The sequence below is a fragment of the Nocardia harenae NBRC 108248 genome (genome assembly GCF_001612885.1).
GTDB classification, from domain to species: Bacteria; Actinomycetota; Actinomycetes; order Mycobacteriales; family Mycobacteriaceae; genus Nocardia; species Nocardia harenae.
Genome location: NZ_BDBH01000005.1, coordinates 339005 through 395281 on the forward strand (window position 1 = coordinate 339005; position 56277 = coordinate 395281).

Genomic DNA, 56277 nt, shown 5'->3' on the forward strand with positions numbered 1-56277 from the left:
GGCGGCGACCGCCGCCGCGGGGTTCACCATCGGCGGCGAGAAGCTCAAGACCAAGCCGAAGGGTTTCGAGGCCGACCACCCGCGCATCGACCTGCTGCGGCACAAATCGATCACCGCGGGCAGGGAGTTCGGCGCCCCGGAGTGGCTGGCGACGCCGCGCACCGCCGACGAGGTCAGAGCCGCCTGGGAGGCCGTGCGCCCCCTGGTCGACTGGCTCTCCGCCGTAGTCGGCGGCACGGGCGACCGCTGACCCCACCCAGCCCGGCAGGGGCGAGTCTTACGAGCCCCGATTCGCGCCGGCTCGCATCCGAGCGGGCGAAGCGCACGCGCCGCAGGCGCAAGTCTCGCCCGCTCGGATGCGAGCCATCAGGGCGCGAATCCCGCCGAGCTCCGCTCGGCCAAAACAACACAGAAGCGGTCGTCGGGGTCGGTCCAGGTGTGTTCGGTGTCGAACCCGGCTGCCGAGAGTTCGGCGCGCAGGCCGTCGAGGCGGAACTTGGCGGAGATCTCGGTGCGCAGCTGCTCGCCGCGGGCGAACCGCACCTCGAGGTCCAGTTCGCGGAGCCGCACGGTCATGTCCTCGGTCGCCGCGAGGCGCATTTCGATCCACTCCCGCTCCGCGTCCCAGAGCGCGACGTGCTCGAACTTCTCCGGGTGGAAATCGGCGGCGAGGCGGGTGTTCAGCACGTGCAGGACATTGCGGTTGAACTCGGCGGTGACCCCGGCGGCATCGTCGTAGGCGGGGACGAGCACGGCGGGGTCGATGACCAGACCGGCACCGAGGAGCAGCCGCTCCCCCGGCTCCAGCACGTCGTGAATGCTCGCCAGGAATGCGGCGCGCTCGGCGGGGACCAGATTGCCGATGGTGCCGCCGAGGAAGACCACCATGCGCCTGCCGCCGCCGGGCAGGTTGTGCAGGGTGTCGGTGAAGTCGCTGACCACGCCGTGCACCGCGAGGTCGGGGAACTCGGCGGCGATCTCGCGGGTGGACTCCCGCAGCGCCGCGGCGGAGACATCCTGCGGCACATAGGTTTTCAGGGGTCCGGCGGCGCGGGCGGCGGTGAGCAGCAGGCGGGTCTTGGCCGCGGAGCCCGCGCCGAGTTCGACGAGCACCTCGGCCTCGGCGGCGGTGGCGATCTCGTCGACCACGCGCTCGAGCAGGGCGCGCTCGGTGCGGGTCGGGTAGTACTCGGGCAGCGCGGTGATCCGCTCGAAGAGCTCGCTGCCGCGGGCGTCGTAGAACCACTTGGGGGGCAGGGTTTTCGGCGTCGAGGTGAGGCCGGTGGTTGCGTCGGCGCGCAGCGCGGCGGTGAGGTCGGCGTCGGACAGATGGATCTCCAGCGTCGGTGCGGTCATCGCGGGGCGCCTTCCTTGGGCTCGAGCAGGGGCTGGACGGTGAGGTCGCCGGGGGCGGCGGTCACCAGCATGTGGTCGGCGATCGGCTGCCAGCCGGGGTCGTCGTCGTAGGGCTCCGAGGCGAGCACCGCCGATTCGGCGGTGACCAGGGCGGAGATGCCGTGGTGCACGGTGGTGGCCCAGAGCCGCTCGCCATCGCCGAGCAGCAGGGTGAGCCGGGATTTCGGCGAGTGCCTGAGCACCGCGGCCGTGAGGTCGCGCAGGGCGGTGGCCGGGCTCTCGCCGGGGGCGAGGGCGCCGAGCAGGCCGCGGAGCAGGATCCAGAGCGCGGCGGAATCGGTGGGGGCCTCGGCATCGAGCAGGTCGATGGTCTGGAAGCGACGGGTGGCGCCCGCCGTGGTGGCGGCGATATCCAGGTCGGCGAGGACGGCGGAGAGCGCGAGTCGCCACTCCGGGATGACGCCGTTGTGGCTGAAGGCCGAGCGGCCGTCGGTGAACGGGGCGCACGCCGTTCGCTCGATCGGCGTGCCGACCGTCGCCGAGCGCACGGCCGCGAGGACCGCGGTGGAGTCGAGCTGCGAAAGCACCTCGTCCACCGCGGGGTCGGTCCAGATCGGCGCGGCATTCCGGTAGCGGGCCACCACCGGCTCCGGCCGGGGTCGCCGATCGGCAGGGGGCTCCCCCGGCGCGACCGCACCCGCCGGACCGGGCGCCGCGACCGGCCCACCCGGCGCGCGCGAGGCGCCGTCCGTCGCACCGAACACCGGCGAGCGCCCGGCAGCCGCTGCTGAATCGAGCGCGTTGCCTCCCGACCCCGGCGCGGCCGCATCGGCGGCGGGACCCTCCCGCCACCACGCCACCCCGAACCCATCCGCGTTGATGGTCCCCCCGCCGCGCATATCCCGCGGCGCCCAGGCCTGGGTCCGCAGCGAGTGCGAACCCCTGGTCAGCACGGTGCCGACGGGCACGGCGGGGCCCACGTATCCCAGGTGGCGGCACATCAGCGCCGCCCGGGGAGAGGCGTGGCCCGCTCCGGCCCGATCACCGGCCCTCGCCGGCGCGCAGGTCGCGCGCCAGCCGGAAGCCGGAGAAGATCTGCCTGCGGATGGGGTGATCCCAGTTCCGGAAGGTGCCGCGGCAGGCGACCGGGTCGGTGCCGAAGGAGCCACCGCGCAGCACTCGGTAGTCGCCGCCGAAGAAGACGTCGGAGTACTCGGCGTACGGGAAGGCGCGGAACCCGGGGTACGGCTCGAACCCGGACGATGTCCACTCCCAGACGTCCCCGATCAGCTGGTGTACCCCGGCGGACGAGGCGCCGGCCGGGTAGGCGCCGACATCGGCGGGCTCCAGGTGCCGCTGACCGAGGTTGGCCTGCGCGGTGCCGGGGTCGGCATCGCCCCACGGGTAGCGACGGGTCGTTTCGGTCTCCGGGTCGAAGCGCGCCGCCTTCTCCCACTCGGCCTCGGTGGGCAGCCGCTTGCCCGCCCAGCTCGCGTACGCCTCGGCCTCGAAGAAGCAGACGTGCACCACGGGCTGCCGCGGCCGCAGCGGGGTCGGGGTGCCGAAGGCGCGGCGCCACCAGGTACCCGCGCCGTCGCGCTCCCAGAACTGCGGCGCCACCAGCCCGGCCTCGGTGCGGTGCCGCCAGCCCCGCGGCGACCACAGCTCCGGCCGCTCGTAGCCGCCGTCGGCGATGAACGCCAGGTACTCCCCGTTGGTGACCGGCGCCGCGTCGATGGCGAAACCGGGGACGTGCACCGGATGCGCCGGACGTTCGTTGTCCAGCGCCCACGGATCGGTGGAGGTGCCCATCACGAACTCGCCCGCGGGCACGATCACCTCGCCCCGCACGGCGACCCGTGCGGCGGGCGGCGGCGGCGCGGCGAGCACGGCTGGGCCGGTGCGCAGCTGGTGGGTGGCGAGCATGGTCTCGTCGTGCTGCTGCTCGTGCTGGGCGATCATGCCGAAGGCGAAGCCCCCCTCGACCAGCGGGTTTCCGTGCAGCCGGGTGCGGGCGAGCACGTCGAGCACCTCGTCGCGCACCGAGCCGACGTAGCCGCGGGCCTGCGCGGGGTCGAGCAGCGGCAGCTCGGGGCGCGCGACCCTCGCGTGCTTGAAGGCGTCGTAGAGCTCGTCGATATCGCCGCGCACGGCGGCCCGGCCGCCGACATCGCGGATCAGCCAGAGCTCCTCCTGGTTGCCGATGTGGGCGAGATCCCACACCAGCGGGCTCATCAGCCGGGAGTGCTGCGCGGCCAGCTCGGCATCGTCCAGGCAGTCGGTGAGCGCGAGGGTGCGGGCGCGGGCGCCGGTGAGCACCTCGGCGATCTCGCCGCGCAGCCGATCGGTGGTCGCGTTGTCGGAGAACTGGATGGTCATGCCTTCACTCCCGGGTCGTCGTCGTGCGGGGTGCGCCCCGCCCGACATCGTTCGGCGGCGGACTCGATCTCGGCCGCCTGCGCCGAGTGCGCGGCGGCCAGCCGCAGCAGCGCCTCGGCGCAGGCGCGCAGCTCGGGATCGGCGAGTCCGGCGTGCGCCGCCTCCTGCCAGCGGCCCGCGGTCGGCGCGGCCAGCGCAGTGGCCTCCGCGACCACCGCCGGAGTGCTGAGCAGGGCCTCGATGACGTGCACCGGGGTGCTCCAGGTGTCGCCGGGCTGTGCGTCCAGGTAGCGGACCTCCAGGTAGCCGGAGGCGCGCACCGGCGGGAAGAGCGTGGTCAGGTGGTAGTCGAGGTCGGCGCGGGCCGGGCGGCGGCCGATCTCGTCGTCCAGTGCGCCGGAGAGCCAGTCGGCGAAGGTGGCGCCGGGGGGTGCGGTCCACTTCGGCGCGTCCGGATCCTGGCCGCAGGGTCGGACGCAGAGCAGCGGGACGTCCAGCGCCCAGCTCGCGTACCCGGCGATGGGGTCGGCCCACCGCTCGGCGGGCGGCCGGGTGCGGCTGTGGTCGAGCCGCAGCCAGGTGCGCATGCGCTGTGAGGCCCACACCCCGCCCGGGGCGCCCCGGAGCCGCGGCGAGCAGGCAAAGGCGGCGACCAGCGCGGGGCCCGCGACGTGCAGCAGGTGCCAGCGCGCGGCCACCTCGGCCGGATCGGCGCCCGCGTCCACGCTGACCTGACCGGCCGCGGTATTGCACATCATCAGCGTGCCGAACGGGCCGATCCCGGCGAAGTGCCGTTCCATGGCCAGGTAGCGCGGGAGTTCGAGGAGCCGCCGCGGCGGACGCGAGGCGTCGGCGGCGAGCGAGACGGTGCGGATACCGCGGGTGGCGAGCAGATCGCGGAGCACGGCGGCATCGGCGCGCAGTGCGGCGGAGAGCGCCCGCGCATCGGGGTAGGGGGAGCTGGAGAGCTCGATCTGGCCGCCGGGTTCGACGGTGATCCGGCTGCCACCGGGCAGGGGCAGCTCCGGCGAGCCGGGGGCGAGCGACCGCGGGGCGTGCGGCCCGAGTGCGCCTGCGAGATCGTCCAGGGCGGGACGGGGCGCGTCCGTCGAGTACGCCGAAGCCTCACCCTGGACGGTGAGCCACTCCAGTTCGGCGCCGATCAGCGCGGGGGGACCGAGTTTGAAACAGACCCCGCCGACGTACGCCTCGGCCGCCGCGCGGGACGACAGATCCTCCTGATCGACCGTCTGGCCGGGCATTTCCGGGTGCTCGAGGGTGACCGACATACCAACCTCCACCGTGGTGCGTTGTTCGTATCCGTACTGCTGTGCAAGGGGTTCGATCCGGCGGGCACTGCGTGGGGCCGGGGTCGGCGGGTTGGTTCGAGCTCGGGGCAGCGGGGCCGAGGGTTCGCGGACGGGGGCCGGATCGCGTCGTACCGTCAAGGGTAGCGGCGCCCGCCGACAAGAAAAGGGCAGAATCTCCTTCGGCCGCTACCGATAGGGTCGCGGCATGGACGACGCCAGGCTCCGCGCCGACACCCCGGGCCTCGGCTCCGGGCTCGACCCCTCCGACCCGGCCTCCGGTCACGTATTCCTGGACAGCGCGGGCTCCTCGCTGCCACCGGGGGTCGTCACCGAGACCGTGATCGCGCACCTGCGGCGCGAGGCGGAGGTCGGTGGGTACCGCGCGGCGAACGAGCGGGCCGACGACATGGACGCCGTCAAGCGCTCGATCGCGGAGCTGCTCGGGACGGTGCCGGGCGCCATCGCGCTCAGCGACTCCGCGACCAGGGCATGGACCGACTTCTTCTACTCGGTGCCGCTCGGCCCCGGCGACCGGGTGCTGATCTGCGGCATCGACTACGCGGCGAACGCCATCGCCACCCTGCAGCGCGCGCGGGCCGCCGGCGCGCGCGTGGAGCGAATTCCCAGCGACGAGTCGGGGCTGCTCGACCTGGCGGCGCTGGAGGCGATGCTGGACGAGCGGGTCAAGCTGGTCTCGCTGGTGTACGTGCCGACCAACGGCGGGGTGGTGAACCCGGTCGCGGAGGCCGCGCGGCTGGCCCGCGCGAGCGGCGCGCTGGTACTGCTCGACGCCTGCCAGGCCGCCGGGCAGCTCCCCCTCCGCGTGGCCGAACTCGAGGTGGACGCGCTCTCCGCCACCGGCCGCAAGTGGCTGCGCGGGCCGCGTGGCACCGGTTTCCTGTACGTCCGGCCGGAGCTGGTCGCCGCCATGGAGCCGCAGCGGCTCGACCTGCACAGCGCCGGCTGGACCGGGCCGGAGAGCTACGAGCTCGCCCCCGACGCGCGGCGCTTCGAATTCTGGGAGCACGATGTCGCGGCCCGGCTCGGGCTCGGCGCGGCCGTGCGCTACCTGCTGGAGCTCGGCCCGGAGGCGGTCTACGCGGCCATCGCGGACCGCTCGGCGCACCTGCGCACCGCGCTCGGCGCGCTGGCCGGGGTCACGGTGCGCGATCTCGGCGGGGAGAAGGGCGCGCGCGGCGGCATCGTCTCGTTCACCAAGGAGGGGGTCGCCCCGGAGGCCATCCGGGACCGGCTGGCCGAGCGGAACATCACCGTGACGGTGAGCCGGGCCGGCTCGACGCTGCTGGACATGACCGAGCGCGGGCTGGACGCGGTGGTGCGTGCCTCGCCGCACTGCTTCGTCTCCTACGCCGAGCTGGACCGATTCGTCGCCGCCGTGGCCGCGCTGTAGATGTCGGCCCGCGAACTCGTCGTGCTCGGCACCGCGAGCCAGGTGCCGACCCGGCAGCGCAACCACAATGGCTACCTGCTGCGCTGGGACGGCGAGGGGCTGCTCTTCGACCCGGGCGACGGCACCCAGCGGCAGCTCACGCACGCCGGGGTCGCGGCATCGGCCATCACCCGGATCGCGCTCACCCACTTCCACGGCGACCACTGCCTCGGGCTGCCCGGCATCGTGCAGCGGATCAGCCTGGACGCGGTGGCGCACCCGGTGCACGCCTACTACCCGGCCTCCGGCGCGCACTGGTTCCGCAACCTCTGCGACGCCAGCGCCTTCCGCCGGACCGTCGAGCTCACCGAGCACCCGATCGCGACGGCGGGCCCGCTGCCCGCCCCCGGCGCGCCGTTCACCCTGGAAGCGGCGGCGCTCTCGCACCCGGTGCAGGCCTTCGGCTACCGGCTCACCGAGCCGGACGGCCGCAGGCTGCTGCCGGAGCGGCTGGCGGCGCTCGGGGTGCGCGGGCCGCAGGTCGGCGAGCTCCAGCGCACCGGCGCGCTCCGGGTGGGCGAGCGGGAGGTCACGCTGGCCGAGGTGAGCGAGGTGCGGCCGGGGCAGAGCTTCGCCTTCGTCATGGACACCCGGCTCTGCCCGGGTGTGTTCGAGCTGGCCGCAGGGGTGGACATGCTGGTCATCGAGGCCACCTTCCTGGAGGCCGACGCGCACCTGGCCGCCGAGTACGGGCACCTCACCGCGGCGCAGGCGGCGCTGGTGGCGGCCGAATGCGGGGTCGGGACGCTGGTTCTGACCCATTTCTCGCAGCGTTACCGCACCCTGGAGGAGCACCGCAGGGAGGCGGCGCGGCACTTCGGCGGGGAGCTCGTGGTTGCGCACGACCTGCTGCGGGTACCGCTGCCACCCCGGCGCTGACTCGTCCGCTCGCTATCTCCGGGCGAATCACCACCGGGGGTTAACGCCCGCCCGCTCCGGCGGGATAGCAGGGCAGGGCCGAGCCGAGGGAGTGGAACGTGAGCAGGTTCACCGAGGAGATGTACGCGACCGCCGCGGCCAGTCCGCGCGGCCTGGTCACCGGCGAGCCGAACGAGCCGCGCAGACAGACCTGGGGGGAGATCCACGGGCAGGCGAGGCGGATGGCGGGCGGGCTCGCCGCGGCCGGGATCGGGCACGGCGACGCGGTCGGCGTGCTGGCCGGGATGCCGGTCGACATCGCACCCGCCTGCCAGGCGGTGTGGATGCGCGGCGCCTCCATCACCATGCTGCACCAGCCGACGCCGCGCACCGACCTGACCGTCTGGGCGCAGGACACCGAGACCGTGCTGCGCATGATCGAGGCGAAGGCGGTGGTGCTCGGCGCGCCCTTCGAGGCGGCCGAGCCGCTGCTGCTGGAGCGCGGCATCGCGGTGGTGCGGATCGACCGGCTGCACGACGGCCCGGACACCGACCCGCTGCCCACCGGCGAGGACGACATCGCGCTGCAGCAACTGACGTCCGGCTCGACCGGGTCTCCCAAGGCGGTGCGGATCACGCACGGCAACTTCTTCGTCAATGCCTACGCCATGTTCGACCGGGTGAAGTTCCAGCTGGAGCAGGACGTCATGGTGAGCTGGCTGCCGCTCTTCCACGATATGGGCATGGTCGGCTTCCTCAGCGTGCCCATGCAACTCGGCGCCGAGGTGGTCTGCGTGACGCCGCTCGACTTCCTGGCCAAGCCGCTGCTCTGGGCCGAGCTCATCGGCAAGTACCGCGGCACCGTCACCGCCGCCCCCAACTTCGCCTACTCGCTGCTGGCGCGGCGGCTCTCCCGCGCCGAGGACGGCGCCTACGACCTGAGCAGCGTGCGCTACATGTGGAACGGCGCCGAGCCCGTCGACCCGGACACCATGGACCAGCTCGCACTGGCGGGCGAGCGCTTCGGCCTCGATCCGGCCGCGCTCACCCCGGTCTACGGCATGGCCGAGACCACGCTCGCCGTCTCCATCCCCGACCCCGGGCTTGGCCAGGTGGTCGATGTGGTCGACGCCGACCTGCTCGAGGCCATCGGCAAGGCGGTCCCGGTGCGCGACCGGCGCGCGCACCACGGCTCGGTGCGCGCCCTGCCCACCCTCGGCTACCTGGTCGATCAGCTGGAGGGGCGGATCGTGGACGCCGAGCGGCAGCCGCTGCCGACCCGCTCGGTCGGCGTCATCGAGCTGCGCGGCCCCGCGGTGACCGCGGGCTACGTCACCGTCGACGGCTTCCGCCCGGCGCAGGACGCCGACGGCTGGCTGGACACCGGCGATATCGGCTACTTCACCGAGCGCGGGCTCATCGTGGTCTGCGGGCGGATCAAGGACGTCATCATCATGGGCGGCCGCAATATCTACCCCACCGATATCGAGCGCGCCGCAGGCCGGGTGGCCGGGGTGCGGCCGGGCAATGCCGTCGCTGTCCGGCTGGATGCCGGGCAGAAGCGGGAGAGCTTCGCGGTGGTGGTGGAGAGCAACGAGCACGAGGACCAGGAGCGGGTGAAGCGGATCGAGCGCGAGGTGGTGCACGCGGTCTTCTCCGAGGTCGGGGTGCGACCGCGCTCGGTCACCGTGCTCGGGCCCGGGGCGCTGCCCAAGACCTCGTCCGGGAAGTTGCGCCGCGCCGCCACCGCGGCGCACCTGGATTAGGGACCGGCGCAGCGCGCGACCGTGCCGGCGAGCCGGCGCGGCTTGCCGGCGTAGCGCGCGGGCGTGGTGCCGAGCATGCGGGTGAAGTGCCGGTTCAGGTGCGCCTGGTCGTAGAAGCCGCTGGCCGCGGCGACGTCGGCGGCGCGCTGCCCGGCGAGCAGCAGGCGGCGGGCGCGGTCGACGCGGCGGCCGACGAGGTAGCGGTGCGGGGCGATGCCGAACTCGCGGGAGAAGGCGCGCACCAGGTGCGCCGGGTCGGCGTGCAGGGCGCGGCCCGCTTCCTCCAGGGTCAGCCCGGCGACCACGTCGGCGTCGAGCAGGTCGCGCAGGGCGTGCGCGAGGCCGGGGGCGGCGGCCGCGCGGGACGGCTCGACGCCGTCGAGGTGCCCGCGCACCCGTTCCAGCACGAAGGCGAGGCGGCTCTGCGCCTCCAGCTCCTCGCCGGGCAGCGCGAGCACGCCGTGCAGGCGGTGCAGCCGGTCGCGGAGCGCGGCGTCGCGCAGGGTCGGGTTGTCGGCGGCGCGGCCGATGCCGGTCAGGGTGTCGGGGGCCAGGTAGAGCACCCGTTTGCGGAATCCGGCGGCTACCGCGGAGCGGCCGTCGTGCGGCACCTGCGGCGGCAGCAGGGTGACGGCGTCGGTGTGCGAGCCGTGCTCGTGCCGGTCCAGCTGGTAGCGGATGGCGCCGGCGTCGACGATGAGCAGGGTCCACGCCTCGTGCGTGTGCGGCGGGTAGGCGTGGTCGGTGAACCGCGCGTGGAATACCTCATCGATACCGCCGACGCGCGGCCGCCATGCCGTGATCTCCGGCGCGGTCGTCACATCAAGAACGTACAAGACCGGGGCCGGGTGCGGCGGGCACGCTCGGAGCCATGGAGACCGTTCGCTTCGACACCAAGATCGCCGTGCTGCTCCGGGACGACCTCGCGGGCTGGCAGCGCCTGAATGTCTGCGCATTCCTGGTCAGCGGCATCACCGCGGCGGGGCCGCAGCTCGTCGGCGCGCCCTACGAGGACGCCGACGGCGTCGGCTACCTGCCGATGCTCGGCCGGCCGGTGCTGGTCTACGCGGGCTCGGCCGACGTCCTGCGCGCCGCGCACGGCCGCGCGCTCGGCCGTGGCATCCCGCTCTCGATCTTCACCGCCGACCTCTTCACCACCGGCAACGACGCCGACAACCGGGCCGCGGTGCGTGCGGTGCCCACCGAGAAGCTGGACCTGGTCGGGGTGGCGCTGCACGCCGGGAAGAACGCGGTGGACAAGGTGCTGAAGGGCGCGCGGATGCACCCGTGATCAGGATCCTTCGACCGCTCGGGGGTGAGCCCGCCGCGGGCGCGAGCCGGTGCGCGGCGGCGCGCTGTGCGTTCGAGCCATGGCCCCTCAGTGCAGCTGGTTCTGCGCGGCTTCCAGCCCGACCCGGAGCAGCAGCTCGACGGCGTCGGCGGCCTGCTCGACGATGACCGGGACCTCCTTGCGCTCCGGCGCCGCGAACGGCTTCAGCACGAAATCGGCCGGATCCTGCCTGCCCGGTGGGCGGCCGATGCCGACCCGCACCCGCAGGTACTCCTTGGTGGTGAGCGCCGACGAGACGCTGCGCAGCCCGTTGTGGCCGCCCTCGCCACCGCCGCGCTTGACCCGGACGACGCCGAACGGGAGATCCAGCTCGTCGTGCACCACCACGACCTCGGTGGGCGGCACCGAGAAGAAGCGGGCGAGCGCGGCGACCGGCCGCCCGGAGACGTTCATGAACGAGCGCGGCTTCGCGACCAGCACCTGCCGCCCGTCCAGCCGGGCCTGCAGCAGATCGGCGCCGGACTTCTTGTGCACGGCGAACCGGCCGCCGACGCGCTCGGCGAGCACGTCGGCGACCAGGAAGCCCACATTGTGCCGGGTCCGCTCGTACTCGGGCCCGGGGTTGCCGAGACCGGCGACCAGCGCCGGTCCGGCGGCGGGTTCGGACACGACCCGGTGTTACTCGGCGCTCTCGGCGTCGGCCTCGGCGGCCTCGTCGCCCGCGGCGGATTCGGCGGCCTCGGCGGTGTCTTCTTCGGGCTCCTCGACCGGCGCGGTGATGACATTGACGATCAGGGTCTCCGGATCGACGGCCAGCTCGACGCCCTTGGGCAGCGACAGGTCGGCGGCGGTGATCTGGGTGCCCTCTTCGGCGCCCTCGACCGAGACCTCGATGGACTCGGGGATGTTCAGCGCGTCGGACTCGATGGAAACGGTGGTGGCGTCCTGGGTGACCAGGGTGCCAGCCGCGGCCTCGCCGGTGACGACGATGTTCACGTCGGCGGTGACCTTCTCGCCGCGCTTGACGATCAGCAGGTCGGCGTGCTCGATGTAGCGGCGGATCGGGTGCACGACAACGGACTTGGTCAGCGCGAGCTGCGGCGTCCCGTCGATCATCAGGTTCAGCACGGCGTTGGTGCCGTGCTGCCGCAGGATCGCGGCGAACTCCTTGGCGTTCACGGCCAGGTGCTTGGGATCCGACTGATGGCCGTACAGCACGGCCGGAACATTGCCCGCACGGCGGGTGCGACGGGCTGCGCCCTTACCGAACTCGGTGCGTACTACGGCCTCGAGGACGTTGACGTCGGACATGACTGGAATACTCCTACGGCTCTTCCGGGGCTGGACACGGGCTACGCGCGGGACGTCCTGCGCGATGGTCTGCTCGTCGGGCGAATGGAAACGACCGGACGGCCGGAAGGCCGAGCCGCGTCGATCACGGTGCACGCACGGTGGGCGGTCACCCTCGCCGAGACAACCCGACCACCATACCCCACCTGGACAGCACCCTTGGAATCGGGAGGTCACACCGCAATCACGTACGCTGGACCGGTTGCCGATCCCCTCCCCGAAAGGTCGAATCACCGTGACCGCCTCCCCCGACGGCGCCGTCGTCTCCGTCCCGCGCGGGCTGCAGGCGGAGGTCGCCCGCAGGCGCACCTTCGCGGTGATCTCGCACCCGGACGCGGGCAAGTCGACCCTGACCGAGGCGCTCGCGCTGCACGCGCGCGTGATCTCCGAGGCGGGCGCGATCCACGGCAAGGCCGGGCGCAAGTCCACCGTCTCGGACTGGATGGAGATGGAGAAGGCCCGCGGCATCTCGGTCAGCTCCACCGCGCTGCAGTTCAACTACCGCACCGCGGGCTCCGAGATCGACAATGTGATCAACCTGGTCGACACCCCCGGCCACTCCGACTTCTCCGAGGACACCTACCGCGTGCTCACCGCGGTGGACGCCGCGGTCATGCTGATCGACGCCGCCAAGGGGCTGGAGCCGCAGACGCTCAAGCTCTTCCAGGTCTGTCGGCATCGCGGCATCCCGGTGATCACCGTGATCAACAAGTGGGATCGCCCCGGCCGCGCCCCGCTGGAGCTGCTGGACGAGATCGACGAGCGGATCGGGCTCACCCCGACCCCGCTCTTCCTCCCGGTCGGCATCGCGGGCGACTTCCGCGGGCTGCTGCGCCGCGGCGCCGATGGCGCCGCCGCCGAGTACATCCACTTCACCCGCACCGCGGGCGGCGCCACCATCGCGCCGGAGGAGTCGATCGACCCGGATACCGCGGCCGAGCGCGAGGGCGAGGCCTGGAGCACCGCCGCCGAGGAGAGCGAGCTGCTCTCCGCCACCGGGCAGGACCACGACCAGGAGCTCTTCCTGGCCGGGCAGACCTCGCCGGTGATCTACGCCTCCGCCATGCTGAACTTCGGTGTCAGGCAGCTGCTGGAGACCCTGATCGAGCTGGCGCCGCCGCCGCGCGCGCGGGCCGACGTCACGGGCACGCCGCGCGAGACCACCGACCCGTTCAGCGCCGTCGTCTTCAAGGTGCAGGCCGGGATGGACACCGCGCACCGCGACCGGCTGGCCTTCATGCGCATCGTCTCCGGCGAGTTCGAGCGCGGCATGGTGGTGACGCACGCGCAGACCGGGCGGCCGTTCGCCACCAAGTACGCGCTCACCGTCTTCGGCCGGGAGCGCACCACCGTCGACACCGCCTACCCCGGCGATGTGGTGGGCCTGGTGAACGCCACCGCGCTGGCGCCGGGGCACACGCTCTTCGTGGACCGGAAGGTGGAGTTCCCGCCCATCCCGTCGTTCGCGCCGGAGCACTTCGCGGTGCTGCGCGCGGAGAGCGCGGGCAAGTACAAGCAGTTCCGCAAGGCCATGGACCAGCTCGATTCCGAGGGCGTGGTGCAGGTGCTGCGCAACGACGCGCGCGGCGATGCCTCGCCCGTGCTCGCCGCCGTCGGGCCCATGCAGTTCGAGGTGGTCACCGCGCGGATGCTCGGCGAGTTCGGCGTGGAGACCAAGCTCGACTTCCTCGGCTACTCCATCGCGCGGCGCACCGACGCCGCCTCCGCCGAGGAGCTGGATCGGCAGCGCGGGGTCGAGGTCTTCACCCGCAGCGACGGCGCCGTACTCGCGCTCTTCAGCGACAAGTGGCGGTTGCAGTACATCGAGAAGGAGCACAAGGGGCTCACGCTGGAGCCGCTGGTCGCCGCCGCTGATTAAGGGGTGCCGCCGGGGTCGCGCTGCAGCGGGGCGATGCCGTCCTCGCGGGCGAGCAGCCCCCAGCGGCTGGAGGTCAGCCGCAGGCTGGGCAGGTCGCTGAGCGAGAGCACCACCTCGTAGGTGCGCTCGTAGCCGGTGTGCGCGATGCGCCAGCGGCCGTCGGCGCAGCGCTGGTAGCGGTCGGTGTAGAAGGCGGCGCCGCGCAGCAGCATATTGTGCGCCGGGATGAGCACGGTGTCGGCGAGATACCAGGTGCCGGTGGCGGTCTCGCCGTCCACGTCGATCTCCGGGTGGTCGCAGCGGTGCTCGGTGACGACGTGCGGGCCGAGGGTATTGCGCAGGAAGGCCAGGAACGCCTCGCGGGATTCGAACTGCAGGTACTCGCTGTAGGTGGCGGTGGCCTCCGGGATCAGGGTGTCGGCGAACTCGTCCCACTCCTTGGTGTCGAGCGTGCGCAGGTAGCGGAACTTGAGCCGCTCGATCGCGGCGATGTCGTCGGCCACGCCGCGGTCCGTGGCGCCGGCGGCGGGCGGTGGTCCGGCCGGGGTGCCGAGCCCCACCTGCGACAGGTCGGAGTCCGCGCTGATCCTCGGCTGCCCGTCGGTGGCGGCGATCCGCCCGGCAACGGCCTGGCCCGCCGGTCCCACCTGCCGGTCACCGGTGGAGATGGAGGTGTCGGCCGCGGCCGGGCCCGCGCTGTCCGCCGGTCGCTCGGATACGGCGGCCGGGCGCGCGCGAATTCCCCCCGGGGCTCCTGCCCCGCGCGGCTCGGCCGCGCCACCGGCCGGTTCGCTGCGCTCCTGGTCCATGACTCCACGATCCCATCCGCTAGGGCACGCTCGACCGAATCGCGAAGATTTGTATCAGATCGCTATCACCACTGCGGGCGACGCACCGCGACGATCAGGTCGCGATCGTGAAACAGGTGCGGCAGAAATCCTCGCCGAACTCGGTGAGGCGGAGGCTCTTGCGCACGATCTTCGGCGCCCGCCCCGCCTTCTTCAGCGCCGCCTCCACCGCGGGCTGCACCTCGAGCACCATGTAGCGGCTGAGCACCACCGGATCGTCCGAGGTCCGGGTGAGCCCGAGCCGGTTCAGGTTGATCAGGTAGGCGCGGGCGCGATCCGGGTAGCGGACGCCTGCCTGCTCCGGCACCGAGGTGAGATCGCCCTGCACCAGCTCCGAGCCGATGCCGAGCGGCCGGTTGGTGCGCACGTCGACCGCGGGCTGCGGGCCGTTCAGCGCCATGAAGCGCAGGATGCGCGCCTCGTCGGGGGCGAGCTCGTCCAGGATCCGGTCGTAGGCCGGGTGCACGTCCTCGGTGAAGTAGACGTCGGCGGAGCGGGCGAGCAGCGCGTCGCCGCGCCTGCGCAGCTCCTCGGAGCTGGCCGAGCGCAGGTTCTGCCCGATCACCAGCGCCTGCTGCTGCGGCGCGCTGCTCCCGCTGCCGTTCGGCGCGGGCACGTAGCTGACGATCTCGCGCACCGACCCCTCGGTGACGCCGAGCGCGCTGCGCGCGATCGAGCGCAGCGCATTGCCGGTGCGCTCCGCGATATCGGCGGAGGACTCGCCGTCCAGCGCCGCCTGCGCGATCTCCCGCGACACCTCGAAGCCGGTGCCGACGGCCCACTGCCCGCCGCGCACCACCGACCCCGCCGCCATCCCGGCGGCCCGGAAGACGCCGCGGATCAGCCGCGCCTCGTTACTGATCTGCCGCTGCTCGACATCGGCGCTGCGCTCCACCTCGCGGCTGCCGGGCCGAATCAGGTTCTGGCCCGGTGCGGCCTGCCCGGTGGCGGCCCGTCCGGTTCTGTCCTCTGCCACGTCCCACTCCGAACTTCCTCGACCGCCGATGGAAACCGCCCCCAGAATATTGCCCCGCATCGGCGACCGGTATGCCGGACCCGCGCATTCGGCTCACAGTGCGGTTCCGCCGCCGCCCTGGTGCTAGTTTGGGGTGCCGGTGCGGCGGCGGTCACTGGTGTGTCGGCAGGAGGAAGTCGTGTTGGAGAGTGCTTTCGGGGTCCAGCCGACCATTCTCCTGGAGCTGTTGACCATCCCGCTTTTCACCGGCGTCATAGGCTATATCACCAACTGGACCGGCATCCTCATGCTGTTCCGGCCGATCGCGTTCCACGGCTTCCGGTTGCCCGGCCTTCGCGCATTGTTCCCTTACCTGCCAAAGCGAATTCAGATCCTGCCGCTGCTCAGCTACGACGGCAGGCTCGGCTGGCAGGGCATCGTCCCCTCGCGCGCCGACAAGATGGCGAGTATCGCGGTGGACAAGGGCCTCTCCAAACTGGGCAGCGTCTCCGACTTCTATCGCGAGCTGGACCCGGAAAAGCTCGCCGAACATCTCACCCGGGTGGCCGACGCGCAGATCCGCGACATCGTCGAGGAAATTCTGCGCCGCGAGCATCCACAGCTCTGGTTCAACCTCCCCGCGCAGGTGCGCGAGAAGGTGCACGAGCGGGTGAAGCAGCAGCTGCCGGATATTCTGCGCGAGCTCACCCAGGAATTGGGCGATAACATCGATCAGCTGCTCGACGTCAAGCAGATGGTCATCCGATATTTCCAGGCGCGGCCGCAGCTGCTCAACCAGCTCTTCCAGGTGCTCGGCGCCAAGGAACTGCGGTTCATGCAGAATTTCGGCTTCTATTTCGGCGCCCCGATGGGTGTGGTGCTGGTGGCGATCCTGCACCTGACCGGCCTGCCCAGCCTGGTGGTGCTGCCGGTCGGCGGCATCGTGATCGGCTGGGTCGTGAACTGGGTCGGGCTGAACATGATCTTCGCCCCGGCCTACCCCAAGTGGTGGTGCCCGTGGCGGCAGGGGCTGCTGATCAAGCGGCAGAGCGAGATCACCGACGGCTACGCCGAGCTGGTCTCCACCCAGGTGATCACGCTCGCCAATATCGGCGACGAGCTGCTGAACGGCCCGCGCTCGGACCGCACCATGCAGATGCTGGAGGACATGCTGCGCCCGGCCGCCGACCGCGCGCTCGGCCCGGCCAGGCCCGCGGTGAAGTTCGTGCTCGGCAGCCGCGACTACGACACCCTGCAGAACACCTTGACCAGCGAGGCGATGGCCATCGCGCCGATCGCATTCGCCGATCCGGACTTCAACCAGCAGCAGGGCAAGCAGGTCAACGAGTACATCGCCAAGCAGATGTCGGCGCTCTCACCACCCGACTTCGTGGATATGCTTCGTGCCGCGATCAAACAGGACGAATGGCTGCTTTTCCTCCATGGCGGCGTGCTCGGGCTGATTGCCGGATACGCTCATATCCTGGTCTTCGGAACAGGAGTGGCAACCACATGGCTGTGAGCGATCCGGGTGCACCCGAGAGCGGCGGGGTTCCCGCCGGGAACGACGCCGAACCGGAGGTGCTCGGTACCCCGCCGCGTCGCGAGATCGCGCTGCGCGGGCAGCGGCGCATCGTGCCGGTGACGCCGCGGGAGACCGTGCGCGCCGCGACCGGGGTCGCCAGGGTGGCCTGGACCGCCGCCTCCGAGGTGACCACCTGGACCGTCGACACCGCGCTCGGCGTCACCTCGACCGTGGTCAGGGGCAGCATGGCGGGCACCCCGCCGCGCGAGGTGCTCGCCGAGGCCGAATCCGAGGTGCGCGAGCGGCTGCGCCGGGTGCTCGGAGTGGACGCCGAGCGCGCGGGCGGCCGGGGCGGGGTGCCGACGCTGCGCGAGCAGGGCGCCGCGCTGCTCCGGCTCTCCGCCAGCACCAACGCGGAGCACACCGAGATGCACCCGGCCTTCGCGCGCATCCTGGCCGAGCTCACCCCCGACGAGGCGCGGGTGCTGCGCTTCCTGCACCTGGACGGCCCGCAGCCCGCCATCGACCTCCGGCTCGGCAGGCCGCGCACGCTCGGCGCGGACCGCAAGATCACCGGCATCACGGTGCTCGGCGAGCACGCCGGGCTGCGCTTCCCGAACCGCATCCAGCAGTACCTGACCAACCTGCGCAGGCTCGGGCTGATCGAGTTCGACCGGGAGCCGGTCGGCAACCCGAACCGCTACCAGATCATCGAGGCGCAGGCCGCGGTGCGGGACCTGCTCAAGCGGTCCGGGCGCGGGGCCAAGGTGCAGTACCGGAGCGTGCTGCTCAGCGGCTTCGGCGCCGACTTCGTGCGCACCTGCCTACCGGTGGTGGTCGACGGCCGCACCGCGGAGTCGAGTTGACGGCTCCGACGTCGGCGAGATCGACGGTGCCGCCGTCGATCTCGCGCTAGAACTCCTCCGCCAGCTCCATCCAGCGCTCCTCCGTGGTCGCTTTCTCGGCGCTGACCTGAACCAGCTCGGCGTTCAGCGTCGCCAGCCGGTCCGGCTCGGTGGCGGCGGCGAGCAGCGCGTCGTGCAGCGTGCGCTCGCGCTCGGTGAGCTTGTCCATCGCGCGCTCCAGCCGGGTCAGCTCCTTGCGGGCAGCGCGGTAGGCGGCCGGGTCGACGGCCGGCTTCGGCTCCTCGGCCACCGGGGCCGCGGTCGCCTTCCTGGCAGGGGTGGCACCGAGCGCGGCCCGCTTGCGCAGGTACTCCTCGATGCCGCCGGGCAGGTTGGTGAGGCCGCCGTCGCCGAAGAGCGCCCAGGTGGAGTCGCAGATCCGCTCGATCAGGTAGCGGTCGTGGCTGATCACGACCAGCGTGCCCGCCCAGTTGTCGAGCAGGTCCTCCAGCTGCTGCAGGGTGTCGATGTCCAGGTCGTTGGTTGGCTCGTCGAGCAGCAGCACGTTCGGCTCGGCCATCAGGATGCGGGTGAGCTGCAACCGCCGCCGCTCGCCGCCGGAGAGGTCGCGGACGGGGGTGCGCTGGCGCGCGGCGCTGAAGCCGAGCCGCTCGGCGAGCTGCCCGGCGGAGAGCTCGTAGCCGTCGCCGAGCTCGATGCGCTGGGCGACCTGCTGCACCGCCTCCAGCACCCGCATCTCGACCGGCAGGTCGTCCAGCTCCTGGCGCAGCCAGCCGATCCGGACGGTCTGGCCCTGGATGCGCTTGCCCGCCGTCGGCTCGGCGTCGCCCGCGAGCGCGCGCAGCAGCGTGGTCTTGCCGCTGCCGTTCACCCCGACCAGGCCGACCCGTTCGCCGGGGGCCAGCCGCCAGGTGAGGTCGTGCAGCAACTCGCGGCCGTCCGGGGTGGCCAGCGCGACCTCCTCCAGCTCGACCACCACCCGGCCCAGCCGCTTGCGCGCGAAGCTCGCCAGCGAGACGCTGTCGCGCGGCTCGGGGACATCCGCGATCAGCGCCTCCGCGGCCTCCACCCGGTAGCGCGGCTTGGAGCTACGGGCCTGCGGGCCCCGGCGCAGCCAGGCCAGCTCCTTGCGGGCCAGGTTACGGCGGCGGGACTCGGAGGCGTCGGCCTGCCGCGCGCGCTCGGCGCGGGCGAAGATCCAGTCGCCGTAGCCGCCCTCGTAGCTCTCCACCTTGCCGCCGACGACCTCCCAGGTGCGGGTGGCGACGGTGTCGAGGAACCAGCGGTCGTGGGTGACGACGACGAGCGCGCTGCGCCGGGCCAGCAGGTGCTCGGCCAGCCACTGCACGCCCTCGACGTCGAGGTGGTTGGTCGGCTCGTCCAGGACGAGCAGGTCGAGCTCGCGGACCAGCGCGGCGGCCAGCGCGACCCGGCGGCGCTCGCCGCCGGAGAGCGCGTCCACCGGGGTCTCCAGGCCGAGCCCGGCGATGCCGATGCCATCCAGCACGCCGCGGATCCGCGGGTTGGCGGCGTACTCGTGCTCGGCCAGCTCGCCCGCGTGCGCGAAACCGGCCTCGTCCGCGAGCCCGGCCAGCACCACCGAGCCGACCGTTGCCCCCGCGGGCAGCACGCCGCGCTGGGTCACCACCGCCATGCGCAGCCCGCCCACCCTGCTCACCCGGCCCGCGTCCGGCGGCTCCAGCCCGGTCAGCACCTCGAGCAGGGTGGTCTTGCCGCCGCCGTTCAGGCCGACGACGCCGATCCGCTCCCCGGCGTGCACGCCGAGCGAGACGCCATCGAGCAGCGGCGTGATCCCGAAGCTCTTCGAGACCTGCTCCAGGTTGATCAGGTTGGACATGGATCCTTCCGGGGACATGCGGGGAGGCCGACGGTCCAGATTACCGAGGGGCCGCTCGGCGCCGGTGGGCGCGGGGTTGCCGCGGTCAGTGCTGCTTCGCGTCCTCGGTGGGGACGATGCGCGCACCGGGGACGGGGCCGGCGGCGGTACGCACACTGCGGCAGACGCCCGCGCCCGCGAGTTCGGCGGCGACGGCGACCGCGGCGTCGGCACTCTCGCAGAGGAAGGCGCAGGTCGGGCCCGAGCCGGAGACGATGCCCGCGAGCGCGCCCGCGGTGACCCCGGCGCGCAGCGTGCGGCGCAGCTCCGGCGCGAGCGAGAGCGCCGCCGCCTGCATGTCGTTGCCGAGCAGCGGGGCGAGCGCGGCGGCGTCCCCGCCCGCGAGCGCCTGGATGAGCCACTGCGGCTCACCGAGCCGGGGCGGCTCGCCCTGCACGCGCAGCCGGTCCAGCTCGGCGAAGACGGCGGGCGTGGAGAGCCCGCCCCTGGCCAGCGCGAGCACCCAGTGGAAGGTATTCCTGGCCAGCACCGGAAGCAGCCGCTCGCCGCGGCCGGTGCCGAGCGCGGTGCCGCCGTGCAGTGCGAACGGCACATCGCTGCCGAGCTCGGCGGCGATACCGGCGAGCTCGTCGCGGCCGAGCCCGAGCTCCCACAGCGCGTCCAGCCCGACCAGCGCGGCCGCCGCGTCGGCGCTGCCGCCCGCCATGCCGCCCGCCACCGGGATGCCCTTGCGGATGGCGATCTCCACCAGCGGCGCCCGCCCCGCGAGGTGCGCCAGCCGGACCGCCGCCTTCCAGACCAGGTTGGTGCGGTCGGTCGGGACTTCGGCGGCGCCCTCCCCGGAGACCTTCACGGTGAGCGAGCCCGCGGGGGTGATCCGGACGTCGTCGGTGAGCGAGAGCGCCTGGAAGACGGTGGTGAGATCGTGGTAGCCGTCCGGGCGTAGGTCGCCGATGCCGAGGTGCAGGTTCACCTTGGAGGGTGCGCGCACGGTGACTGGGCTCGGCACAACTGACAGCACGGTAGCCGAGCCTAACCGGTGCCCCGGCCGGACGCCCGGCTCGCGCACATTGCGGTTCCATACCGGGCGGGGGTATCCTCGGACGAGGGATACCCCCGGGCAGTATCACCGCCCCGGTAGCCGAACCCTTCCGACGAGCACAGGAGCCGAGATGCCGAGCACCACCTACACCGTCACCGGAATGACCTGCGGCCACTGCGCGGCCTCGGTGAAATCCGAGATCGGCAAGATCGACGGCGTCACCGGGGTGGACGTCGATCTGGAGTCCGGCGCGGTGCGGGTGGAGAGCAGCGCCGCGCTGAGCGACGATGCCGTGCTCGCCGCGGTGGACGAGGCCGGGTACGAGGTCGCGCGCTGATGTCCGACCGGCTGAAGCTCGCCGGTTTCGGCGTCGCGCTGGTGGTGGTCTTCGCGGCGGCGCTCGGGATCGGCACGCTGGCGACGCCGGATTCCGCGCCCGCCGAGCCCGCCGCGACCGGGCTCGCCGACAGTGCAGGCGGCTACACGCTCACCCCGGTCGAGGCGCCGGGCACGCCGGGTACGCCGGGTACGCTGCGCTTCCGCATCACCGGCGGTGACGGCGCCGCGGTCACCCGCTTCGCCACCAGGCACGACGAGAAGCTGCACCTGATCGTGGTGCGCAGCGACGGGACCGGGTATCGGCACGTGCATCCGGCCATGGACGCGGCGGGGGTGTGGTCCATCGACTGGAGCTGGGCCGAGCCGGGCAGCTACCGGGTCTTCGCCGACTTCGCGCCGGAGGGCGCCGATGAGCTGGTGCTCAGCCGCGCGGTCGAGGTAGCGGGCCCGGTCGCGCTGCAACCGCTGCCGCCGCCCGCCGCGGTGGCTCGGGTGGACGGGTACGAGGTCACGCTGACCGGTGATCTGAGCACCGCCGGGAGCGAGCTGCGGTTCGCCGTTCGCCGCGACGGGGTGCCGGTCACCGATCTGGAGCCGTACCTCGGCGCGTACGCGCACCTGGTCGCGCTGCGCGCGGAAGACCTGGCCTACCTGCACGTACACCCCGAGGGCGAGGTGGGTCGCACCCCGCCGGGGCCGGAGGTGGCGTTCCACGCCGAGGCGCCGAGTACCGGGGACTACCGGCTCTACCTGGACTTCAAGCACGGAGGAGAGGAGCACACCGCGGAGTTCACCGCCTCGGTTGCCGAGCAGCCGTCCGATGACGGGCACGACCACGAGCACGGAACGGGCTCCGGCGAGCACGGCCACGGGTAAGCACCCGCGGGCCGACCACCCGCAAGCCCGGCCCGGGCCGGGGTTGCCTGCCGCGACCGCGCGACCGGCACCCCTCGCGGGCGGCTCGCACGGCGGCGAGCGGCGGCTCTTCGGCCGCGAGGCCGGGTTCAGCCCTGCTCCGCCAGCCGGACGTAGGCGGCGGTATCCAGCGTCTCCCCGCGCGCGGCGGGATCGATCCCCGCCGCGCGCAACCGCCGCTCCGCCTCGGCGGCCGAACCCGCCCACCCGGCGAGCGCGGCCCGCAGCGTCTTGCGGCGCTGGGCGAAGGCGGCGTCGATCACCGGGAAGACCCGCGCGCGGTGCGCGGCATCGGTGGCCCACGGCGGCTCGGCGTAACGGTCCACCCGCACCAGCCCGGACTCCACCCGCGGCACCGGCCAGAACACCTGGGTACCGACCGCGCCGGCCCGGCGCACCGAGCCGAAGAACCCCGCCTTCACCGACGGCACCCCGTACACCCGGCTCCCCGGCGCGGCCGCGAGCCGATCCGCCACCTCCGCCTGCACCATCACCAGCGCCGTCGTGAGCCCAGGCAGCTCGGCGAGCAGATGCAGCAGCACCGGCACCGCGACGTTGTACGGCAGGTTCGCCACCAGCGCGGTCGGCGCGGCAGGCAGCTCCCCCGCGCTCACCCGCAGCGCATCCGCCCGCACCACGTGCAGCCGCTCCGCGAGCCCGGGCGCGCGGTCGGCGACGGTGCCGGGCAGCGCCGCGGCGAGCGCCGGATCGATCTCCACCGCGACCACGCTGTGCACCACGTCGAGCAGCGCCAGCGTCAGCGAGCCGAGCCCGGGGCCGACCTCGAGCACGGTGTCTCCCCGGCCCACGCCCGCGGCGGCGACGATCCGCCGCACGGTATTGGCGTCGTGCACGAAGTTCTGGCCCAGCTGCTTGGTCGGCCGTATCCCGAACCGCTCGGCCAGCACCCGCACCTCGGCGGGGCCGAGCAGCGCCGCCTCGCCGCGCGCGACGCCCGCACCATCCGGTCGGTTGGCGCCGGGCGGCGCTACCGCGGGCTCCGCGTCGTCGCGGCCGGGATCATCGGCGGGAGCGGATGCGGTCGGTTCGGGTTCGGGCACCCGGGGAACCTATCAATCGCCGATGCCGAGCCGGGCGGTGCAGGCGGGCCAGGCGCCCCAGCCCTGCCGCGCCCTGGTCACCTCGGCGATGGCGATCTGCTCCTCGCGGGTGGCCAGATCGGCGCGCGGCGCGTACTTGGTGCCGCCCTGCCGCTCCCAGGTGCTCTGGTCGAACTGGATGCCGCCGTAGTAGCCGTTGCCGGTGTTGATCGACCAGTTCCCATTGGCCTCGCACTTGGCCAGCGCGTCCCAGACCGCGCCGTCCCGCACCGCAGGCACCTCGGTGCCCGGCTTGGCGCCCTTGCGCACCGTCTTCGGCTGCGCGGGCACGCTGACCGTGCTCCCGACCTGCTCGCGGCCGATCTCGACGCCGTTCACGGTGGTCACCGCGAAGGTCACGTCCTGCACGCCGGGCACGCCCTTGTTCTCCACCACGGTGCGGCTCTGGTTCAGCTCCGGATCCTCGATCACGTTCTCCGGCGGCGGCAGCGGCATGGTCTCGGTCTTCTGCTCGGTCCTGGTGCGGGTGACGGTGACCCGCATGCCGTCGACGAGCTTGGTCTCCGCCGCGGGCTCGACCGTGTCCTGCTGCTGCAGCGGCACGCCCGCCACCCGGAGCAGCTCGCCCACGGTCGGCGCGGCCAGCCGCAGATCCACCGCGGGCGACCCGCCGTCGGCCAGCGAGACCACGCGCGGGCTCGCGATCTGCAGCGAGCCGCCCGCCAGCGGCAGCCGGTCGTCGCGGGCGGGCCAGACGTACATGTCGGCGGGCAGGTTCAGCTGGGCCAGCGCGTCGCCCGCGGTGAGCCCGGTGGTCCAGACCTTCTCCGGCTTGCCGTCGATGGAGAGCTCCACCTGGCGGGCCCGGTTCACGGTGATGGTGGCGCCGTCCGAGAGCCCGTTGCCGACGCCGGGCCGCACCAGGTCGCGGTCGCTCAGCTCGAACCCGGCGGCCCGCAGCACGCCGCCGACATCGGTGGACATGGTGGTGAAGATGGTCTGCTCGCCGTCGACGACGATGGTCACGGTCTTCCGGTTCACGATGGCCAGCGCCGAGCCGACGATCAGCGTGAGCAACAGGGCGGCCACCGCGCTGTAGAGCAGCGGCGAACGCGACCGGTTGATCCGCGTGAAGTGCGACATGGTCACAAGACGGTAACGAAGTCAGCCGCTCTCGGCAACCGCGTGAGTGTGAACAGCATCCTTCCAGGTCACGGCGCGATATCGGAGCCGCAGGTAGATAACGCCCTGATCGCGGTGAAAGTGACCTGGGACACAGTACCGTTTTCGATCATGAAGCGCCGGAAACTCCGAAGATCGGCGGTTACCGCAGCCGGTACACCCGGCGGGCAGTGGCGGTGCTGATCTCGGCCAGCTCCGCCGGGTCATCGCCGCGCACCTCGGCCAGCGCGCGCACGGTGTACGGCAGGCAGTAGGACTCGTTCGGCGCGCCGCGGAACGGGTGCGGCGTCAGGTACGGCGCGTCGGTCTCCACCAGCAGCTGCGCCGCGGGCACCACCGTGGCCGCCTCGCGCAGCTCGTGCGCGTTCTTGAAGCTCACGGTGCCGGAGAAGCTCAGCACGTACCCCTCGGCCACGCAGGCCTGCGCCATGGCGGTGTCGCCGGAGAAGCAGTGGAAGATCACCGTCTCCGGGGCGCCCTCGTCGAGCAGGACGGTGAGCAGGTCGTGGTCGGCTTCCCGATTGTGGATCATGAGCGGCTTGCCGAGCCGCTTGGCCAGGTCGATGTGCCAGCGGAAGCCGTCGACCTGGGTGTCGACGTCGGCGCAGCCCTCCAGCTTGCCCGGCCAGTAGTAGTCGAGGCCGGTCTCGCCGACCGCGACCACCCGCGGGTCGGCGGCCAGCTGCTCGAGTTCCCGCTTCGCGGCCTCGTCGAGCGCGTTCGCGCGGGTCGGGTGCAGCGCGACCGCCGCGTAGACCCGGTCGTCCCAGTGCGCGGCCTCGACCGCGAAGCGCGCGGCGGCCAGATCGTCGGCGACCGTGACGATCGTCCCGACCCCGACCGCGGCGGCCCGGTCGACCAGCGCGGTGACGCCCGCGGGGTCGGTCGCGCCGCAGGCGTCGATGTGGGTGTGCGCGTCCACCAGCGGCGCGAGTGGTTCCGGGGGCGCGGGCGCGGGCCGGGTGCGGCTCATCGGGGGCTCCGGGCGATATCGAGGGGAAGCGGGGCGGGCACGCGCATTACAGTAGACACACCATGAGCGAAGCCTTCTACCTCACCACGGCCATCGCCTATCCGAACGGCGCACCGCACATCGGGCACGCGTACGAGTACATCTCGTCCGACGCGCTGGCCCGGTTCAAGCGGCTCGACGGATACGACGTCTTCTTCATGACCGGCACCGACGAGCACGGCCAGAAGATGCAGCAGACCGCGCAGGCCGAGGGCGTCCCGGTGGAGGAGCTCGCCGCGCGGAACTCCGATGTCTTCGAGGCCATGGACAAGGCGCTCGACATCTCCTACGACCGCTTCATCCGCACCACGGACGCCGACCATCTCGCGGCCAGCGTCGCCATCTGGGAGCGGATGCTCGCCAGCGGCGACATCTACCTCGGCAACTACTCGGGCTGGTACTCGGTGCGCGACGAGGCGTTCTACACCGAGGAGGAGACGGTGCTGCGCGACGACGGCACCCGCTACTCCGCCGAGACCAACACCCCGGTCACCTGGACCGAGGAGTCCAACTTCTTCTTCCGGCTCTCCGCCTACCAGGATCGGCTGCTCGCGCTCTACGAGGAGCACCCCGAGTTCATCGCCCCCGCGACCAGGCGCAACGAGATCGTCAGCTACGTCAAGGCCGGGCTCAAGGATCTCTCCATCTCGCGCACCACCTTCGACTGGGGCGTCCCCGTGCCCGGCCACCCCGACCACGTCATGTACGTCTGGGTGGACGCGCTCACCAACTACCTCACCGGCGTCGGCTTCCCCGATACGGAATCCGAGTCCTATCGGCGCTTCTGGCCTGCCGATGTACATATCATCGGCAAGGACATCACCCGCTTCCACACCGTCTACTGGCCCGCCTTCCTGCTCTCCGCCGGGCTGGAGCTGCCGAAACGCGTTTTCGTGCACGGGTTCCTGTACAACAGGGGCGAGAAGATGTCGAAGTCGGTCGGCAATGTGGTCGACCCGCTCGCCCTCGTCGACGCCTACGGCCTCGACGCGGTGCGCTTCTTCCTGCTCCGCGAGATCTCCTACGGGCAGGACGGGAACTACAGCCACGAGGCGATCGTCGGGCGGATCAATACCGATCTCGCCAACGAGTTCGGCAATCTGGTGCAGCGCAGCCTGAAGATGGTGGCTCGTGACTTCGCCTCCGTCGTCCCGGAGCCCGGTGCGTTCACCGCCGAGGATCAGGCGCTGCTCGATCGGGCCGGTGCGCTGCTCGAGCAGGTGCGCGCCGAATTCGACACGCAGCAGCTGCATCTCGCGCTGGAAGCGCTCTGGCTCACGCTCGGCGAGGCCAACAGGTACTTCTCGGCCCAGCAGCCGTGGGCGCTGGCCAAGGCCGGGGATACCGCCCGCGAGGGCACGGTCCTCTACGTCACGCTGGAGGTCGTGCGAATCGTCGCCATCCTCGTCCAGCCGGTGATCCCGGGTTCGGCGGGGCGCATTCTCGATCTCCTCGCCCAGCCGAACCGCACCTTCGCCGACATCGCGGCCCCCCTCGCCGCGGGCGTGCGGCTGCCCGAGCCGGAGGCCGTCTTCCCGCGCTACATCGAACCCAAGTAGCGGCGCAACCGCGGACCCGCGCCGGACCGCGCCGAGCGGTTTCCGCCCGGCACGCCGGCGAGAGTCCGCTACTTCCAGGCGCCGAAGAGGCGATCGGCCTCCTTGGCCAACGCGGCCTGCAGGAACGGGCCGAAGCTGACGCGGGCGACTCCGGCGGCGGCCAGCTCCTTCAGGTTCGGCGCATCGGGGATGCCGATGGCGTTGACCGGCTTGGGCAGCTCGGAGGTGAGGCGGCGGAGATCGGCGTCGCTGTGCCGCCCGACGGGGTAGAGGACGTCGGCTCCGGCGTCGACGGCGAGCTGGAGCCTGGCGATGGCGCGGTCGACGCGATCGCTCTCGTCACCGTCCTGGCGGAGGAAGAGGTCGGTGCGGGCATTGACCACGACGTGCACGCCCGCGGCGTCGGCGAACTGCCGCAGCCCGCGCACGAACTCGGCGTGCTCCTCGGCGCCGCGCAGCCGCTTGCCCTCGCTGTGCACCGTGTCCTCGATATTGAGGCCGATGGCCCCCGCCTCCAACAGCCCGTCGATGAGCTGGGCGGGCTCCAGGCCGTAGCCGGATTCGATGTCGACCGAGACCGGGACGTCCACGGAGTCGGTGATCTGCTTGGCGCGGGTGAGCAGCTCGGTGTAGCTCATGCCCTCGCCGTCGGGCCTGCCGATGGAGTCGGCGACCGGGTGGCTGCCGACGGTGAGCGCGGAGAAGCCCGCGGCGACGGCGACATTCGCGGACCACGCGTCCCACACGGTGGGCAGGACGGCGGGGGTGCCGGGGCGGTGCAGTTCCAGGAACGTCTTGGCCTTGCTCTCCAGAGAGGTCATGCCCCGATCATGCTTCGTCCGCGCGCTTCCCGCATACCCGCCGGTCAGGCGGGCGCGTCGGCGCGGCGGGCGGCGAGCACGGCGTCGTAGAGCGCGCGGCGGGGGGCGCCGGTCTCGGCGGCGAGGTCGGCGCAGGCGTCCTTGAGCCGGATGCCGGCCGCGACCCTGGCCTCGACCTCGCCGACGAGGTCGGCGGGGTCGGCGGCGACCGGGGTGGCGCCCGCGAGCACCACGGTGATCTCGCCGCGGGCACCGTCGGCGGCCCAGGCGGCGAGCTCACCGAGGGTCCCGCGCACGACCTCCTCGTAGGTCTTGGTGAGCTCCCGGCAGACAGCGGCGCGGCGATCGGGGCCCAGCACCGCCACGGCATCGGCGAGGCAGCCGGCCAAGCGGTGCGGCGCCTCGAAGAAGACGCAGGCGCGGGCTTCGGTGCGCAGGGTGCCGAGCCACTCCCGGCGCGCGCCCTGCTTGCGCGGCGCGAAGCCGTCGAAGCAGAACCGCTCGACCGGGAGCGCGGAGAGCGCGAGCGCGGTGGTCACCGCGGAGGGGCCGGGCAGGCAGGTGACCGGGAGGTCGCGCTCGGCGCAGGCGGCGACGAGGCGGTAGCCGGGGTCGCTCACCGACGGCATGCCCGCGTCGGTGACCAGCAGCACCGTCTTGCCGTCCGCGATCTCGGCGAGCAGCGCGGGGATGCGCGCCGCCTCGACGTGGTCGTAGAAGCTCACCACCCGCCCGGTGATCTCGACGCCGAGCGCCTTGGCCAGCGAGCGGGTGCGCCTGGTGTCCTCGGCCGCCACCACCTCCGCCGCGCCGAGCGCGTCACGCAGCCGCTGCGAGGCGTCGCCGATCTCGCCCATCGGCGTCGCCGCCAGTACCAGCCTGCCCGGTTCGGTCACGGTGCTCCATTCTCCACCGCCTACGATCGGGGCGTGACCCAGGTGACCGGCCAGCGCGCGACGGCGCCCTCCGTGCCCCCGCCCGCGCGGTCCAGCCCGGCGCCGCGGCGCCCGGTCCCGGACTTCGGCCCGATCGACACCGCGCGCGGCTGGATCGTCACCGGCGTGCTCACCGTGATCGCGGCGCTCACCCGCTTCATCTACCTCGGCTACCCCACCGACGCGGGCACCCCGGTCTTCGACGAGAAGCACTACGCGCCGCAGGCCTGGCAGATGCTCACCGGCAACGGCGTCGAGGACAACCCCGGGTACGGCTTGGTCGTGCACCCGCCGGTGGGCAAGCAGCTGATCGCCATCGGCGAGGCCATCTTCGGCTACAACGCCTGGGGCTGGCGCTTCTCCGCCGCCGTCGCCGGAACGCTGCTGGTGCTCCTCGTCATCCGGATCGTGCGCCGGATGGCGCGCTCCACCCTGGTCGGCGCGATCGCCGGGCTGCTGCTCATCGCGGACGGGCTGACCTTCGTCTCCTCCCGGATCGGCATGCTCGACATCTTCATGGCGCTCTTCGTGGTCGCCGCCTTCGGCTGCCTGATCGTGGACCGGGACGAGGTCAGGCACCGGCTGGCGCTGGCCGACTTCGAGGGCCGCGCCGCGTTCACCGCGTGGGGGCCGCGGATCGGGGTGCGCTGGTGGCGATTCGGCGCGGGGGTGCTGCTCGGGCTCGCCTGCGGCACCAAATGGTCGTCGGTCTACTTCATCGTGGTGTTCGGGCTGCTCAGCGTGGCCTTCGACGTGGCGGCGCGGCGGACGTACGGGGTGCCGCGGCCCTGGCTCGGCACGCTGGTGCGCGATGTCGGGCCCGCGCTCTACGCGCTGGTGCTGATTCCGCTGCTGGTGTACCTGGGCAGCTACGCGGCGTGGTTCGCGAGCGAGGTCGGGGTGTACCGCTGGGCGGTGGGCAACCAGATCGGCACCGGCGGGCCCTTCGCCTTCGTGCCGGACGCGCTGCGCTCGCTCTGGTACTACAGCGGCGAGAGCCTGCGCTTCCACTCCGAGCTCACCAACTCGGCGGGCAACCATCACCCGTGGGAGTCCAAGCCGTGGACCTGGCCGATGGGGCTGCGGCCGATGCTCTACTACTACGCCGACGGCGGCGTCACCGGCTGCGGCCAGACCCAGTGCGTCAAGGCGGTCATGCTGGTCGGCACCCCGGCGCTGTGGTGGATCGCCTTCCCCGCACTGGCCTGGATGATCTGGCGCGGGATCGTCCGCAGGGACTGGCGCTACGCCGCGGTGCTTGCCGGGTACGGCGCCGCCTGGCTGCCCTGGTTCCTCACCCTGGACCGGCAGATGTACTACTTCTACGCGGTCGCGCTCGCGCCCTTCCTGGTGATGGGGGTGGCGCTGGTGCTCGGCGACGTGCTCGGCCCGGCCCGGCGGCTGCCGCTGCCGCGCGGGGTGCCTGGCCCCGCGCGAGCGCCGAGCGAGCGGCACAGCCTCGGGCTGCTCGCCGTCTGCCTGTACCTGGGGCTGGTGATCGCCAACTTCGTCTGGCTCTGGCCGATTCTCACCGCGCTGCCGATCACCCCCGGCAACTGGCACGACCACCTCTGGCTGCCCAGCTGGCGCTGATCAGGGCTGCGGATTGGCCTCCAGCGCGGAGCGTATGTAACGCAGGGCACTGCGGTCGTCCAGGCCGAGCCGCCGGACGACGGCGACGTACTCGGTGGCGGCGCGCCCCGCGAGGTCGCGGGTCGGGTCGCCGGAGGAGGCGATGAAGGTGCCCTGCCTGCCGCGGGTCTCCAGCACCCCGTCGGCCTCCAGCTCCCGGTAGGCCCTGGCGACGGTGTTCGGGGCGAGCCCGAGCTGCCCGGCCAGCGCCCGCACGGTCGGGATCTTCGTGCCCGCGGTGAGCGCGCCGGAGCGCACCTGGGCGACGACGCCGATCCGCAGCTGCTCGTAGGGCGGCACCGGGGAATCGTGGGTGATCTCCAGCTCGAGCACGGCTCACACCTCGTCGCGGGCGATGGGACAGGAGAGGCAGCGCGGCCCGCCGCGCCCCGAGCCGATCTCCGAGCCGGGGATCGGCAGCACCTCGATCCCGGCATCGCGCAGCCGGGCGTTCGTCATCTCGTTGCGCTCGTAGGCGACCACGACGCCGGGGGCGAGCGCGAGCGTGTTGTTGCCGTCGTCCCACTGCTCGCGCTCGGCGGTGACGCCGTCCAGTCCGGTGTCGATCACCCGGAGCTTGCCGATGCCCATGGCCTCGGCCGCCGCGGGCAGGAACGGGTCCGGCCCGGCCATGCTCACCCCGCCCGCGCCGGTACGGCCGCCGTATCCGTCCTCCCGGCGAATGGTGAACGCGGTCAGCGAGTCCCGCACCGCCGGGTACATGACGACGGCATCGGTGTCGACCATGGTGCAGACGGTGTCCAGGTGCATGGTGGCCCGGTTCTGCGCGATCGGCACCACGAGCACGGTGTGTGCGAGGTCGTCGTCGAAGAGGCTGCGCGCCAGCGCCTCCGCCCCGGCGGGAGAGGTGCGCTCGCCCACCCCGACCGCGACCACGCCGGGCGCGAGCAGCAGCACGTCGCCGCCCTCGATCGGCGCGGTGTGCGATTCGTAGGCCCGCCGCACCCCGAGGAAGCGCGGGTGGAACGCGTAGATCAGGTCGGTGAGCGAGGTCTCCCGGCCGCGCGCTGGCAGCGCCAGCGCGGTGATCGCCACCCGCGGCCCGACCCAGAACGACGAGTCCCTGGTGAACATGAGATTGGGCAGCGGGTCGATGACGAAGTCGCTGCCGTGGTGCATGCGGCGCACCAGCGAGGCGGTGTCCGGGCCGAACGGCAGCTCGTCGAAGGTCATCCCGGCGATCAGCACGTTCGCCAGCTCGGGGCCGGGCACCCCGCGCAGGTGCGCGGCGAGCTGCTCGGCGAGCGGGTGGCCGAGCCTGCGCGCGTCCACCGCGCCCGCGATGCCCTGGACGCGCGCAGCGCCGCTCACCCCGAGCGTCTCGGCGAGCAGCTCGCCGAGGAGCAGCACCTCGACGCCGCGGTCGCGCAGCGTGTCCGCGAAGGTGTCGTGCTCCTGCTGCGCCCGCTCGACCCACGGGATGGCGTCGAAGAGCAGCTGATCGTTGTTGCGCGGGGTGAGCCTGCGCAGTTCGTCACCCGGGCGGTGCAGCAGCACCGCCCGCAACCGGCCGACCTCGGAGGTCACCGAGAGCCGGACCTGAGCCCCGTGGCCGTCGTCCATGGAACGACCGTAGTCGCACCCGCCGCGCACGGCACGGCGATTCGGTCCCGGCCGGAAGGAACCTGAAGTATTGTTGAGGTGAATGGAGGAGCCCGATGACGACTGCCGATTGGCGTACGAAGGAGCTGACCCCCGGTCAGCTCTCCGAGCGAAGCGGAGTAGCCGTGTCCGCCCTGCACTTCTACGAGCGCGAGGGGCTCATCTCGAGCCGCCGCACCAGCGGGAACCAGCGACGCTACACCAGGGAGACGCTGCGCCGGGTCGCCTTCATCCGGATCTCGCAGCGGGTCGGCATTCCGCTCAGCGAGATCAGGGACGCGCTCGACCGGCTGCCCGCGGGCCGCACCCCGACCCGCCGCGACTGGGAGACGCTCTCCACCGCCTGGCGCACCGACCTGGACGAGCGGATCACCCAGCTGGTCCGGCTGCGCGACAACCTGACCGGCTGCATCGGCTGCGGCTGCCTCTCGCTCGGCAGCTGCCGGCTGGTCAACGAGGGCGACCGGCTCGGCGACGAGGGGCCGGGCGCCCGGGTGCTCGACGTGCACCTGAACTGCCCCGAGACCGCCGAGTGCGGCCCGCCCGGCGCCTGCGAGCCGATGGAGAGCGTCGGCTAGCGCCGCGGCTCGCGCAGCAACCGGGCGAACTTCCGCAGAATTCTCGCCGATCAATCCGCCCGGCGTTACCGGCGCGGCTCCCGGAGCAGCCGTGCGAAGTTCTTGGATGCCTGCCCGATCACGAATTCGTAGGGCAGCGCGAACTTCCGCTTCCACCAGTAGGCGAAGCGGATGTCGAACGAGGTGAAGACCAGGAAGCGATCCTTCTCGATGCCCTTCATGATGGCATCGGCCACCTTCTCCGGCGCCACGGCGTGGCCGGTGAAGCGGTCGTGCAGCCTGCGCACCCTCGGGTCCTCCTTGTCGATCCCGACCAGGTCGAAGGAGCGCACCAGCGGGGTGTTCACCGCGCCGGGCGCCACCACGTGCACCGAGATGCCGTGCGGCGCGAGGTCGAAGCGGAGCACCTCGGAGACGCCGCGGATGCCGAACTTGCCGGCGCTGTAGGCGGCGTGCCACGGCAGCGCGATCAGCCCGGCCGCCGAGGAGACGTTCACCAGCGCGCCGCCGCGCCCGGCCCTGACCATGGGCGGCACGAAGGTCTCGATGACGTGAATCGGCCCCATGAGATTCACCTCGACCATGCGCCGCCAGTGCCGGTGCTCCAGGTTCTCCACCGTGCCCCAGGCCGAGGTGCCCGCGATGTTCAGCACGATGTCCAGCGCGACGTGCTCGCCGTGCACCGCCTCGGCGAACGCGAGAACAGCGTCGTAGTCGGTGATGTCGAGTGCGCGGGCGGCGAGCACCGTCCCGCCCGCGGCGCGCACCAGTTCGGCGGTCGCGGTCAGCCCCGGCTCGTCGATATCGGTGAGCACGAGCTGCCCGCCCTGCGCCGCCAGCGCCACCGCGGTGGCCCGCCCTATGCCGCTCGCGGCCCCCGTCACCAGCGCTTTCGCATTCCGCACGGCCACCTTGCGGTGCCGCCGGATACCAACCACAGCCACAGCACGTTCCTCTCGTCGGCGGGCGTCCCGTTGTCGCAGGGTACTTCGCCGCGCCCCGTGCTCCGGCGGGCCGCGCTCAGCGCGCGAGCACCGCGAGCATCCCGGCGACCGCGCGCGGCCAGGTGAACTGCTCGGCCCGGCTGCGCGCGGCCAGCCTGCGGCCCGCCATCGGCATGGCCAGTACGCCGTCCACCGCGCGGGCGAAGGCGGCCGGGTCGTCGGCGGCGACGGCGCCGCACTCGGCGGTGACGATGTCGGCGAGCGCGGAGGAGCGGCTCGCCACCACCGGGGTGCCCGCGGCCAGCGCCTCCAGCGCGGCCAGCCCGAAGGTCTCGTGCGGCCCCGGCGCCAGCGAGACGTCGGCGGTGGCGAGCAGCGAGGCGACCCGGTTGCGGTCGGTGATGAAGCCGGTGAAACGCACCGCGGGCGCTCCGCCCGGCAGCGTCGGCAGCATCCGGGCGCGCCGCTCCAGCGCCTCCCGCCGCGGGCCGTCCCCCGCCACCACCAGCCGCGCGCCGATCCCGGCGTCGGCCAGCTCGCCGATGGCCTCGATACTCCGGTCCACCCGCTTCTCCACCGAGAGCCTGCCGCAGTGCACCAGCAGCGGGTGCCCGGCGACCCCGAGCTCGGCGCGCAGCCCCGCGTCCACCCGATTCGGGCTGAAGACCTCGAGGTCGACGCCGAGCGGCACCAGCTCGACGTTCGGGACGTCGATCCGGCGGAACTCGGCGCGGGCGAACTCCGTGGTGCAGACCACCACGTCGTACTGCTCGGCGGTGCGGCGGTTGGCGAAGTCGGCGAAGCGCCGCGCGGCCGGCCCGGGCAGCACCTGGCCGATGAGCCGGTCGAGCCGCTCGTGCGAGATCATCACGCTCGCCACGTCGCGCCTGCGCGCCCAGTTGCCGAAGCCGCGCAGGGTGAGCCGGTCGGAGACCTCGAGCACATCCGGCCGCAGCCCGGTCAGCACATCCGCCACCCGGCGCGGGTCGGCCGCGCGGTAGCCGCCGGTGAACGGGATCGGCAGCGCGGGCAGGGTGATGCGGACGGCTCCGGTGGGCAGTACCTCCTCGGCGCGGCGCGGGCCAGGCACGATCAGCACCACCTCGTGGCCCGCGTCGACGTAGCCCTCCCCCAGGTGGTGCAGCGCGGTACGCAGCCCCCCGGAGCGCGGGCCGTAGAAATTGGCGAGCTGCACGATGCGCACCCGCCGATCGTCTCGGCGGCGGAGTGCCCGGCGGCCAACGCCGTGTGAACGCGGTACGAAGAGGCGACGAACCGCGCGCTTCAGCGCGTCGGCATGCTGCGATCCGGCCGGGGCAGATCCAGGTCGAGCGGGATCCGCCCCTCGGCCAGGTGCACCTCGGCCTGCTCGGCGGGCATCGGCCGGGCGATCAGGAACCCCTGCGCCCGGTAGCAGCCGAGCCCGACCAGGGTGCGCGCCGCGACCGGCGTCTCCACCCCCTCGCCGACGACGCCGAGCCCGAACGAACCGGCCAGCCCGATGATGGACTTCACGATGGCCAGGTCGTCGGCGCTGGCGCCGAGCCGCTGCACGAAGCCGCGGTCGATCTTCACCGCGTCCACCGGCAGCGCCTTGAGGTGCGAGAGCGAGCTGTAGCCGGTGCCGAAATCGTCGATGGCGATCTGCACGCCCATCCGCTTGAGCCCGCGCAGCGTCACCTGGGTGCGGGAGAGGTCCTGCACCACGACGTGCTCGGTGATCTCCAGGCAGATCGAGCTGCCGTCGATGCCGAACAGCCGCAGCATGTCCTCGATCCGCTCGACGAAGTCCAGGCTGACCAGCTGCACCGGCGAGACATTGATCCGCATGACCACGTCCGCGGCCAGCCCGCGCCTGCGCCACTCGGCGAACTGCGCGCAGGCCGAGCGGATCACCCAGCGGCCGAGCTCACCGGCGAGGTTGGTGGCCTCGGCCACGGTCACGAAGGCGCCGGGCGGCAGCAGCCCCCGGGTCGGGTGCAGCCAGCGCACCAGCGCCTCCAGCGCGACGATCCGGCCGGTGCGCAGATCCACCTCGGGCTGGTAGTGCAGGATCAGCGAGCCGTCGGCGACCGCGCCGCGCAGATTCAGCTCCACGTCGTCCTGCAGCTCGAACTGGGCGCGCATGGCGTCGGTGAAGACCGCGACGCCGTTACCGCCGCCGGACTTGGCCGAGAGCAGTGCGTGGTCCGCCCGGCGCAGCACGTCGGCGACGGTGGTCTCGCCCGGGATGCCGAGCGCGACCCCGACGCTCGCGCCGCGGCTCACCGACTCCCCGCCCACGGTGACCCGGCGCCCGATCAGCTGCTGGATCCGGGTGGCCTCGTTCTCCGCTGCCACCGCGTCCATCGGCTTGACCGGGACGATCACGAACTCGTCGCCGCCGAGCCGGGCGATCATGTCGGTCGGGTCCAGGTTCTCCCTGAGCCGGGTCGAGAGCGAGCGGATGAAATTGTCACCCGCGGTGTGTCCCAGAAAGTCGTTGAGCGCCTTCAGCCGGTCCAGATCGAGGAAGAAGGTCGCGACCGGGCCGGGGCTACCGGCCCGCAAACGTTCCTCCATGTGCTCGAGCAGCGCCCTGCGGTTCGCCAGCCCGGTCAGGTCGTCGTGCAGCGCGATGTAGCGCAGCCGCTCCTCGGCCACCACCCTGGCCTGCAACTGGGCGAAGAGCGCGGCGATCGCCTTGAGCACATTGAGCTCGCGAGTGGACCAGTCGCGGTCGCCGACCTTGATGAAGCCGAGCAGCCCGGTCGACTCGCCGCGGGAGAGCAGCGGCACCGCGGCCGAGGTCACGTAGGGCAGGCCGGAGGCGCGGCGGATGGTCTCCTGGTAGTCCGCGTCGTCCCTGGTCACCAGGAACGGCTCGGTGGCATTCTCCAGCGCCTTGAAGACCGAGTCGGCCTTGTCGAAGTAAACGACCTCGAGCGGGTCCGGCTCCGGCACGTCCTCGCGCGGCGGCCACTCGGCGACGAGAATGGTCGCGCGGCGTTCCCGGTCGGTGTGCCTGACGTAGCTGAAATCGACGTCGAAGTACTCCACGAGAGTTGCCAGCACCCGCGCGGTGACCGCCTTCATCGTGGTCGCGTCGACACCCATCAGCTCGGAGGCGACTTCGGTCACCAGTGAGTCGAGTGTCCGCCGAGGCACCTTGTCTCCGATCGCACTAGCCGCTGGTGTCCACGCCCGGCATCGGACGTCGCCTGCTCCGGACCGTCGCGTCGGCGGCCCGGCTCACGCGCAGCGCCAATGCCATGGTCTCACGTTCGGGAACGCCGACGAGGTGTAGGAATCGGTCCCGAAGTGACGTCAGTGTATCCACGAAGCCGGGGGAAATCGCGGCCAGTTCGCTGACGTCGTTCGCATAGAGGAAGACCGGGGAGATCGGCTGCACCGCAAGACCCGCTCGTTGCGCCGCGATCCACACCCGCTCGGCGGCGGCGCCGCCGCGGGCGTAACCGGTCAATCCGGGCCCGTCGACCGTCTCGGCCGGTACCGTCACCACCAGGATCGCGGCCGCCGTGAGCACCCGGTCGCGGGTGCTGTCGCCCAGCGCGGCGCCGCCCGACCAGTCCCGCAGCAGCGCCATGATGTCGGCGCGGCGCGCCACGTCGAGCGCGACCCGCTCGTCCGGCGCGAGTTCGAGGCTGCGCACATCGATACCCGCCGTCAGGTCCGCATCGGCCGCCCTGACCTCGGCGAACAGCTCGCGGTGCAGCGCGGGCTCCAGGTAGCGCACCCGATCCGAGCCGGCCAGGATCGCGGCCGCCTCGGCGAGGCCGTCCGGCTCACCGACGATTCGCAACATCGCACCCTCCGCCGTTGCGGCGTTGCGCAGCTCGGTGGCGAGTGTCTCGTCCAGTGCGCCGCCGGTGCCGAGCCTGCGATTGGTCTCGCGCCGCAGCGCGAGGGGATAGTCGGCGGCGAGCGCCGGATCCCGCTCCCGTCCCAGACGCAGGTGCGCGATCAGTCCGTCGTCGGCCGATTCGCGCACAGCGACCGGACCGAGAACGCCGAGCGCCGCCGCGGCCGCCCGCGCGTTGTAGAGCGCGGCACCGAGCGCCACCGCGCTGCCACGGAAGCGGTGGTCCAGCCTGGTGCGGTAGTCGGTGCGCAGCGCGATCCGGATCTCTCCCGCGTCGGCGGTGAGCGTCCACGGCTGCGCATTGCCGCCCGACGGCGCGCGCTGCGCGCAGTGCAGCACCCGCTCGACGACGGTGGCGCCGGGCGGGGGCAGGTGCGGGTCGAGCTCGTCCGGCCCCGCGGCCGGCGCGGCGGGCACCGCGGGCGGCGCCACCCGGTCCAGCTCCGCCTCCAGATCGATCCGCACCCGGCCGGAGGGCAGCGGGCGGCCGAGCCCGATCCGGCGCACCGCGGCGGCCACCAGCGCGCCGCCGAGCATGACCTCGCTGCCCAGCTGCGGCCAGGCCGCCAGGGTCTCGTCGATCTCGACCATGCTCGCGCCCATGCGCGCCGAGATCTGGTCGGCGCCGAGGATGCCCATGACGTAGGGCGCCTTGTCCCTGGCGGCGAGGCCGCGCAGGTCGGCGGCCTGCACCCCGCCGAGCATGCCGTGGAAGGGCTCGCGCTCCGGCTCCAGGTCGTAGCGCTCGATGTCGAGCAGCCCGCGATCGCTGGTCTCCATCACCACCGGCAGCCCGATCGCACGCGCGTGCTCGCGGACGAGCAGCTTGACGTCGAGCGAATCGCACTCCTCGACCACCAGCGAGAGCCCGGCCAGATACTCCGGCATGGCGTCGCCGTCCACGCCGCCGGTGCGGATGTCGACCGGCAGGTACGGGTCCAGCTCGGCGATCCGCCGCGCCGTCACCACCGCCTTGTTCACCCCGATGTCGAAGAGCGTGCCAGGCACCCGATTCAAATTGGAGAGCGCGATCGCGTCGAAGTCGGCGAGCCGCAGGTAGCCGCAGACGCCCTCCTGGGCGAGCGCGTAGGCGACGGCGTGGCCGACGCTCTGCCCGACCACCCCGATCCGCAGCTCGCCGAGGACCGCCTGCTCGGCGGCGGTGAGCTTGTTCCGGTTGCGGTTCAGCCGGACCGCGCGGAACTCCGGCTCGGCGGGCAGCCCGAGCAGCCGGTTGCGCCACGGGTAGTAGACCCAGCGGTCCCCCGCGGGCGGCGGGGGCTCCGGGATCTCGGCGAGCTCGGCGCGCAGCGGCTCGCGCAGGTCGGTAACCACGATCCCGGGGCGCGCGCGCAGCTCCGCCATGGTGGCCGCGGCGCCGGGGGCGGCGGGGTCGACGATGAGCGGCCGGTGCGCCGGACCGGGCTCAGCAGCCATGGAAGGGCCGCGGGTCGGGCTCGGGGATGCCGAGTTCGGCCCACTCGGCCCGCATGGCCGCGTACTGGTCGGGCGCCGTGGTGCTGCGGTAGCGCCTGGAGTCCCACCAGATCGGCACCGTGCGGTAGCGCTCGTCCGGGTAGGGCACCGGCGCGATGTCGGTGGCCGCGATGCCGCCGCTGGCCGCGTGTCTGCTCGCGGTGAAGGAGGCGACGGTGGCGAAGCAGAAGCGCGCGCCGAGCAGCCGCGGCGCGTGCGCCAGGCAGCGCGAGATCGCGGCGCCCAGCTCGTTGCGGTACGGGGTCTCCCTCGCCACCCAGGCGCCGCGCCCCTCGACCACGCCGAATGGCAGCCGGCCCGCCATCATCATGCGCAGCGCGCTCTCGCCGGGGCGGCCCGCCCAGGCCAGCAGCGAGGTGGCGTCGACGACCCGCCGGTACCGGCCCTGCACCCGGACCCCGGCCACCACCCGGCCATCGGCGTCGGTGGCGGCGCAGAAGAGCGCGGTCGTATCGCCGCCCGCGGTGGCCTCGAGCTCCAGCGCCTGCTCCACCCCGAAGTGCCGGTAGGTCCGCAGCGCGCCGTCCAGGTAGCGGGCCCACAGCACCGGCTCCGCGGCGGGCGTCGCCAGCCGGATGCGGCAGCCCGAACCCCGGTCCAGGAAGTGGCTTCCGGCGGTGGTGATCGGGTGCCGCGAACGGTCGTCGGGCGCGTCCGCGGGGCCGACTGCGATCGTTTCGACAGTCATGTGGTCAACTCCTGCTACCGCCGCCGGGCGGCCCTCGAACCTATGCGGCAGCCTGCTCGAACGTACTGTCCGGTTCGCCCGCCAGTGGAAGTATCCGTCATCCGACAGGAATTGACCACTTATCCGGCTAATCTCCCGTGACCATGTCACATTTTTATTAATCCGCGCCCGAACCCGTGCTATGTGCATTATGGGGCGGTACCGGATAGACCGGCTGGTCCGCTAATGGCAACCTGCTGGCAACCCCAGGATCGGCGCTGGTCAGACCAGTATGGAGATGAACAATTCGACCGCGTCCGGCTTGCGCCACACCTCGATCTCCTCCCGGTACGCCCTGGTGATCTCGGCCGACGCGGTGGCGTCGTCGACCTGGGCCCAGACGTCCTCCACCGGATCGTGGTAGTCGCCGTTCGGCTCGAAGCGGGCGAAGACGCCCTTCGGCACCCGCACCAGGACGTCGCCGACCGGGACCTCGGCGGGCCCCGGGTAGTCGAGGCAGACGACGGCGTTGTAGCTGCCCGCCGGGTCGGGCACGTAGAGCGTGTAGAGCACGCGCTCGGCGATATCCCGATCGCGCAGCCGGTCCTTCAAGAATTCGATCAGGTCGCTGTTGCTGACCTTGAAGCTGGGCCGCACGCGGGGGACGACGAGCCCGCCGTAGATCGCCTCCGGGCGCACCGCGATCGTGTATGTCATCGCGGCTCTACCGCCAGGTAGAGCTCGATCTTGTAGGCGTGCGGATACCACTCGAAATCACCGGAGTAGGTGCGCTTCAGCTGATTGTGCTCCTCGGCGTACGATATTTGCGTCCACAAATCCGTCATAATCTGCGGGAAATTACCCATCGACGAGAATTTCGCATACTTTCCGCGTGGCAACCTGGCCACGATATGACCCCTGGTGACTTCGTCGAACGACGAACACCGATATCCGACGATCTGGGTGTTGTACGTCCCGAGCTCACCCGAGTAATCGGTGTAGGCGCTGGCGAGCGGGCCGCCGAGGTCCTGGTGCAGCACTGCTGTCCAGGCCGCCTCCAGCGCCTGGTCCCGCAGCTCTCCGAGCGCGCGCTTCGGGCTGCGCACCGGCAGCCCGGCAACCCACGTCTCGTCCCGCTCGACGATTTCGAACTGCATGGATCGACTCTTTCGGGTGAAACCGGGGTAGCTCCAACCAAGGGGCTCTTCGGAGGTGCCATGCTATCAACCCGGAGATCCGATCATCGATCGCCCGGCCGCGGCACCGGTCATTCCCGCGGCGGCGTTGATCGACACCCGGTATCGGATTCCTGCGCCGACGAAGGGAATGTGCACCATCGGTAATCCGGAAGTTCCCGCCGACCCGATCGGAACGACCGGCCGGAAATCCCGGCGCGGCCGCGTCACCGACCCCGCCCTGATCACCGCAGTGCGCTCGATCGCGGAGTTGGACGCCGCCGTCACGGATTGTTTCGGCTGCCCCCGGCTGGTCGCCTGGCGGGAGCGGGTGGCGCGGGAGAAGCGCGCCGCCTTCCGCGACCAGCGCTACTGGGGCCGGGCGGTCCCGGCCTTCGGCCCCGCCGACGCCGCACTGCTCATCGTCGGGCTCGCGCCCGCCGCGCACGGCGCCAACCGCACCGGCCGGATGTTCACCGGCGACCGCAGCGGCGACGTGCTCTACGCCGCGCTGCACGCCGTCGGGCTGGCCAGCCGGCCGACCGCGGTCGCCGCCGACGACGGGCTGCGGCTGCGCGGGGTCCGGATCACCGCCCCGGTGCACTGCGCGCCGCCGGAGAACAAGCCGACGACCGCCGAGCGCGACCGCTGCAGGCACTGGCTCGACCTGGAGCTCGGTTTGCTGGCGCCCACGCTGCGGGCGGTGGTCGTGCTCGGCGGGTTCGGCTGGCAGGCGCTGCTCCCGGTGCTCGGCGCCAATGGCTGGCAGGTGCCGCGGCCGCGGCCGAAATTCGGGCACGGGGCCAGGGTGACGCTCGAGCCCGCGCACGCCGAGCGCGGGCCGCTGCACGTCTTCGGCAGCTACCACGTCAGCCAGCAGAACACCTTCACCGGCCGGTTGACCCCGGCCATGCTGGAGCGGGTGCTGGCCGCGGCGGGCACCGCGGCCGGACTCCCGGTCAGGACGGCCGGGCGATAGCCGCGATCACCACCCGGCCCTCCCACACCGTCACGGTGACGAACTGGCGGTACGTGCGCACGGCGCCGTCCGGGCGGGCCTCGGTGATCACCACGTCGAAGCGGCCGTCCGCCATCTGCGTGATCAGCACGCAGTGCTGGGTGTTCGGCGGCACCGATGCGATGCCCGCGTCGATCACCTCCACCGTGGAGACCGCCGCGTCCGGCGCGGTCACCGCACGCGCCGCCGTGCCGGAGCGGGTCACGTAGTAGGCGTGCTGGAAGGCGAGGACCGCCTCCGGGCCGGTGTCGGTCGAGCCGAGGCCATTGCCGCGGACCAGACCGTTCTCCCTGGTCGGCTCGCAGCCCGGGCCGCCGCCGAGGATGGGGTCGGTGATCGCCGCGACCGGCTGGCGCGGGTTCGTCGCCGCCGCGGTGTAGGTGAGCACCACCGCCGCGGTGGCCAGTGAACCCGCCACCGCCACCAACCCGACCACAAGGGAGCGGCGCACCCGCGGTTTCGCCGGGGCCGGTTGCTCCGCGGAGGAGAGGCCGGGGGTGAGCATGCCCGGCCACAGCGGAGCCGCCGCCCTTCCCTTCTTCGGCGGCTGGGGGATGCGCGGGGGAAGCGGGCGGTCGCGGCGCGCGGCGTCGCGGAGGGAGCCGGGGGGTGGGGGGCCTTCGCCGCGGCGGCGGCCTTGCGGGGTTCCGGAGCGTTGGGTGCCGGGGCGGACGCGGGGCAGTGCGCCGGAGTGCGGGGGTAGCGGAGTGTCCGGGCGGACCCGCGGCAACTCGCCGGAGCGCGGGGAGACCGGAGTCTCCGGACGGACCCGCGGCAACTCGCCGGAGCGCGGGGAGACCGGAGTCTCCGGACGGACCCGCGGCAACTCGCCGGAGCGCGGGGCGTCCGGGCGAACGCGAGGCAGAGCACCCGAGGCCGGACCATGCGGGTGGACACCAGGCAGTCCGCCGGAAACCGAGGCGTCCGGGCGGACACGGGGTAGCGCACCCGAGACCGGGGAGTCCGGGCGGATGTGAGGCGGCGTGCCCGAGGCGGGCGCGGCGGGACGTGCCCGCGGCATCTCACCCGAGCGCGCGTCGGGGCGAATGCGCGGGAACTCTCCGGAGCGGTAGGCATCCGGCGGCACCCGCGGAATCTCCCCTGACCGATGCGCACCCCCGGACCGGCGCTCGACCCGTGGAAACTCCCCGGAGGGCACCCCACCCTGCTCGCCGAACGGCGTGGCGCCGGTCATCTCACCGCCTCCACGTCGCGGAGCGCCGCCCGCAGGCCCCACCCCGAAAATCCCTCCGCTGCGCCGCGGTTCGCCCTGGGGCAGGTCACCCCGGCGGCCCGGCGGGTCGTAAGGACCGGGTTGCCGAGGGCGCCCCGCTCCATCGCCGTAGGGCATCATCTCACCGCGACGTCCCACCGCGCGCCCGAACGGCCCCTGCTCCGCAACACCCCGGGGCAGTGATCCCGTGTCCCGTACCGGCCACGGCGCCGCCGCGTCGCCGCCCCGCCCCCACGGCTCGGGCGCCACCCCGCGCGACGGAGCTGCCCCATTCGGCGCCCACGGTTCAGCGGCCGCACGGGACGGAACCGCACCACCCTGCGACGACCGCTCGGGCACAGCCCCGCGCGAACCCGCGTCCGGCTCCGGGGGCAATCGAACCTGCCCCCATTCATCACTCCGAACCCGCCGAACCATCCCCCGGGTCGCCCCGGGCACGCCCCCGGACTCCGGCGGCACCCCCTCCCGCTGCGCGTCCGAACGCCGCGAGGCGCCACGACGCCCACTCTCCCGGCGCGCGGCATCGCGAAGCGTCTCACCCCGGGGAGCCGCCCGTCCCGCGGCGCCCCTTTCCCTGGGCTCGGACGCGTTCCACGACATCATGATCTCGCCACACTCCCTCTGCCGGAGCCCGCACCACCGAGCCCCGTGGGTCCCTCTCAATGCCGTTGTGCAATAACAAGATTGCATATATCCGCTGTTCACGCTGCGCGAATGGTCCGGACCGGCCGGAGCGGCCGGTCACCCGGCGCCCTCGGCAAACGCCCAGTGAACAACCGCGCATTCCGAGCGCACCCCGAATTACGCTGAGCCCGGCGTCTTTCGAACAACTCCCTCCCGGCATGTGATTGATATCTCCCACTCCGGCGATCCGTCGAGGGAGGTTGCCATCGGAAGTACCGTTCGGAAGGACGGCACGAACTGCACAGATGTAATTCCGAGGATTCGCTCAGCGGTCTCCACCCGCGCGCTCCGGCGCGTCGAAGGCGGTGACGACCGCCGCCACCAGAATCAGGACGGCGGAGACCAGCAGCGCCACCTCGAGCCCGTGGTGGAACGCCTCCCTGCCGGTGTTCAGCACCTCGTTGAGCTTCGAGTAGTACGGCAGGTACGGCGTGATGTTGGTCCCCGGCGGTATCCCGCCCCGCTGCACCGCGTCCACCACGAAGGGCTGGAGCTCCGGCGGCAGCCCGAGCTCCGACATCCGTGCCTTCAGATCCGCGGTGAGCAGCGAGTTCACCAGCGCACCGAGCACCGCCACGCCGACCGCCGACCCGACCTGCCGCATCGTATTGGTCGCCGCCGCCGCCATCCCCGAGTGCTCGGCGGGCAGCCCGGAGAGCACCGCCGAGGTCAGCGGCACCACCGCGACCCCGAACCCGGCGCCTGCCAGCGCCATGGCCGCGGCGAGCGGCGCGTCCTCGATCGCCCCCTCCAGCGTGTACCGGGTGAGCAGAATGCCCGCGGCCCCCACCAGGCACCCGGCGATCATCGGCGTCCGCGCCCCGCGCCGCGCCACCCAGAACCCCGCGGCCAGCGACGCCACCACGATGGCGACGGCCATCGGCGTGAACACCGCCGCCGTCCGCGCCCCCGAGTACGAGTGCATGACCTGCAGGTACAAGGCGGTGAAGAAGAAAATGGAGAAGATGCCGAAGTACACGGCGAACGCCACCACCAGCGCGCTCCGCACCGCGGGTGGTCGCAGGTACCGCAGCTGGAGCATGGGCGCCCGCGCCCGCAGCTCGACCACGACGAAGGCGACCAGCGCCAGCGCCCCGCCCACGAACAGCGCGAGCACCGGCCCCGAGGTGTACCCCTCGTGCTCCCCGGCGATGGCGGCGTAGATCACCGCGCCGAGGAACCCGGCGCCGAGCACGAACCCGGCCCAGTCGACCGGCCCGTCCGGCGGATCCGAGCTCTCCGGCACCGACCACAGCGCCGCGAGCAGCGCGGCCGCCCCGAGCACCAGGTTGAACCAGAAGATCGAGCGCCAGCCGTAGGCGTGCACCAGTACCCCGCCGAGCACCGGCCCCGCGGCCAGCGCCAGCCCGGCCGCCGCCGCCCACACGCCGAGCGCGCGAGCGCGGGCCCGTTCGTCCGGGAAGATCTGGCGCAGCAGCGAGAGCGTGCCCGGCTCCGAGGCCGCCGCGCCGACGCCCATGATCGCGCGGCCGAGGATGAGCAGCGGCACGGTGGCCGCGAGCGCCGCCACCGCCGACCCCGCGCAGAAGACCACCAGCCCGGCGATCATCACCCGCTTGCGCCCCCACCGGTCGCCGAGCGAGCCGCCCGCCAGCATGAGCCCCGCGAAGACCACGGTGTAGGCGTTGACCACCCACTGCAGCGTGCTCACATCGGTGCGCAGCTCGTTCCGGATCGCGCCGAGCGCCACGCTCACGATGGTGGTGTCGAGAAAGGTCACGAACACGACGGCGGTGACCACCGCGAGTGCCGTGACCGGTCGCGCCGCTGTCCTCGGCGCCCTGCCCGTCGACCTCACGCGCACAGGGTACGGGGCGAGCGGACCCGCCGGTCCGAATGACCGGTGAACAGCGGACGACGCTGCGGCACAGTGGTTCGGCAATCCGGCAGCCGGCCGATCAGCGCAGCTCGCGCGCTGTTCACGGGATGACCCGCTGGCCTCGATAGGTTTCGGCCAGAAGCTATTCGAGGGATTGCGATGGCCTGCCGCACACACAACCGCAGGACGATTCTGACCGCGATGACCGCGGCCGCCGCACTTCCGGTGAGCGGCTCGGTGCTGCTCGCCGCCCGGCCCGCCGCCATGGCGGCCCGCGATCTGGAGATCCTCACGGTGAGCGACAGTTCGGTGGCGGTGAGCTGGACGACCGGCGCCTTCGACGCCATCGGCCGCTGGTGGCCGGTGGAGACCGACACCGAACTGCTGCTCGGCCCGGCGGATTCACCGCGCTCACTGCCGGTGGTTCACGTCGACCCCACCCCGACGGCCTTCCACTACGCGGAGGTCAGCGGCTTGGAGCCGGGCAGGCGCTACACGCTCGAGGCCAGATCGGGCGGGGTGCCCGCGGTGGCAGGTTCGCCGCTCGCCCGGTGGAGCGCCGAGCACCGCCTCGAATTCCGCACCCTCACACCGCCGCCCGGCCGCCTGCTGCGCACCATCGCGCTCGCCAACGACGTGCACTACGGCGAGGAGGTGAGCGGCCAGATCACCGCCGCCCTGCCCACCGGTGTGCGCCAGGAACCGGGCATGGCCCCGTACCCCCAGGTCATGCTGGATGCCCTGCTCGCCGACGTGCGCGCCCCCGACCGCGCGGTCGACCACCTGGTGCTCGCGGGCGACCTCACCAGCGACGGCACCCCGCGCGAATCCGCCGCGCTGCGCCGCAGACTGGATCGCTGGGGCGAGTTCGGCCGGGAGGTCCTGGTCTGCCGCGGCAACCACGACCGCCCGCGCGCGGGACTCACCTGGCAGTCCGGCGCCCGCCTGGCAGGCAGCAACCACTTCGACTGCTGGGGCCCGCACTTCCTCCCCCGCCAGCGGCTGCGCGACCACGACCTCGGCGGTCTCCGCGTGATCGGCCTCGACACCACCGAGCTGGACGCCGCGGGCGGCACCATCGCCCCCGGCCAGCTCGCCGGCCTCGGCTCCATGCTCCGCGCCGAACCCGACCGCCCCACCCTGATTTTCGGCCACCACCCGGTGACCGGGGAGTCGGCCCGCACCAACTTCGGCGGCCCCCGCTTCGTCCTCGACCGCCGCGACGCCGCCGAGCTGCACCGCCTCTACGCCCGCGCCCCCGGCGTCTTCCTGCACCACAGCGGCCACACCCACCGCAACAAGCGCACCCGCCCCGACACCGACATCCGCGTCGAGTTCCTCGAGGTCGCCTCGATCAAGGAGTACCCCGCCGGCTACGCCCTGCTCCGCCTCTACGAGGGCGGCTACATGATCACCTTCCACACCGTGCGCGGCGCCGACGCGCAGCGCTGGAGCGCCCGCACCCGCTCCCAGCTCTTCGGCCTGCTCCGCCGCTACAGCCTCGGCTCCCCCGCCGACCGCAATCACGTCGTCCGCCGGGATCTCACCGGCCTCGCACCGGCGATCACCGCCTCCCGGGGCCGCCGCGCCCCGCGGCGCGCGGAGAGCGAAACGAAAAGAGGCCCCCGCGGTGCGGAAGCCTCTGATCTGGCCGGATGGTGGAGCTAAGGGGAATCGAACCCCTGACCTTCTCGATGCGAACGAGACGCGCTACCAACTGCGCTATAGCCCCGTGCGGCTCATGGGAACCGCGCTGCAACACTGTATCAGGACGGCGCCGCAGACTCCGAATCGGGGCTGTGAGCTGGGGCGATACCACTCACGGCCCCGATCGGGGAGCTACTCGCCCGCGGCCCGGCGCATGTCATCGGTGCGGTTGCGCAGGGCACGGGCGGCGGCCGGCTCGAAGGTCTCCATCTGCTCGAAGTCGGGGGACTCGTCGTCCGGTTCGAGCAGGACGGAGCGGCGGCGCAGGAGGCGGGCGGTGTCCCGGTCCATGCCGACGGCGGCGCGGCGCTCCCGGCGTGGGGCGGGCTCGTTGTCGTCCTCCTCCGCGAGCCGGCGGCCGCGACCGAGCCGGGCGGAGCGGCGGCGCCGGATCTCCTCCTCCATCCGGACCTGCTTACGCAGGTACGCCAGGTAGCCGACGAGCACGACCAGGCTCAGCCCGGTGCCCCACCAGAGCGCGGGGGCGACGGCCAGACCGAGGCCGCCGCAGAGCAGGCCGGTGAGCATGAGGCCGAGCACGGCGCGCTGCCGGAAGGTGTAGCGGGCGGCGCGGGCGATGGCGTCGGCCTCCGGGTCGTAGCCGCCGCGGCCGCGACGGCTCGGCACGAAGTCGTCGGCGGGCCCGGCGGTCTTCTGCTCGTCCGCGGGGGCGGGGTCCTCGTCCTCGTAGTCCTCGTCCTCGTAGAGGTCGTCGTCGAGGCGCGCGGGGGCCTTGAGGGGGGCGGGCGGGATGCGGGCGCTCACCCGGGAGGTGTCCCGGGCCGGCTCCGGTTCGGGGGCGTCGTCCCCGAAGGGCTCGTCCTCGTACTCGGCATCCTCGGCGCCGGGCTCGGCGTCCCGGTCGTAGCGCGCGTCCCGATCGGGGTCCGCGTCGTCTCCGGCCGGATCCTCGCGGGCTCGGTCCGCCTCGGTGCGGTCCTCGTCCGCCGGATCCTCGTCCGCCGGATCCTCGTCGGTGAGGTCGTCGGGGTCCGCCGCGTCGTCGTACTCGGCGGCCGCGTCGGCTGTGGTCTCCCCCTCGGTCTCGGGCATGTCGGTGTCCGCGGGCCGATCCTCGTTGGTGCGGGGATCGGTGACGGTGTGTTCGTCGTCGGTGACGGGCTCGTCGGCCGAAGTCGTCATCCGATCCTCCGCATCATCGCTGTGGGGAAGCCTTCTCGTGCGTCGGGGTGGCCGGTAGTCGGGATCGCTGTCGTGCGGGCCGTTCTTGCGGCGGCGTTTCGAGCCGCCCCGGTACAGCACTCGGGTCGCCAGCGCGGCGTCGGTGGTGCGCCGGATGCGCGGGTGGCGGTTGGCGAGCATGGGAAAGAGAACGAAGACCCACAGCACGACGAGCCCGATCCACAGGATCGAATTCGGCATGTCGTCAACACCTCCGTCCCCGCCGGGATTGGTCCACTCGGCCCGCGGCCGGGCCGCTCCCCGCCGAGCGGCCGCGCAGGCCCTCGTCCGGGGCGGCGGTTCGGCCGCCGCGGAGGTGCCGCGGCAGGCCCCCTCACCGGCCGGCCGAGCACCTCACAGGCTCCGTGCCGACGACGCGGGACGCACCGCCGACGTCCGTAGGTTAATTCCGGGTAGAGATCACAACGAGCAGGCGCGCCGTGCACTTGCGCCACAGCAGTCACATTTCCACCACTTCCGCGGCGCGTGCAGCCACCGTATTCCTTTCCCCCGGACGACGAATCCCCTTCGGCGGTGCGACACCGCAGCTCAGAGCGGTGTCGCGCGTCCCTCCCGCACGATCCGGTCCAGCACGGTGCCGAGCACCTCTTCGACTGTGATACCCACCAGGAGGTGATCACGCCAGGCGCCGTCCACATCGAGGTAGCGGCGCAGCAGCCCCTCCTCGCGGAATCCGGCGTGCCGCAGCACCGCCTGGCTGGCCATATTCTCCGGCCGCACCGTCGCCTCCACCCGGTGCAGCCCGACCGGGCCGAAGCAGTGGTCGAGGCCGAGCGCGAGCGCCGCCGTGGCCACACCCTTCCCGCTCAGATCGCGCGCCACCCAGTAGCCGATCCAGGCCGAGCGCAGCGCGCCGCGCACGATATTGCCGACCGTGATCTGCCCGGCGAAGTCGCCGTCCACCTCGATCGCGAGCGGGATCATGGCGCCGCGCCGGGCCTCCGCCCTGAGCCCGGACCAGAGCGAGGGCCAGTTCGAGGCGTGGTTGCGCGCCTCCCAACTGCCCCGGCCGGTCGGCTCCCACGGCTCCAGGTGGTCGCGGTCGCGCAGCCGGATCCGGCTCCAAGCGGCGGCGTCCCGCAGCCGCACCGGCCGCAGCCGCACCTCACCGGCGGCGACCAGCACCGGACCGACCTTGGCCGGCCATCCCGGATGCTGCGCACCACGGAGAACGCTCATACCGGGCACGCCTCAGCCGCGCTGGGAGAGGAACGCGACGCGCACCTCGTCACCGGTGCGGATCTCGGTGTCGTCCGGCTCGACGACGATCAGGCTGTTGGCCTCGGCGAGCGTGGCGAGCAGGTGCGAGGAGCCGTTGGTGCCGTTGCCGAGCGGCTGCACCAGGTAGTCGCCGGTGGTCTCGTCGCGCATGAGCTGCGCGCGCAGATACCCCTTCCGCCCGGCCATGGAGGTGACCGGCATGATCGTCCTGGCCCGGATGACCCGGCGCATGGGATGCCTGCGGCCGAGCGCGATCCGGATCAGCGGGCGCACCATGACCTCGAAGACCACCAGCGCGCTCACCGGGTTGGCGGGCAGCAGGAAGGTCGGCACCTCGTCCCGGCCGAGCCGGCCGAAGCCCTGCACCGAACCGGGATGCATGGCCACCCTGGCGATCTCCAGCTCGCCGAGGCCGTCCAGCGCCTCGCGCACCTGCTCCGACGCCCAGCCGCCGACGGCGCCCGCGATCACCACCACCTCGGAGCGCATGAGCTGCCCCTCGACCACATCGCGCAGCCTGCGCGGGTCGGAGCTCACGATGCCGACCCGGTTCACGTCGGCGCCCGCGTCGCGCGCGGCGGCGGCCAGCGCGTAGGAGTTCACGTCGTAGACCTGCCCCGGCCCCGGCGTCCGATCGATATCGATGAGCTCGCCGCCGACCGAGATCACCGAGAGCCGCGGCCGCGGATGGACGAGCACCTTGTCCTGCCCGACCGCGGCGAGCAGCCCGACCTGCGCCGGGCCGATGATCGTTCCCGCGCGCACCGCGACGTCGCCGGGTTGCACGTCGTCGCCGATGCGGCGCACGTAGTCGCCGGAGCGCACCGGCTCGTAGACCTTGATCCGGGCGCGGCCGCCGTCGGTGAAGTCGAGCGGGAGCACGGCGTCCGCGAGCGTGGGCAGCGGCGCCCCGGTGTCGACCCGGACGCTCTGCCTCGGCTGCAACCGGATCGGCTGCCGGGAACCGGCCACCACCTCACCGACGACCGGAAGGGTGAGGTCGACCAGCTCGCCGGTCTCGTCCCTGATGTCGGAGCCGGCCGCCGAGACGTCGACGCTGCGCACCGCGTAGCCGTCGATGGCGGCCTGGTCGAAGCCGGGCAGCGGCCGCTCGGTGACCACATCCTCGGCGCACAGCAGCCCCTGGGCCTCCGAGATCGCGACCCGGACCGGCCTCGGCGCGACCGCGGCGGCGGTCACCTTGATCTGCTGATCCTCAACAGAGCGCATCCAGCCCTTCCCTGCTCCTCGCGCACGCCGCCGCTACCGCATCGGCACCGGCGTGCGTACGGCCGGGCGGCGAACACATTCGTACCCGACGTGTCCACCGCCCGTGAAATTCGACCGCGCCCGTCAGTCGTAGGTCGTCAGCTGGGGATCCCAGTCCGGGCCGAGCCGGTGCTGCAGCCACTCCCGAAGGGCCGGGCCGTACTCCTCCCGTTCCAGGGCGAAATCGACCGCTGCTCGAAGATAACCGCCCGGGTTGCCCAAATCGTGGCGCGACCCACGGTGGACCACGACATGAACCGGATGGCCCTCCGCGATCAGCAGCGCGATGGCGTCGGTGAGCTGGAGCTCGCCGCCCGCGCCCGGCTCGATCCGGCGCAGCGCGTCGAAGATCGCCCGGTCCAGCAGGTACCGCCCGGCGGCGGCGTAGGTGGAGGGCGCGTCGGCCAGCGCCGGCTTCTCCACCATCCCGTTGACCCGGAGCACATTCGGGTTCACCGCATCCGGCACCACCTCGACGTCGAAGACGCCGTAGGCACTGACCTGCTCCTTCGGCACGTCGATGGCGCACAGCACGGAGCCGCCGCGCTTGCGCCGCACCCGGCTCATCACGTCGAGCACGCCGGAGGGGAGCACCAGGTCGTCCGGGAGCAGCACCGCGATGGCGTCCTCGTCGTCGTCGAGCACCGCCTCCGCCTGGGCGACCGCATGGCCGAGGCCGAGCGGCTCCTCCTGCACCACCGCGCTGACGTCGAGCAGCCCCGGCGCCCTGCGCACCTTCTCCAGCGCCTCGATCTTGCCGCGCGCGGCGAGTGTGCTCTCCAGCACCAGGTCCTCGACGAAGTGCGCGACGACGCCGTCCTTGCCGGGTGAGGTGACGATCACCAGCCGCTGTGCCCCCGAGTCGGCGGCCTCCGTGGCGACCAGCTCGATCCCCGGCGTGTCGACCACCGGCAGCAGTTCCTTGGGCACCGTCTTCGTCACGGGCAGGAAGCGCGTCCCCAGCCCCGCCGCGGGGACCACAGCCGTACGGAAAACCGATTCCCCGCCATTCGCCGACCGTTCGGCCTTCGCTGTCATACGCCTACCCTATCCATCCATTACATCGCGGGTCCGCCGCTGCGGCGACCCGCCATTCCGCTGAGCCTATGGTGACCTCCATGGAGATGCCCGGTGAGCGCGGAAAACATGCATGGCGCAATGACATCCTGACCCGCCGGAACCAGCTCTCCACCGCCGACCACGATGCCGAGGCGCAGGCGCTCGCCGAGACGATAGCCACAGTTCTGTCCGGGCCGGTCGGTGCGGGCGCCGCCACCGTGGCGGCGTATGTCCCGGTGCGCGGCGAGCCGGGCGATCTGCGCATGCTCGACGCGCTGACCGGGGCCGGTGCCACCGTGCTGCTGCCCGTCACCGGCGAGCTGGGCCCGCTGAGCTGGGCCGTCTACACCGGCGCGGAGCACCTGGTGCGCCGCCGCTTCGGGCTGCGCGAGCCGGACGGCCATGTACTGCCGCCCGCGACGCTCGGCCGGGCCGATGTGATTCTCGTCCCCGCCCTCGCCGTCGACCGCCGCGGCGTGCGGCTCGGCCGCGGCGCGGGCTACTACGACCGCTCGCTCGAACTGGCCGCGCCTGCCGCGCGCCTCATAGCGGTGGTCCGGGACGAGGAACTCGTGCCCGTGCTGCCCGAGGAGCCACACGATCGCCGGGTGGGATGGGCCTTGACGCCAAGCGCCGGTTCGATACCGCTCGGCGCCGCTGAGGGCCCATCCTGACCCGGGAATGGAGATCCGATTGGCAACGTTGGCACTGTCGGCGGTAGAGTGCTAGATCGACACAGTCCCGGAGGATCTCGATGCCTACTTACTCGTACGCGTGCACCCAGTGTGACAATCGGTTCGACATCGTCCAGTCCTTCAGCGACGACACGCTGACCGAATGCCCCGAGTGCACGGGCAAGCTGCGCAAGCTCTTCAACTCCGTCGGCATCGTCTTCAAGGGCAGCGGCTTCTACCGCACGGACAGCCGCGGCGGCTCCAGCACGGCGAGTGACCCCGCGAAGTCGGACTCGAGTTCGTCCGGCTCCGATTCGTCGTCGAACACCGGTACCGCTCCCGCGGCTTCCGCTCCGGCATCGGCTTCCTCCTCTGGTTCGTCGAGCACGAGTACCGCTGTCGCGAGCTGACACTAGGCGTCCGGCCGGTGCCCGAGGCGCCGGTCGAACCGAGTTGTCCACAGCTTCACCGCTATCCACAGGGGGCGGCTGGAGCCGGTTCCCGGCCGGTGCACCGCTCCTAGGCTTCGGTCATGCCTCGCACCGAATCCGCACTCCGCCGCTCCGCCCTCGGCTCCGAGAGCCGGGCGCTGGAGGCGTTCCGCAACCGTCCGCCCTGGCTCGACGGCATCCTGGCCCGGCGTTTGCTCGCCGGTTTGCTTGCGCTGCTGGCCGGTGCGCTCTTCCTCCGGGGTGACCCGGGTGCCGCCCGCACCGAGATCCTGGTCGCGAGCCGCGACCTGGCACCGGGCAGCCTGCTGACCGACACCGATCTGCGCATTACCGCGCATCCGTCCGGCACGCTGCCGGAGGGCGCGGTGCGCGATTCCGCCGAGTTGCTCGGCGCCACCCTCACCGGGGCCATGCGGGCGGGCGAGGTCTTCACCGATGTGCGCACCGTGAATTCCCGGCTGGCCGGGGTGGCGACCGGCTCCCCGGATGCCAGGATCGTGCCGCTCCGGCTGGCCGACACCGCCGTCGCCGACATCCTGCGCGCGGGTGATCGGGTGGATGTGATCGGCGCCGCTAGCGAGGGCGCCGGACGCGAATCCGACCGTCCGCCGCGCACTCTCGCCACCGACGCGGCCGTGGTATTGGTATCGGCCGCCGGGGAGAACAGGGGCGCGGAGCGGGTGGTGCTGGTGGCCATGGACACCGGCCACGCCACCGCGGTAGCCGCGGCTTCGCTGAGCAGCGCGCTCACGGTGGTGTTCCATTGAGCGCCTCGTGTGTGAGACGCGAAGGCGGGCCCGTCGCCGGAGCGACGGACCCGCCGATGATCACGAGGATCGGAGTGCGGTCAGCCGATGCTGAAGGGCTGGCCCCACAGGGTGACGACGGACATCACGTTCTCGGTCTCCACCTTGACCCGCACGAAGGCGCGGGCCTGGGCGTAGCCGGCGCAGCCGCTCAGCCCGATGGTGGAGTCGGACCAGGTCACCGAGCCGGTGTTGCCCTCGAAGGTGTTGTTGGTCGCGTGGTCCTCGTCGCCGTAGTCGTCCGGCTTCTCGATGTCGAGGACGTAGAAGGACGCGGCCTGCCCCGGGCCGAGCGACAGGTTGCCGCCGCCGGTCCCGCCGACACTGCCGGTCACGTTCTCGCCATCGCTCCAGTCGAGACCGCCTTCGATACCGCCCTCGACACCGCCGCCGGCGATGTTGACCTGGCAGCCGACGACGTAGCCCGGGTAGATCTTGCCGCCGACGTCCTCGCCACCGGCAATGCTCACCTGCGCGGACGCGGAGACCCACGCGTTGCGGTGCACCGGGGTCGAGCCCAGCGACGGGCTGATGGTGGCCGACTCGCCGACCAGGCTCACCGTCACCTCGGTCCCGTCCGAGAGCGTCTTGGTGATGGTGCCGCCCGGCAGGGCGACGAAGGTGTCGGCGTTGGCGGCGCCGGTGGAGAACAGGCCCATGGCGACCGTGGCGGCGGCGCCTACGCCCGCCACCCGCGCCAAGTTCTTACGGTTGATCATGTGTGTTACCCCTCGAGGGTCGTATTCGCGTCAGCGAGAAGAAAGTTCGGGAAGAGGTCGAGGTCAGCCGATGCTGAACGGCAGGCCGTACAGGCTGGTCTTCGAGTAGTTGTCGCCGATGATCTCGACGACGCTGTAGGCGCGGGCCTGCGCGTAGCCGGCGCAGCCCTGGATCTCGATCTCCACATCCTGGTACTCGACCGAGTACACGCCCGGCTTCAGGATGTCCTTCGCTTCGATCTGCACGAACTTGACCTCGCCGGGGCCGAGGTTGAGCCCGACCGAGCCACCGATGGCACCGTCGGTCAGCGTGATGCCGCCGGAGAGCCCGAGCCCGATGGCGTCGTCCGCGATGGAGACCTGGCAGCCGACGATGTAGCCGGTGTTCACCTGCGACGCGCCGTGCGTCGAGGAGTTGTTGCTGCCCGGCTCGTTGGCGGGGCCGTTGAACGGGCCCACCTCACCCTCGGGGGTAACGGTGACATCCGCGGTGGTGGTGCCCGACACCCAGACCACGCGGCCGGCGCCGTTGGCCGCCATCGACGGCGACACGATCGCGGTCTCGGCGGTACGGGTCAGGGTGACGCCCGGGCCCAGCTTCTGGCCGTCCGGCAACGGCACGAAGGTGTCGGCGTTGGCGGCGCCGGTCGAAAGCAGGCCCATGGCAACGGCCGCGGCAGCGCCGACGCCCGCTACGCGGGCACCGCGGCGCAGACCGTTGATGCGGTTCTCGCTCATACTTCCCCTCATCAGGTTCGAACAGGCAGCTCGACCATCGAGACTGCACGTGGTCCTCTCAGGCCCAGCTCAGTTTGTCGCCCCTTTGTTGCCGTCATGTAACCGACTGTTATTTCGGCGCAACGCCCCGGTCCAGGTGATCGGAACAGGGGAAACGCCCGTGACGAGGTGCCGAAGCGCAGGCGTATCTGCGGTGAACGACTCCCGAAACAGACGGATCCCTGGTGGGAGAGTAAACGGGTAGAAACCCAACCGCACGGCTAGTTTTCGTAAAGATCACTGTGACGCATGTCATATCGCACCGGCTGAGCCTCGCGTTTGACGTGCGCGAACGCGGGAGACAGCCGGGGGCGTCACTGGCAGTAGTAATGCAAATCACTCGTGCCCAATGGCATCGATGAAGTGCGGAAAGCGCCAGCAACGCTGCGGCGCGCCATTCACTTGACGGGCCCCGAAATTCCGGCCGGAAGGGTACGCGGCAGGCGCGAGCGGCCGCTCGGGGCGCGGCGGCACCCGGGGGATATGTCAAGGCGGAGTTACCAGAAGCGGGAAGGGGGGCTCAACCGTGGTGTGGAGGCACCTGGGAGCGCAGCCAGCTATCGCCGGAGTCGTCTCGGCGTTCGTCGTCGTCGCCGCGTTCGTCGCGGGTGGTCTCCGGCAGCGCGTCGCCGAAGATGCGAGCGAGCCGCGCCGCGTCCCCCGCCCGGCGCGGGCGGGGGACGTCGGTGGCGTCGCCGGCGGGAATTACTCGGCCAATCCGGAGAGTTCGTCGACCACCCGGCTGGCGAGCGGGCTGAGCGTGGCCATGCCGTCGCGCACGGCGGCGCGCGACCCGGCCAGGTTGACCACGAGGGTGCTGCCGGAGACGCCGGCCAGGCCGCGGGAGAGCACGGCGTCGAGCGAGCCCGCCACTCGGCCGGAGGAGCGCAGCGCCTCGCTGATGCCGGGCAGCTCCCGGTCGAGCACCTGCGAGGTGGCCTCGGGGGTGACGTCGCGCGGCGACATGCCGGTGCCGCCGACCGAGATCACCAGGTCGACGCCGCCGATGACCGCGGTGTTCAGCGCATTGCGGATCTCCACCTCGTCGGCCTGCACCGAGACCGAGGCGTCGACGAGGA

Annotated in this window: 52 protein-coding genes and 1 tRNA gene (2 of these 53 only partly in view); 18 read left to right on the forward strand and 35 right to left on the reverse strand. The window is 72.4% G+C overall.

Annotated elements, in window-relative coordinates; all coding sequences use genetic code 11:
* A protein-coding gene (locus NH2_RS13160; RefSeq protein WP_067653116.1) for a DUF2461 domain-containing protein crosses the window boundary here: on the forward strand, window positions 1-250 show its final stretch. 398 nt of this gene lie to the left of the window's left edge; the window shows 250 of its 648 coding nt (coding positions 399-648); the start codon falls outside the window, past its left edge; its stop codon occupies window positions 248-250.
* A 116-nt stretch (window positions 251-366) separates the two neighbouring features.
* Here NH2_RS13160 and egtD read toward each other — a convergent pair whose 3' ends face one another.
* Genes egtD through egtA form a run of 4 tightly spaced genes read right to left on the reverse strand, consistent with a single transcriptional unit; the run spans window position 367 to window position 5024 of the window.
* Window positions 367-1356, reverse strand: coding sequence for an L-histidine N(alpha)-methyltransferase (gene egtD, locus NH2_RS13165; protein WP_067653119.1), 990 nt, complete (start codon window positions 1354-1356; stop codon window positions 367-369).
* The gene (locus NH2_RS13170) at window positions 1353-2357 is read right to left on the reverse strand and encodes a class II glutamine amidotransferase domain-containing protein (RefSeq protein ID WP_067653121.1); all 1005 of its coding nucleotides are present in this window, start codon (window positions 2355-2357) and stop codon (window positions 1353-1355) included. Before NH2_RS13170 ends, egtD begins: the two co-directional genes overlap by 4 nt.
* A gap of 40 nt (window positions 2358-2397) precedes the next feature.
* Window positions 2398-3735 (reverse strand): ergothioneine biosynthesis protein EgtB, encoded by a 1338-nt coding sequence (gene egtB / locus NH2_RS13175; protein ID WP_067653123.1) that lies wholly within the window; start codon window positions 3733-3735, stop codon window positions 2398-2400.
* Window positions 3732-5024 (reverse strand): ergothioneine biosynthesis glutamate--cysteine ligase EgtA, encoded by a 1293-nt coding sequence (gene egtA / locus NH2_RS13180; protein ID WP_084505509.1) that lies wholly within the window; start codon window positions 5022-5024, stop codon window positions 3732-3734. Before egtA ends, egtB begins: the two co-directional genes overlap by 4 nt.
* A 226-nt stretch (window positions 5025-5250) precedes the next feature.
* Here egtA and NH2_RS13185 point away from each other — a divergent pair, with 226 nt between their 5' ends.
* The 3 genes from NH2_RS13185 to NH2_RS13195 all read left to right on the forward strand — a co-directional run bounded on the left by NH2_RS13185 (window position 5251) and on the right by NH2_RS13195 (window position 9119).
* Window positions 5251-6456 carry an aminotransferase class V-fold PLP-dependent enzyme gene (locus tag NH2_RS13185; RefSeq protein ID WP_067653125.1) on the forward strand — a complete coding sequence of 402 codons (1206 nt, stop codon included), beginning with the start codon at window positions 5251-5253 and terminating at the stop codon, window positions 6454-6456.
* Window positions 6457-7374 carry a ribonuclease Z gene (locus tag NH2_RS13190; protein ID WP_067653127.1) on the forward strand — a complete coding sequence of 306 codons (918 nt, stop codon included), beginning with the start codon at window positions 6457-6459 and terminating at the stop codon, window positions 7372-7374.
* 98 nt (window positions 7375-7472) lie between these two features.
* Window positions 7473-9119, forward strand: a complete 1647-nt coding sequence (locus NH2_RS13195) for a fatty acyl-AMP ligase (RefSeq protein WP_067653129.1) — start codon at window positions 7473-7475, stop codon at window positions 9117-9119.
* On the opposite strand, the gene NH2_RS13200 is transcribed toward NH2_RS13195, so the two are convergent.
* Window positions 9116-9940 carry a helix-turn-helix domain-containing protein gene (locus NH2_RS13200; protein WP_067653131.1) on the reverse strand — a complete coding sequence of 275 codons (825 nt, stop codon included), beginning with the start codon at window positions 9938-9940 and terminating at the stop codon, window positions 9116-9118. The two genes, NH2_RS13195 and NH2_RS13200, sit on opposite strands and share 4 nt — an antisense overlap.
* Before the next feature lie 50 nt (window positions 9941-9990).
* Here NH2_RS13200 and NH2_RS13205 point away from each other — a divergent pair, with 50 nt between their 5' ends.
* Window positions 9991-10410 carry a DUF2000 domain-containing protein gene (locus tag NH2_RS13205; RefSeq protein ID WP_067653132.1) on the forward strand — a complete coding sequence of 140 codons (420 nt, stop codon included), beginning with the start codon at window positions 9991-9993 and terminating at the stop codon, window positions 10408-10410.
* Between the two features lie 87 nt (window positions 10411-10497).
* Here the strand turns inward: NH2_RS13205 and pth are convergent, their stop codons facing one another.
* Both pth and NH2_RS13215 read right to left on the reverse strand, forming a co-directional pair.
* Complete coding sequence (gene pth, locus NH2_RS13210) at window positions 10498-11079, reverse strand: aminoacyl-tRNA hydrolase (RefSeq protein WP_067653134.1); 582 nt, start codon at window positions 11077-11079, stop codon at window positions 10498-10500.
* Window positions 11080-11088: 9 nt separating this feature from the next.
* Complete coding sequence (locus tag NH2_RS13215) at window positions 11089-11721, reverse strand: 50S ribosomal protein L25/general stress protein Ctc (protein WP_067653136.1); 633 nt, start codon at window positions 11719-11721, stop codon at window positions 11089-11091.
* Between the two features lie 274 nt (window positions 11722-11995).
* Here NH2_RS13215 and NH2_RS13220 point away from each other — a divergent pair, with 274 nt between their 5' ends.
* Window positions 11996-13639, forward strand: a complete 1644-nt coding sequence (locus tag NH2_RS13220) for a peptide chain release factor 3 (RefSeq protein WP_157103752.1) — start codon at window positions 11996-11998, stop codon at window positions 13637-13639.
* Here NH2_RS13220 and NH2_RS13225 read toward each other — a convergent pair.
* Window positions 13636-14142: a nuclear transport factor 2 family protein gene (locus NH2_RS13225; protein WP_067653590.1), complete on the reverse strand. Its 507-nt coding sequence runs from the start codon at window positions 14140-14142 to the stop codon at window positions 13636-13638. The genes NH2_RS13220 and NH2_RS13225 overlap by 4 nt on opposite strands.
* Window positions 14143-14542: 400 nt before the next feature.
* Complete coding sequence (locus tag NH2_RS29805) at window positions 14543-15463, reverse strand: Abi-alpha family protein (protein ID WP_245650550.1); 921 nt, start codon at window positions 15461-15463, stop codon at window positions 14543-14545.
* A gap of 178 nt (window positions 15464-15641) precedes the next feature.
* Here NH2_RS29805 and NH2_RS13235 point away from each other — a divergent pair, with 178 nt between their 5' ends.
* Window positions 15642-16964, forward strand: coding sequence for a DUF445 domain-containing protein (locus NH2_RS13235; protein ID WP_067653138.1), 1323 nt, complete (start codon window positions 15642-15644; stop codon window positions 16962-16964).
* A complete protein-coding gene (locus NH2_RS13240) occupies window positions 16955-17833 on the forward strand; it encodes an Abi-alpha family protein (protein WP_067653140.1) in 879 nt (292 codons plus the stop codon). The genes NH2_RS13235 and NH2_RS13240 overlap by 10 nt, the downstream gene beginning before the upstream one ends.
* A 46-nt stretch (window positions 17834-17879) precedes the next feature.
* On the opposite strand, the gene NH2_RS13245 is transcribed toward NH2_RS13240, so the two are convergent.
* Both NH2_RS13245 and NH2_RS13250 read right to left on the reverse strand, forming a co-directional pair.
* Window positions 17880-19691 (reverse strand): ABC-F family ATP-binding cassette domain-containing protein, encoded by a 1812-nt coding sequence (locus tag NH2_RS13245; RefSeq protein ID WP_067653143.1) that lies wholly within the window; start codon window positions 19689-19691, stop codon window positions 17880-17882.
* 85 nt (window positions 19692-19776) lie between these two features.
* Entirely contained in the window at window positions 19777-20712 is a 936-nt protein-coding gene (locus tag NH2_RS13250) for a 4-(cytidine 5'-diphospho)-2-C-methyl-D-erythritol kinase (protein ID WP_067653146.1), read from the reverse strand.
* Window positions 20713-20863: 151 nt separating this feature from the next.
* Here NH2_RS13250 and NH2_RS13255 point away from each other — a divergent pair, with 151 nt between their 5' ends.
* Window positions 20864-21070: a heavy-metal-associated domain-containing protein gene (locus NH2_RS13255; RefSeq protein ID WP_067653148.1), complete on the forward strand. Its 207-nt coding sequence runs from the start codon at window positions 20864-20866 to the stop codon at window positions 21068-21070.
* Window positions 21070-21948: a DUF8832 domain-containing protein gene (locus NH2_RS13260; RefSeq protein ID WP_067653150.1), complete on the forward strand. Its 879-nt coding sequence runs from the start codon at window positions 21070-21072 to the stop codon at window positions 21946-21948. Before NH2_RS13255 ends, NH2_RS13260 begins: the two co-directional genes overlap by 1 nt.
* A 128-nt stretch (window positions 21949-22076) precedes the next feature.
* On the opposite strand, the gene rsmA is transcribed toward NH2_RS13260, so the two are convergent.
* From rsmA to NH2_RS13275, 3 genes are all read right to left on the reverse strand, one after another.
* The gene (gene rsmA, locus NH2_RS13265) at window positions 22077-22919 is read right to left on the reverse strand and encodes a 16S rRNA (adenine(1518)-N(6)/adenine(1519)-N(6))-dimethyltransferase RsmA (RefSeq protein ID WP_067653594.1); all 843 of its coding nucleotides are present in this window, start codon (window positions 22917-22919) and stop codon (window positions 22077-22079) included.
* Between the two features lie 141 nt (window positions 22920-23060).
* Window positions 23061-24191, reverse strand: a complete 1131-nt coding sequence (locus NH2_RS13270) for a resuscitation-promoting factor (protein WP_067653152.1) — start codon at window positions 24189-24191, stop codon at window positions 23061-23063.
* 181 nt (window positions 24192-24372) lie between these two features.
* On the reverse strand, window positions 24373-25203 hold the full coding sequence (locus NH2_RS13275; RefSeq protein WP_067653154.1) for a TatD family hydrolase: 831 nt from the start codon (window positions 25201-25203) through the stop codon (window positions 24373-24375).
* A gap of 62 nt (window positions 25204-25265) precedes the next feature.
* Between NH2_RS13275 and metG the strand changes: the two genes are divergently transcribed.
* On the forward strand, window positions 25266-26801 hold the full coding sequence (metG, locus tag NH2_RS13280) for a methionine--tRNA ligase (RefSeq protein ID WP_067653156.1): 1536 nt from the start codon (window positions 25266-25268) through the stop codon (window positions 26799-26801).
* Between the two features lie 68 nt (window positions 26802-26869).
* Here the strand turns inward: metG and NH2_RS13285 are convergent, their stop codons facing one another.
* Together NH2_RS13285 and rsmI are read right to left on the reverse strand one after the other, a co-directional pair.
* Entirely contained in the window at window positions 26870-27622 is a 753-nt protein-coding gene (locus tag NH2_RS13285) for an isocitrate lyase/PEP mutase family protein (protein WP_067653157.1), read from the reverse strand.
* Between the two features lie 44 nt (window positions 27623-27666).
* Window positions 27667-28518, reverse strand: coding sequence for a 16S rRNA (cytidine(1402)-2'-O)-methyltransferase (gene rsmI / locus NH2_RS13290; RefSeq protein WP_281202029.1), 852 nt, complete (start codon window positions 28516-28518; stop codon window positions 27667-27669).
* 33 nt (window positions 28519-28551) lie between these two features.
* Here rsmI and NH2_RS13295 point away from each other — a divergent pair, with 33 nt between their 5' ends.
* Entirely contained in the window at window positions 28552-30150 is a 1599-nt protein-coding gene (locus NH2_RS13295) for a dolichyl-phosphate-mannose--protein mannosyltransferase (protein ID WP_067653159.1), read from the forward strand.
* Here the strand turns inward: NH2_RS13295 and NH2_RS13300 are convergent, their stop codons facing one another.
* Both NH2_RS13300 and NH2_RS13305 read right to left on the reverse strand, forming a co-directional pair.
* Window positions 30151-30522: a GntR family transcriptional regulator gene (locus NH2_RS13300; protein ID WP_067653161.1), complete on the reverse strand. Its 372-nt coding sequence runs from the start codon at window positions 30520-30522 to the stop codon at window positions 30151-30153. It lies immediately after the preceding gene.
* A 3-nt stretch (window positions 30523-30525) separates the two neighbouring features.
* On the reverse strand, window positions 30526-31773 hold the full coding sequence (locus NH2_RS13305; protein WP_067653163.1) for an arginine deiminase: 1248 nt from the start codon (window positions 31771-31773) through the stop codon (window positions 30526-30528).
* 95 nt (window positions 31774-31868) lie between these two features.
* Between NH2_RS13305 and soxR the strand changes: the two genes are divergently transcribed.
* A complete protein-coding gene (gene soxR, locus NH2_RS13310) occupies window positions 31869-32390 on the forward strand; it encodes a redox-sensitive transcriptional activator SoxR (RefSeq protein ID WP_067653165.1) in 522 nt (173 codons plus the stop codon).
* Window positions 32391-32455: 65 nt separating this feature from the next.
* Here soxR and NH2_RS13315 read toward each other — a convergent pair whose 3' ends face one another.
* The 7 genes from NH2_RS13315 to NH2_RS13345 all read right to left on the reverse strand — a co-directional run bounded on the left by NH2_RS13315 (window position 32456) and on the right by NH2_RS13345 (window position 40517).
* Entirely contained in the window at window positions 32456-33334 is an 879-nt protein-coding gene (locus NH2_RS13315; protein ID WP_439951748.1) for an SDR family oxidoreductase, read from the reverse strand.
* A 76-nt stretch (window positions 33335-33410) separates the two neighbouring features.
* A complete protein-coding gene (locus NH2_RS13320) occupies window positions 33411-34538 on the reverse strand; it encodes a glycosyltransferase (RefSeq protein WP_067653167.1) in 1128 nt (375 codons plus the stop codon).
* Between the two features lie 80 nt (window positions 34539-34618).
* Entirely contained in the window at window positions 34619-36454 is a 1836-nt protein-coding gene (locus NH2_RS13325) for a putative bifunctional diguanylate cyclase/phosphodiesterase (protein ID WP_281202030.1), read from the reverse strand.
* Window positions 36455-36497: 43 nt separating this feature from the next.
* Window positions 36498-38633 (reverse strand): Rv1355c family protein, encoded by a 2136-nt coding sequence (locus NH2_RS13330; RefSeq protein ID WP_067653169.1) that lies wholly within the window; start codon window positions 38631-38633, stop codon window positions 36498-36500.
* On the reverse strand, window positions 38623-39381 hold the full coding sequence (locus NH2_RS13335; protein WP_067653171.1) for a hypothetical protein: 759 nt from the start codon (window positions 39379-39381) through the stop codon (window positions 38623-38625). The genes NH2_RS13330 and NH2_RS13335 overlap by 11 nt, the downstream gene beginning before the upstream one ends.
* A gap of 261 nt (window positions 39382-39642) precedes the next feature.
* Complete coding sequence (locus tag NH2_RS13340; protein ID WP_067653173.1) at window positions 39643-40077, reverse strand: effector binding domain-containing protein; 435 nt, start codon at window positions 40075-40077, stop codon at window positions 39643-39645.
* The gene (locus tag NH2_RS13345; RefSeq protein WP_067653175.1) at window positions 40074-40517 is read right to left on the reverse strand and encodes a GyrI-like domain-containing protein; all 444 of its coding nucleotides are present in this window, start codon (window positions 40515-40517) and stop codon (window positions 40074-40076) included. Before NH2_RS13345 ends, NH2_RS13340 begins: the two co-directional genes overlap by 4 nt.
* A gap of 259 nt (window positions 40518-40776) precedes the next feature.
* Here NH2_RS13345 and NH2_RS13350 point away from each other — a divergent pair, with 259 nt between their 5' ends.
* A complete protein-coding gene (locus tag NH2_RS13350; protein ID WP_245650573.1) occupies window positions 40777-41514 on the forward strand; it encodes a uracil-DNA glycosylase in 738 nt (245 codons plus the stop codon).
* On the opposite strand, the gene NH2_RS13355 is transcribed toward NH2_RS13350, so the two are convergent.
* Together NH2_RS13355 and NH2_RS13360 are read right to left on the reverse strand one after the other, a co-directional pair.
* Window positions 41495-42058: a DUF8176 domain-containing protein gene (locus tag NH2_RS13355; protein ID WP_067653177.1), complete on the reverse strand. Its 564-nt coding sequence runs from the start codon at window positions 42056-42058 to the stop codon at window positions 41495-41497. The genes NH2_RS13350 and NH2_RS13355 overlap by 20 nt on opposite strands.
* Window positions 42059-43736: 1678 nt before the next feature.
* Window positions 43737-45290, reverse strand: coding sequence for an MFS transporter (locus NH2_RS13360; protein WP_169811486.1), 1554 nt, complete (start codon window positions 45288-45290; stop codon window positions 43737-43739).
* A 222-nt stretch (window positions 45291-45512) separates the two neighbouring features.
* Between NH2_RS13360 and NH2_RS13365 the strand changes: the two genes are divergently transcribed.
* Window positions 45513-46979 carry a metallophosphoesterase gene (locus NH2_RS13365; RefSeq protein WP_245650551.1) on the forward strand — a complete coding sequence of 489 codons (1467 nt, stop codon included), beginning with the start codon at window positions 45513-45515 and terminating at the stop codon, window positions 46977-46979.
* On the opposite strand, the gene NH2_RS13370 is transcribed toward NH2_RS13365, so the two are convergent.
* From NH2_RS13370 to NH2_RS13390, 5 genes are all read right to left on the reverse strand, one after another.
* Window positions 46968-47043: transfer RNA gene (locus NH2_RS13370), tRNA-Ala, on the reverse strand. The two genes, NH2_RS13365 and NH2_RS13370, sit on opposite strands and share 12 nt — an antisense overlap.
* A 107-nt stretch (window positions 47044-47150) precedes the next feature.
* A complete protein-coding gene (gene sepX / locus NH2_RS13375; protein WP_067653181.1) occupies window positions 47151-48401 on the reverse strand; it encodes a divisome protein SepX/GlpR in 1251 nt (416 codons plus the stop codon).
* A gap of 348 nt (window positions 48402-48749) precedes the next feature.
* Window positions 48750-49400: a GNAT family N-acetyltransferase gene (locus tag NH2_RS13380; RefSeq protein WP_067653183.1), complete on the reverse strand. Its 651-nt coding sequence runs from the start codon at window positions 49398-49400 to the stop codon at window positions 48750-48752.
* Between the two features lie 12 nt (window positions 49401-49412).
* On the reverse strand, window positions 49413-50672 hold the full coding sequence (glp, locus tag NH2_RS13385; RefSeq protein ID WP_067653185.1) for a molybdotransferase-like divisome protein Glp: 1260 nt from the start codon (window positions 50670-50672) through the stop codon (window positions 49413-49415).
* Window positions 50673-50795: 123 nt separating this feature from the next.
* Entirely contained in the window at window positions 50796-51749 is a 954-nt protein-coding gene (locus NH2_RS13390) for a UTP--glucose-1-phosphate uridylyltransferase (RefSeq protein ID WP_067653186.1), read from the reverse strand.
* 80 nt (window positions 51750-51829) lie between these two features.
* On the opposite strand from NH2_RS13390, the gene NH2_RS13395 reads away from it, so the two are divergent.
* The 3 genes from NH2_RS13395 to NH2_RS13400 all read left to right on the forward strand — a co-directional run bounded on the left by NH2_RS13395 (window position 51830) and on the right by NH2_RS13400 (window position 53663).
* Window positions 51830-52444 carry a 5-formyltetrahydrofolate cyclo-ligase gene (locus NH2_RS13395; protein WP_067653607.1) on the forward strand — a complete coding sequence of 205 codons (615 nt, stop codon included), beginning with the start codon at window positions 51830-51832 and terminating at the stop codon, window positions 52442-52444.
* An 80-nt stretch (window positions 52445-52524) separates the two neighbouring features.
* Window positions 52525-52854 carry an FmdB family zinc ribbon protein gene (locus NH2_RS28165; protein WP_084505512.1) on the forward strand — a complete coding sequence of 110 codons (330 nt, stop codon included), beginning with the start codon at window positions 52525-52527 and terminating at the stop codon, window positions 52852-52854.
* A 122-nt stretch (window positions 52855-52976) separates the two neighbouring features.
* On the forward strand, window positions 52977-53663 hold the full coding sequence (locus NH2_RS13400) for an SAF domain-containing protein (RefSeq protein WP_084505513.1): 687 nt from the start codon (window positions 52977-52979) through the stop codon (window positions 53661-53663).
* A gap of 80 nt (window positions 53664-53743) precedes the next feature.
* Here NH2_RS13400 and NH2_RS13405 read toward each other — a convergent pair whose 3' ends face one another.
* The 3 genes from NH2_RS13405 to NH2_RS13415 form a co-directional block, all read right to left on the reverse strand.
* Window positions 53744-54421, reverse strand: a complete 678-nt coding sequence (locus NH2_RS13405) for an MspA family porin (RefSeq protein WP_067653188.1) — start codon at window positions 54419-54421, stop codon at window positions 53744-53746.
* A gap of 63 nt (window positions 54422-54484) precedes the next feature.
* Window positions 54485-55159, reverse strand: a complete 675-nt coding sequence (locus NH2_RS13410) for an MspA family porin (RefSeq protein ID WP_067653190.1) — start codon at window positions 55157-55159, stop codon at window positions 54485-54487.
* Between the two features lie 744 nt (window positions 55160-55903).
* Window positions 55904-56277, reverse strand: partial view of a MogA/MoaB family molybdenum cofactor biosynthesis protein gene (locus tag NH2_RS13415; RefSeq protein ID WP_067653192.1) — the 3' portion only. Its footprint extends 181 nt past the window's final position; 374 of the gene's 555 nt are visible here — the last part of the coding sequence; its start codon lies off the right edge, out of view — the gene reads right to left on this strand; the stop codon is at window positions 55904-55906.

What these genes read in the sequence shown, in the direction of transcription:
- NH2_RS13305 (WP_067653163.1), bottom strand. Translation starts at nt 31,773, where the DNA reads ATGGACGACGGCCACGGGGCTCAGGTCCGGCTCTCGGTGACCTCCGAG.
- NH2_RS13260 (WP_067653150.1), top strand. Translation starts at nt 21,070, where the DNA reads ATGTCCGACCGGCTGAAGCTCGCCGGTTTCGGCGTCGCGCTGGTGGTG.
- NH2_RS13255 (WP_067653148.1), top strand. Translation starts at nt 20,864, where the DNA reads ATGCCGAGCACCACCTACACCGTCACCGGAATGACCTGCGGCCACTGC.
- NH2_RS28165 (WP_084505512.1), top strand. Translation starts at nt 52,525, where the DNA reads ATGCCTACTTACTCGTACGCGTGCACCCAGTGTGACAATCGGTTCGAC.
- egtA (WP_084505509.1), bottom strand. Translation starts at nt 5,024, where the DNA reads ATGTCGGTCACCCTCGAGCACCCGGAAATGCCCGGCCAGACGGTCGAT.
- NH2_RS13365 (WP_245650551.1), top strand. Translation starts at nt 45,513, where the DNA reads ATGACCGCGGCCGCCGCACTTCCGGTGAGCGGCTCGGTGCTGCTCGCC.
- NH2_RS13170 (WP_067653121.1), bottom strand. Translation starts at nt 2,357, where the DNA reads ATGTGCCGCCACCTGGGATACGTGGGCCCCGCCGTGCCCGTCGGCACC.
- metG (WP_067653156.1), top strand. Translation starts at nt 25,266, where the DNA reads ATGAGCGAAGCCTTCTACCTCACCACGGCCATCGCCTATCCGAACGGC.
- NH2_RS13215 (WP_067653136.1), bottom strand. Translation starts at nt 11,721, where the DNA reads ATGTCCGACGTCAACGTCCTCGAGGCCGTAGTACGCACCGAGTTCGGT.
- NH2_RS13190 (WP_067653127.1), top strand. Translation starts at nt 6,457, where the DNA reads ATGTCGGCCCGCGAACTCGTCGTGCTCGGCACCGCGAGCCAGGTGCCG.
- NH2_RS13330 (WP_067653169.1), bottom strand. Translation starts at nt 38,633, where the DNA reads ATGGCTGCTGAGCCCGGTCCGGCGCACCGGCCGCTCATCGTCGACCCC.
- NH2_RS13285 (WP_067653157.1), bottom strand. Translation starts at nt 27,622, where the DNA reads ATGACCTCTCTGGAGAGCAAGGCCAAGACGTTCCTGGAACTGCACCGC.
- NH2_RS13345 (WP_067653175.1), bottom strand. Translation starts at nt 40,517, where the DNA reads ATGCAGTTCGAAATCGTCGAGCGGGACGAGACGTGGGTTGCCGGGCTG.
- NH2_RS13275 (WP_067653154.1), bottom strand. Translation starts at nt 25,203, where the DNA reads ATGAGCCGCACCCGGCCCGCGCCCGCGCCCCCGGAACCACTCGCGCCG.
- NH2_RS13390 (WP_067653186.1), bottom strand. Translation starts at nt 51,749, where the DNA reads ATGACAGCGAAGGCCGAACGGTCGGCGAATGGCGGGGAATCGGTTTTC.
- NH2_RS13400 (WP_084505513.1), top strand. Translation starts at nt 52,977, where the DNA reads ATGCCTCGCACCGAATCCGCACTCCGCCGCTCCGCCCTCGGCTCCGAG.
- NH2_RS13380 (WP_067653183.1), bottom strand. Translation starts at nt 49,400, where the DNA reads ATGAGCGTTCTCCGTGGTGCGCAGCATCCGGGATGGCCGGCCAAGGTC.
- NH2_RS13355 (WP_067653177.1), bottom strand. Translation starts at nt 42,058, where the DNA reads ATGCTCACCCCCGGCCTCTCCTCCGCGGAGCAACCGGCCCCGGCGAAA.
- NH2_RS13395 (WP_067653607.1), top strand. Translation starts at nt 51,830, where the DNA reads ATGGAGATGCCCGGTGAGCGCGGAAAACATGCATGGCGCAATGACATC.
- egtB (WP_067653123.1), bottom strand. Translation starts at nt 3,735, where the DNA reads ATGACCATCCAGTTCTCCGACAACGCGACCACCGATCGGCTGCGCGGC.
- NH2_RS13405 (WP_067653188.1), bottom strand. Translation starts at nt 54,421, where the DNA reads ATGATCAACCGTAAGAACTTGGCGCGGGTGGCGGGCGTAGGCGCCGCC.
- NH2_RS13270 (WP_067653152.1), bottom strand. Translation starts at nt 24,191, where the DNA reads ATGTCGCACTTCACGCGGATCAACCGGTCGCGTTCGCCGCTGCTCTAC.
- NH2_RS13410 (WP_067653190.1), bottom strand. Translation starts at nt 55,159, where the DNA reads ATGAGCGAGAACCGCATCAACGGTCTGCGCCGCGGTGCCCGCGTAGCG.
- NH2_RS13335 (WP_067653171.1), bottom strand. Translation starts at nt 39,381, where the DNA reads ATGACTGTCGAAACGATCGCAGTCGGCCCCGCGGACGCGCCCGACGAC.
- NH2_RS13185 (WP_067653125.1), top strand. Translation starts at nt 5,251, where the DNA reads ATGGACGACGCCAGGCTCCGCGCCGACACCCCGGGCCTCGGCTCCGGG.
- NH2_RS13340 (WP_067653173.1), bottom strand. Translation starts at nt 40,077, where the DNA reads ATGACATACACGATCGCGGTGCGCCCGGAGGCGATCTACGGCGGGCTC.
- NH2_RS13240 (WP_067653140.1), top strand. Translation starts at nt 16,955, where the DNA reads ATGGCTGTGAGCGATCCGGGTGCACCCGAGAGCGGCGGGGTTCCCGCC.
- soxR (WP_067653165.1), top strand. Translation starts at nt 31,869, where the DNA reads ATGACGACTGCCGATTGGCGTACGAAGGAGCTGACCCCCGGTCAGCTC.
- egtD (WP_067653119.1), bottom strand. Translation starts at nt 1,356, where the DNA reads ATGACCGCACCGACGCTGGAGATCCATCTGTCCGACGCCGACCTCACC.
- NH2_RS13245 (WP_067653143.1), bottom strand. Translation starts at nt 19,691, where the DNA reads ATGTCCAACCTGATCAACCTGGAGCAGGTCTCGAAGAGCTTCGGGATC.
- sepX (WP_067653181.1), bottom strand. Translation starts at nt 48,401, where the DNA reads ATGCCGAATTCGATCCTGTGGATCGGGCTCGTCGTGCTGTGGGTCTTC.
- glp (WP_067653185.1), bottom strand. Translation starts at nt 50,672, where the DNA reads ATGCGCTCTGTTGAGGATCAGCAGATCAAGGTGACCGCCGCCGCGGTC.
- NH2_RS13205 (WP_067653132.1), top strand. Translation starts at nt 9,991, where the DNA reads ATGGAGACCGTTCGCTTCGACACCAAGATCGCCGTGCTGCTCCGGGAC.